Here is a 56,780-nt window from a genome sequence, read left to right as displayed (position 1 = left end):
GTTCGGCGCGGTCGAGCTCATCTGGTTCGTCGTCGCGCTCCATCGCTGGTGGAAGACGCCCCGCGGGGAACCCGCTTGACCCGGCGGTCGGAACCGATTGCTTGACCCTTGGCGGGGGAACCCGCCGCTTGACAGTGCGTTCGCGCGTCCTTACTTGAGTGCCTCCCGATAACCCGGTTTCCGGCGACGCTCGTTTGCGTTCGCCGCTATCGTGCGTTTCGGATCATCGCTAGGAGATGGGCGCCGTGCAGCCATGCCGGGGCCCGTGGAGCAGGAGAACCAAGTTCATGGCACGTATCGCGGGTGTTAACATCCCGACCAACAAGCGCGTCGTTATCGCGCTGACCTATATCCACGGCATCGGTTCGACCAAGGCCAAGGAACTGACCGCCAAGCTCGGCATCGCCGAGACGACCCGCGTCCAGGACCTGACCGACCAGGAAGTGCTGCACATCCGTGAGGCGATCGACGCCGACTACACGGTCGAGGGTGACCTCCGCCGCCAGGTGTCGATGAACATCAAGCGCCTGATGGATCTCGCCTGCTATCGTGGTCTCCGTCACCGCAAGGGCCTGCCGGTCCGCGGCCAGCGCACGCACACCAACGCGCGCACCCGCAAGGGCAAGGCCAAGCCGATCGCCGGCAAGAAGAAGTAAGCAGCGCTTGCTTCTCCGCCGCGCGTCGACGCGCGGCGTTACCCAAAGATATAGGTCAGGAACGAACTCATGGCACGCGAACCTCAGCGCATTAAGCGGCGCGAGCGCAAGAACATCACCTCTGGCGTCGCGCACGTGAACGCCAGCTTCAACAACACCATGATCACGATCACCGATGCCCAGGGCAACGCGATCTCGTGGTCGTCGGCCGGCGCAATGGGCTTCAAGGGCTCGCGCAAGTCGACCCCGTATGCGGCCCAGGTTGCAGCCGAGGACGCTGGCAAGAAGGCCGCCGAGCACGGCGTCCGCACCATCGAAGTCGAGGTCAAGGGCCCCGGCTCGGGTCGCGAATCGGCACTGCGCGCGCTTCAGGCCGTCGGTTTCCAGATCACGTCGATCCGCGACGTGACCTCGATCCCGCACAACGGCGTGCGCCCTTCGAAGCGTCGTCGCGTCTGATTTCGGTGCTCTCCGTGCGCGGTTGCCCCTGATCAGGGTGAACGCGCCGCACGGGAACTGTTCTACGGCCGTCGGGCGTCCTGTCCGTCGGCCCCCAAATTAGGGGAAGCAAGTGTCTGTCAACGCAAAGAACTGGCAGGAACTCAAGAAGCCCAGCGGCCTGGAAAAGAAGGCCGGCTCCGACAGCAAGCGCAAGGCGACCTTCGTTGCCGAGCCTTTGGAGCGTGGCTTCGGCCTGACGCTCGGCAACGCGCTGCGCCGCGTGCTGCTCTCGTCGCTGCAGGGCGCGGCCGTCACCTCGATCAAAATCGAGAACGTGCTGCATGAGTTCTCGTCTCTGGCCGGCGTCCGCGAGGACGTGACCGACATCGTCCTCAACGTGAAGCAGATCGCAATCCGCATGCAGGGCGAGGGGCCCAAGCGCCTCCAACTCTCGGCAACGGGCCCGGGTGAAGTCAAGGCCGGCGACATCGCCGTCTCGGGCGACATCGAGATCATGAACAAGGATCTCGTGATCTGTCATCTCGATGACGGTGCGACGCTCAACATGGAGCTGACCGCCGACATCGGTAAGGGTTACGTGCCCGCGACCGCAAACCGCCCGGCCGACGCGCCGATCGGTCTGATCCCGGTCGATGCGCTGTACTCGCCGGTACGTCAGGTTTCGTACAAGGTCGACCCGACCCGCGTCGGACAGGACCTGGATTACGACAAGCTGACGCTGACGATCGAGACCGACGGCACGATCACCCCGGAAGACGCCGTCGGCTATGCCGGTCGCATCCTCCAAGACCAGCTCGCGCTGTTCGTTCACTTCGACGATTCGAGCGTCACCCGCTCGTCCGCGCCGATCGGCCAGGCTGCACCCGCAGCCGGTGGTGCCGAGCCCGCAGGCGACACGCAGCAGATCAACCGGTACCTTCTCAAGAAGGTCGACGAGCTCGAGCTGTCGGTGCGGTCCGCGAACTGCCTCAAGAACGACAACATCATCTATATCGGCGATCTGGTCGGCAAGACCGAAGCCGAGATGCTGCGCACGCCGAATTTCGGCCGCAAGTCGCTCAACGAGATCAAGGAAGTCCTCTCGTCGATGGGTCTCCGCCTCGGGATGGAAATCCCGGGCTGGCCGCCCGAGAACATCGAAGAGATGGCCAAGAAGCTCGAACAAGAGATTATGGGCTGAGGCTAAGTCGCACCGGGTCAGCGCAAGCTGGCCCGGAGACGACGCAGCCCGGCCGGCGGGCCTTGGCCCGACCGACGACGCGGCTTTGCCGCGGCGGCCAGAGAGAAAGGCGATGGGCGGTGGCCTTCAACACCGCCTGCTACGGGGTACCTCATACGGCCCCATAACGAACGTAAGGAATGACACATGCGCCATCGCGTAGGCGGCCGTAAGCTTCAGCGGACCTCGGCCCACCGTCTTGCTCTGTTCCGCAACATGAGCGCTGCGCTCATCAAGCACGAGCAGATCACCACCACCGTCGCCAAGGCGAAGGAACTGCGTCCTTACATCGAGAAGCTGATCACGCTCGCGAAGAAGGGTGGCCTGTCCAACCGTCGTCTCGCGCACGCCAAGCTCCTCGACGACGCGCAGCTGGTCAAGCTGTTCGACACGCTGGCCCCGCGCTACGCGGATCGCAACGGCGGCTACACCCGCGTGATCAAGGCCGGCATCCGCCTGTCCGACGCCTCGCCGATGGCGATCATCGAGTTCGTCGATCGCGACGTCTCGGCGAAGGGCCAGGACTCGGGCCCGGTGATGACGGAAGACTATGAGGACGCGTAATCCGCGCCTTCAGGTAAAATGAAGAGGCCGCGCTTCCCGGTTGGGAGGCGCGGCCTCTTTCGTTGTGAGGCCCGCCGGGCTATGCGCCCCGGATGGAGCATCCCGACAGCATTCTCATCATCGACTTCGGCAGCCAGGTCACCCAGCTCATCGCGCGTCGTGTCCGCGAAGCCGGGGTCTACAGCGAAGTCGCCCCCTTCCAGTCCGCTCAGGACGCATTCGACCGGATGCAGCCGAAGGGGATCATCCTGTCGGGCGGTCCGGCGTCGGTCACCGCGGACAACTCTCCCCGCATCCCGCAAGGCCTGTTCGAGGCCGGCGTCCCCATCCTCGGCATCTGCTACGGGCAGCAGCTCATGTCCGCGCAGCTCGGCGGCAACGTCGTCGTGTCGGGCGACGGCGGCGAGTTCGGCAGTGCCTTCATCGATATCCACAGCTCCTGCGCGCTGTTCGACGGCCTCTGGTCCGAAGGCGAGCGCCACCAGGTCTGGATGAGCCACGGCGACAAGGTCGACACGATTCCCCCGGGCTTCACGCCCGTCGCGACCTCGGTCGGTGCCCCCTATGCGATCGTCGCCGACGAAGCGCGCCGCTTCTACGGCGTCCAGTTCCACCCGGAGGTCGTCCACACCCCCGACGGCGCCAAGCTGATCGCCAATTTCGCCCGCCACGTCTGCGGCCTCACCGGCGACTGGACGATGGCCGAATTCCGCAACACCAAGATCGCGGAAATCCGCGCGCAGGTCGGCACGGGGCGCGTGATCTGCGGCCTGTCGGGCGGCGTCGACTCGGCGGTCGCGGCCGTGCTGATCCACGAGGCGATCGGCGAACAGCTCACCTGCGTCTATGTCGACCACGGCCTGATGCGCGCGGGCGAGAGCGAGCAGGTCGTCAGCCTGTTCCGCGGCGCCTACAACATCCCGCTGATCCACGTGAACGTCGAGGAGCTGTTCCTGACCGGCCTGGCCGGGGTCACCGATCCCGAAGCCAAGCGCAAGTTCATCGGCAAGACCTTCATCGACGTGTTCGAGACCGAGGCCAGGAAGCTCGGCGGTGCCGAGTTCCTTGCGCAGGGTACGCTCTATCCCGACGTCATCGAAAGCGTCAGCTTCACCGGCGGTCCCTCGGTGACGATCAAGAGCCACCACAATGTCGGTGGCCTGCCCGAGCGCATGGACATGAAGCTCGTCGAACCGCTGCGCGAACTGTTCAAGGACGAGGTCCGCGCGCTCGGCCGCGAACTGGGCCTGCCCGAGATCTTCGTCGGCCGCCACCCGTTCCCCGGACCCGGCCTCGCGATCCGCATCCCTGGCGAAGTCACCAAGGAACGCTGCGACATCCTCCGCAAGGCGGACGCGGTCTATCTCGAGGAGATCCGCCGCGCGGGGCTGTACGACACGATCTGGCAGGCGTTCGCGGTACTGCTTCCGGTCCGCAGCGTCGGCGTGATGGGCGACGGCCGCACCTACGACAACGTCCTGGCACTGCGCGCGGTGACCTCGACCGACGGCATGACCGCCGAGGCGTTCCAGTTCCCGGGCGACTTCCTGCCGCGCGTCGCGACGCGCATCATCAACGAGGTCAAGGGCATCAACCGGGTGACCTACGACTATACCTCGAAACCGCCCGGCACGATCGAGTGGGAGTAAACGGGGCGGGGGGCGTCTAGGACGCCCCCCGCCCGATCACGCGGCGAACTGGTTCATCGTGTTGTGTGCGCCGCCCGCCTTCAGGGCGGCTTCGCCGGCGAAATATTCCTTGTGGTCGTCGCCGATGTCGGAGCCCGACATGTTCTGGTGCTTCACACAGGCGATCCCCTCGCGGATTTCCTTCCGCTGCACGCCCTTCACATAGCCGAGCATCCCCGCATCGCCGAAATACTCCCTGGCGAGGTTGTCGGTGGAGAGTGCCGCGGTGTGATAGGTCGGCAGCGTGATCAGGTGGTGGAAGATTCCGGCGCGCTTCGCCGAATCCGCCTGGAACGTGCGGATGCGCTCGTCCGCCTCGTCGCCGAGCGGCGTGCCGTCATAGTCCACGCTCATCAGGCGCGCGCGGTCATAGGCCGACACGTCGCGTCCGTCCGCCGCCCAGGCGTCGAACACCTGCTGGCGGAAATTGAGAGTCCAGTTGAAGCTGGGACTGTTGTTGTAGACAAGCTTCGCGTTGGGAACGACCGCGCGGATGCGGTCGACCATGCCGGCGATCTGTTCGATGTGCGGCTTCTCGGTCTCGATCCAGAGCAGGTCGGCGCCGTTCTGCAGTGACGCGATACAGTCCATCACGCAGCGATCCTCACCGGTGCCGGCGCGGAACTGGAACAGGTTCGATGGCAGGCGCTTGGGCCGCAGCAGCTTGCCGTCGCGATTGAGGATGACGTCGCCATTCTGCGCGGTGGCCGGGTCGATCTCCTCGCAATCGAGATACGAGTTATACTGGTCGCCCAGGTCGCCCGCCGCCTTGCTGACCGCGATCTGCTTGGTGAGGCCTGCGCCGAGCGAATCGGTGCGCGTGACGATGATGCCGTCCTCGACGCCCAGTTCCAGGAACGCGTAGCGGCAGGCGCGGACCTTCGCGAGGAAGTCCTCGTGTGGCACGGTGACCTTGCCATCCTGATGCCCGCATTGCTTCTCGTCGCTGACCTGGTTCTCGATCTGCAGCGCGCAGGCGCCCGCCTCGATCATCTTCCGCGCCAGCAGATAGGTCGCCTCGGCGTTGCCGAATCCGGCATCGATGTCGGCGATGACCGGCACGACGTGCGTCTGATAATTCTCGACCGCATTGAGCAGGCGCTGCTCCTCGATCGCGTTGCCGGCGGCACGGGCGGCATCCAGGTCGCGGAACATCATGCCCAATTCGCGCGCATCCGCCTGGCGGAGGAAGGTGTAGAGCTCCTCGATCAGTGCCGGGACGCTGGTCTTCTCGTGCATTGACTGGTCGGGCAGGGGGCCGAATTCGCTGCGCAGGGCCGCGACCATCCATCCCGACAGGTACAGGTAGCGCCGATCGGTCGTGCCGAAATGCTTCTTCACGCTGATCATCTTCTGCTGCGCGATGAAGCCGTGCCAGCATCCGAGCGACTGGGTGTAGTTCGCCGGGTCGGCGTCGTAGGCGGCCATGTCGCGTCGCATGATCGCGGCGGTATGGCGCGCGATGTCCAGCCCGGTCCGGAACCGGTTCTGCACGCGCATCCGCGCGACAGCCTCCGCATCAATACCGTCCCACGCGCCGCTCCGGCTCGTGATCGTCTGGGTCATCGAACTGATGCTGGTCTGGTAGGTCATGGGCAATCCTCACTGCGTCGATACTCGCCTAGTAAGGCGCCTGACGCGGATGGGGCGGGGATCCGACCTTCCTTACGGGTCCGGTTGTCACTCCGGCACGGCAGCCCCGGTCATTCTGTCAATCGCGCGACAACCGTGCTGATCGAAATCAACACGTTGTGATCATGGATCAATCTCCGGAACATTCGCCCAGATGGCGGTGTTTAGGGGACTTCGTGACAGGAGAGCGTGATGGTCGACAATCACCCGAGAGACGACGCGCCGATCAGCGCGTCGAAGCGTAGCGACGCCACAGAGATTGCGCACGGACAGCTGGCCGATGCAAAGGGCAACAGCATCGTCGGGCGTGCGGTGACCATCAACAAGCCGGTCAGCGAAGTATTCGCCTTCTTTCGTGACTTCTCGAATTTGCCGTCCTTCATGGAAAACGTCGACCGGATCGATGTCGTCGACGAAAAGCGATCGCACTGGGTCGTCCGGGGACCTGCGAAGCTGACCTATGAATGGGACGCGCTCGTCACCGATGAGGTGAAGGATCGTTACATCGCATGGTCGTCGCAGCCGGGCGCCGATGTCGACAACAGCGGCCGTGTGGATTTCCGCGACGCCGGTGCGCGCGGCACCGTCGTGAGCGCGACGATCATGTACGACCCGCCCGGCGGTGTGGTCGGCAAGTTGATCGCCAAGATGTTCCAGCGCGAACCCGCGATCCAGGCGCGTCGCGACCTGCGTCGGCTAAAGCAGCTGATGGAAACTGGTGAGATCGCGACCGCCGCGATGAATCTCAAACAACGGGAAGAGGAGCTCGCCTGATGCGCGCACTGGCATGGCACGGCAAGCACGACGTCCGCGTCGACACCGTGGACGACCCCGAGATCGTCAACTCCCGCGACTGCATCATCAAGGTCACGGCAACCGCCATTTGTGGATCCGATCTGCATCTGTACGACGGATACATCCCCACGATGCAGGCGGGCGATATTCTCGGCCACGAGTTCATGGGCGAAGTCGTCGAGGTTGGCGCGAAATCGACGTTGAAGAAGGGCCAGAAGGTCGTGGTGCCGTTCACGATCGCGTGCGGCAGCTGCTATCATTGTGGCAAGCATCAATATTCGGCGTGCGACAACGGCCTTCCGTCGGACAACCAGGATATCGCGCAGGAACTGTACGGGCAGCCGATGTCGGGGCTGTTCGGCTACAGCCACATGACCGGCGGCTATGCGGGCGGTCAGGCGGAATATGTCCGTGTGCCGTTCAGTGATGTCGGGCCGATCGTCATTCCGGAAGGGGTGGACGACGAGAAGGTGTTGTTCCTCTCGGACATCCTGCCGACCGGATGGCAGGCAGCGGAATATGCGCAGATCGAGCCCGGCGACACGGTGGCCGTCTGGGGTTGCGGGCCGGTCGGCCTGTTCGCGGTGCAGTCGGCGTTCCTGATGGGCGCCGAGCGGGTGATCGCGATCGATCACTTTCCCCACCGGCTGGACCTCGCCAGGAAGTTCGGCGCGGAGACGATCAACTTCGAGCAGTCGGCGGTCTACGAGGCGTTGATGGAGATGACCGGCGGGATCGGTCCCGATGCGGTGATCGACAGCGTGGGCCTCGAGGCGCACGGCTTCTTCGTCGACAACGTAATCGACCAGATCAAGGCGTCGACCTTCCTCGGCACCGATCGCGCTCATTCGATCCGCCAGGCGATCATCGCGTGCCGCAAGGGCGGGCGCGTGTCGATGCCCGCGGTCTATGGTGGCTTCATCGACAAGTTCCCGCTGGGCGCCTTCATGGAGAAGGGGCTGACGCTCAAGACCGGGCAGACGCACGTCCAGCATTACATGCCCGCGCTACTCAACGCGATCATGGAGGGGAAGATCGATACGACCTTCCTGATCTCGCACCGCATGGACCTGGAGGACGCCCCGAAGGGCTATGACATGTTCAAGAACAACCAGAACGAAGTCACGAAAGTCGTGCTGAAGCCCGGCTTCAACTGAGGAACCCCGATATGGCCAACAAATTCGCGATCATTACCGGTGCCTCGACGGGCATCGGCTTCGAGCTTGCCACGCTGGCTGCGAAGGACGGGTACGACATTCTGGTCGCTGCCGACGAAGCGCTGATCGAGTCGGCGGCGCAGGACTTCCGGCAGTTCGGTACCAGCGTCGATTCGCTTGAGGCCGACCTGTCGACGTTCGAGGGTGTCGACGGGCTTCTCGCCGCGGCAAAGGGGCGGCAAATTGACTTGCTCTGCGCGAATGCCGGGCGCGGGCTGGGCGAGGCGTTTCTCGACCAGGACATCGCCGAGTGGCGCAAGGTGATCGATACCAACGTCGTCGGCACGTCGTACCTGCTGCAGAAGGTGCTGCGCGACATGGTGGCGCGGAACGACGGCAAGGTCCTCGTGACCGGATCGATCGCCGGCTACATCCCCGGCGCGTTCCAGGCGGTCTACAACGGCACCAAGAGCTATGTGGATAGCTTCGTCGCCGCGATCCAGAACGAGATCAAGGAATCGGACGGCGTCACGCTGACCAACCTGATGCCGGGTCCGGTCGAGACCGAATTCTTCGATCGCGCGCACATGCTCGATACGTCGGTCGGTGCCGATCCCAAGAAGAGCGATCCGGCGGACGTGGCAAAGGACGGCTGGGACGCGCTGATGGCGGGCAAGGCGGCGATCGTGTCGGGCTGGAAGAACAAGATCCAGTCCGCGGTCGCGAACATCACGCCGAACGCCGTGCTCGCCGAACAGCATCGCAAGATGGCCGAACCCGGCACCGCCGAATAATTCACTAGGAGAGACGATCATGACCCGATATCTGACCCTGGCAGCGCTGATCGCGCTGCCGATGACCGCCGTATCCGCGCAGGCACCGATGGGTGCACCCGCCTATGTCATGAAGGCCGGCGCCGGCGACCTGTACGAGCGGCAGTCGAGCGGGCTCGTGCTGGCGACGACGGCGAACCCGAAGATCAAGGGATTCGCCCAGATGATGATCACCGATCACACCAAGAGCACCGCCGACGTGAAGCGGGCGGCGATCGCGGCGAACGTCAAGGTCGCACCGCCCAAGCTGGACGCGGACGGCATGAAGAACGTCGCGGCACTGCGTGCGGCCAAGGGGACGGCGCGAGACACGCTGTACGTCCAGCAGCAGAAGATGGCGCATCAAAAGGCGCTGGCGCTGCATCAGGGCTATGCGGCTGGTGGGACCGTGGCGGGCCTGAAGACCGTCGCCGCTAGCATCGCACCGGTCGTCCAGACCCACATCACCGAACTCCAGGCGATGTAGTCACAAGTCCGCGGAGGCCGCCCGCGGACTATTTCGCCCAGGTCGTGACCGCCAGCATCAGGGCCATTCCCGCCAGACTGGCGAGGGTGGTCCTGAGCCGCGGATCACGCAGGTGGCTGCGGGGGACGAGTTCGCAGGCGCCGATATAGAGGAACGCCCCGGCGAACGCTGCCAGCAACGGCGCCAACGCCCAGCCGGGAATGGTGACGAGCAGGCCGAGGATCACGCCGATCAGCGGCGCACAGCCGTTCACGATCAGCCAGCGGATTGCGGTCGTGCGGCGGCTGGTCATCATCGACAGGCTGACCGTGTTGACGCCGTCGGCGATGTCGTGGGTGAGCACGGCGATCGCGATCACCCAGCCGATCTGCGGCGAGATCTGGAAGGCGAGGCCGATCCCCATGCCGTCGAGCAGGCTGTGCAGCGTCAGGCTGGCGGGTGCGAGATGCGCGCGCCATTCGCCTTCATACCCGCCCTTGGCACCCAGCACGCGGTCGAGCAGCATATAGCCGCCGAAGCCGACGGCCGTGCAGCCGATCACGGCGCGGGCGTCGTACAGCCCGGCCGCCAGCCCGAGCGATTCGGGGATGAGATCGAAGAACGACACGCCGAGGACGATCCCGGCAGTGAACGCCGCGATCAGCGTGATCCGCGAGGCCAGCCGAAGCGCGAGGAACCCCCCGAACAGCGTCGCGAGGCTGGCCGCGGCGCCGAATGCGAGCGGGATGAGGAGCGGGCCGTTCATGGCTGCGCCTGCCCCGCATGACGATACACTCTCAATTCCCTGTCACTTCCGTCATCTGCGCCGATCGCGCCCTAAGACAGGATGATACAGTGTATCGCAATCATAATCGACCGTGGCGAGTGATGGGCGCGCGACGGATCGGCCATGCGCACGCGGCGGGTGTTCGCGGCCATCCACTGGGACCAGACAGCGAACGTCCGGGATTGGTGGGAAGCTGACGTTCCGGAACGGACGAAGTTTCGGCATCAGGTCTACATGAAGCTGAACGTAAGACATGTTGCACTCGTATCGCTGCTCGTGTCCACCAGCGCGCATTCGTCCCAACGAACTCTTCCCCCGTTTCGCGTGATGGTTCGGGGGCCGGCTTCATCATGCAGCATCGAAGTTGATGGGCGTAAGGTCACGACAGATGAACTGCTTGCGATTGCGCGCCCGGAAGCGAAATCGGGCCGTCGGGCGCATCTCGACACGGACATGGGGCAAACACCCTATCGATGCATTGGCAGGGCGATCTACACTCTGCAAAGAGCCGGCTTCACCAAAGTTGCCTTTATTTCGAAACCTCCCACCAGCAGCGAAGATTAATGTCTGCAATTGGGCGCTTGCCGACCGGCCGCTGCTTAGCCCTCGCTTCGCCGATCGCGTATGTCGCGTCGTGATGGAAAGCGAAAGGTCCTCTTCTGGGCGCAAATAATGGTTAATTGACGCCCGACTCATTATTTTGAAAGTATTCTATTGCCTCCGCGATCGTCGCCTTCCAAGCATGAGTGTTGGAAGGAAGATCGTTTAAGAACGATTCCAAGACACTGTTAGCGGATATTTGTTGATCTGCCGTAAGATTGTGTGGTTCACCTTCCTGATCGTTGATACTTACATAGTTGCCATTCGCTATCCACACTTGGGCGGTTTCCAGATTGCGAAATCCTAGGTAACGGACAGCTACGGAATCTAGCTCAGTTCGTGTCCAGATAGCATTTTCCTCGAACATGTCAGAACCTTTCAAATTTCGCGCCCTCCGATGCGCCGATCCTCCGGAAATTACCGAACGTCCGCAAGTGGGCGTCAGCTGACGATCACAACTGATGGGCTTGAATCCGCAACTGGGCGATCCGCGAAGGTCGCGAAAGGTCACAAAAGTCACACTGAAAAGGGTGTTTTCGGTGCGGTGTGGCAGCGATGAGCAAGAGCCGCGTCGTTGAGAGCCACACCGTCCCATAGAGCGCGCGTGTAGGACAGCGGCGTTTGCAGACTGAGTATGCGTCTTCGCTATTGCGAATGACTTGCAAACTCCGCTAGAGCGATCCCGTGCTCGACAGTCCCCATTCAAAAGGCGCGCGCCTGCGATTCTATCGGCCGCGCGTTCGGCGTGTGGCGGTGGCGATGGCTGTGCGGATCGCGACCGCGTTGGTTGGCGGGTATGCGGCGGCGGCTGCGCTGGCGACGCTGGCGGCGCGGCTGTTGCCGATCGGTCGCGCCGAGGCGACGAGCTGGGCGATGATCCTGTCGTTTGCGGTTTATGGCAGTGTCGCGCTGTGGGCGCTGCACGAGCGGCGGTTGGCGCGTGTCATGCTGGTGGTATGGGGATCGGCGCTGGTCGCGGGCAGCCTTGCCTATTTGCTGGGCGTGCGGCCGTGAAGGTGACGCTGCGGCAGAGCATGGTATGGATCCATGGCTGGCTCGGTTTGCTCGCCGGATGGATCCTGTTCGCGATGTTCCTGACAGGCACCGCGAGCTATTTCCGGCCCGAGATCACGCAGTGGATGCAGCCCGAGTTCCGCAGCGTGCCGGTGAGCGCCGCGCGCGCCGCGCAGACCGCTACGGCCTATATGCAGAAGGTCGGCGCGGACGACGTGCAGTGGTTCGTCTATCTGCCCGATTCGCGGACGAGCGCGACGCGGATCTTCGAACAGCGCAATCCGGCATCGAAAGTGCCGCCGGTGGCATCGGAGATCGTGCTCGATCCCGCGACCGGAACGCCGTTGCACGCGCGGGAGACGCGCGGCGGCGAGCATTTCTATCGGTTCCATTTCCAGCTGCAGCTGCCCTATCCTTGGGGACGCTGGCTCGCCGGACTGTGCGCGATGTTCATGCTGGGCGCGATCGTATCGGGCGTGATCACGCACAAGCGGATCTTCGCGGACTTCTTCACGCTGCGCTGGAACAAGGGGCAGCGCAGCTGGCTCGATGCGCACAACGTGTCGGCGGTGCTGGCGCTGCCCTACCATGCGATGATCACCTATACCGGGCTTATCACGCTGGTAGCGATGTACATGCCGTGGCCGGTCGTCGCGAACTACGCCAAGCCGCTCGATTTCGGCGCGGTGGCGTTCGGTATCCCCGCCGACCGCGACGCGAGCGGCAGACCTGCGTCGCTGGTCGATATCGGTGCGCTGGTGGCGAATGCCGAAGTACGGTTCGGCGCGCCGGCGACGCGGATGGTGGTGCGCAACCCGAACGATTCGGCGGCGACGGTGACGGTCTATCGGCATCCCTCAGCCTCGCTCAACGCGCGCGGGCCGTCGGTGACCTATTCGGGAAGCACCGGGCGCCTGCTTGGGGCGTCGACGGGAAGCGGGCCTGCGCTCGCGACCGCGGGAGTGATGCTCGGGCTGCATGTCGCGCAGTTCGCGGGGACGGCGCTGCGCTGGACCTATTTCGCCCTGGGCCTGACCGGAGCGGCGATGGTGGGGACGGGGCTGCTGCTGTGGACCGTCAAGCGGCGCAAGCCCGGCGCGGTGCCGTTCTTCGGTCTGGCTCTCGTCGAGCGGCTGAACATCGCGGTGGTCGCGGGGCTGCCGACAGCGATGGCGGCGTATCTGCTGGCCAATCGCCTGATCCCGGTCGGGATCGAAGGGCGCGCGGACATGGAGGTCGCGGCGATGTTCTGGACCTGGGGCGCGCTGGCGGTGCTGCAGCTAGCACGGCCTGCCCGGCGCGCCTGGGTCGAGGGCTTTGCGATCGGTGCCGTCGCGTTCGTGGCCATCCCGGTGGCGAATGCGGTCACGACGGCGCGGGGGCTGCCAGGGTCGTTGTCGAACGGGGACACGCTGTTCGCGGCGTTCGACTTTGCGATGCTCGGGGCGGCGGCGGTGCTGGCGTTCGGCGCGGCGCGAGCGGGACGGAAGGTCGAGATGCCGGTCAGACGGCGGGTTCGGGAGATGGCGCATGGTTGAGATCGTCGCGACGAGCTTCGTCGCATGGCTGCTGTTCGCGGCGGCGTCATATAAATATCGCCGTGACCTCGGGATCGACTCGCCCGCCGCGATCGTCGGACTGCGGGCTGTCGCGGCGCTGTTGCTGACGCTGGCGCTGTTCCGGTGCGGGGCGCCGGTGACGGGCGAGCGCTGGGTGCGGTTCCTGGGGGGCAGCGCGCTGGCGGCGGTGATGCTGGTCATGCTGTTGTCGGTCGCACCGTTGCGAGCGCCGAGGCGCAACCCCAAATAGGTCGGGATCAGGAGAACCCCATGCCGACCTACCAGAAGACCGAAGAAGCCCTTGCCAAGCTGTCGCCCGAGGAATTCTATGTCACGCAGAACAGCGGGACCGAACGCCCCGGCACCGGCGCGCTGCTGAAGAACAAGGCGGCGGGCATTTATGTCGACATCGTGTCGGGCGAGCCGCTGTTCGCGTCGTCGGACAAGTATGAATCGGGCTGCGGCTGGCCGAGCTTCACCAAGCCGCTGGAGCCCGCGAACGTCGCCGAACTGCGCGATGCCAGCCTGGGAATGATGCGGACCGAGGTGCGCTCGACGCATGGCGACAGCCATCTGGGCCATGTGTTCGACGACGGCCCGCGCGATAGCGGCGGCCTGCGCTACTGCATCAACTCCGCCTCGCTGCGATTCGTCGCGCGCGAGGACATGGAGGCCAAGGGCTATGGCGACTATCTCGACCAGGTCGAAGACGTCGCCTGAGTGATCGGTGAACGAATCGAGGAGACCGGCACGCTGGTGCGGGACGGGGGTGCATTCGTGCTCAGGCGCGACCTGGGCGGGCGCTACTCGCTCGAACTGCAGCGCGTGCCGGTCGACCACGTCGAGAAGCGCGTGCGCGTCACTGGCGTGATCATCGGCGACGATCTGGTGAGCGTCGAAGGCGTTACCGCCGCCTGACGGCAATACAAGACAGTCAAACTGTCGATTTCTCGGGGTTTGCGGGTGTTCATCCGGGAACTCACGGTGTAGTCGCGCGTCGACAGGGCGAGTAGTTTCAAGGAATTCACGTGAACGACACCATCAATACCGTAGAACTCGCAGCCGAACTGACTGCCGCGTGGCTCGCCAATCCCAATACGCGTACCTCGGCCGATGACGTTCCTGCGTTCCTGCTGTCGATGCACGCCGCAGTGAGCAAGCTGTCCGCCGGTGGCGAAGGCGAAGTCGAGCAGGCGCCTGCTCAGACCTACGAACCTGCGGTTTCGGCGCGCAAGTCGCTGGCATCGCCCGACCACATCATTTCGATGCTGGACGGCAAGCCCTACAAGACGCTGCGTCGTCATCTGTCGACCAATGGCCTGACCCCGGAACAGTATCGCGAGCGCTTCAACCTGAAGGCGGACTATCCGATGGTCGCCGCGACCTATTCGGAAGCGCGCCGCGCCATGGCGAAGTCGATCGGTCTGGGCCGCAAGGCCGGCACCAAGGTCGAGAAGGCCGCCGAATCCGCGGTCAAGGGCGTGCGCAAGGGCGGCAAGGCCGCGCTCGACGCCGCCAAGCAGACTCTCGGCGGCGAAGGCTGATCCGCCACGGGGAGGGCTTCGGCCTTCCCCGGGTCCGGCGCGCTTGCCTCTAAAACGGGCTTGCGCTAAGGCCGACCCAATCGCGGGGCGGACGAGAGTTCGTACCCGCCATTTTCCATTGATCGGAGCTTTGTCAGACTATGCAGATTATCGTTCGCGACAACAACGTTGACCAGGCGTTGCGCGCGCTGAAGAAGAAGCTGCAGCGCGAGGGCGTCTATCGCGAAATGAAGCTGCGCCGGCATTACGAGAAGCCGTCGGAGAAGCGCGCACGCGAGCGTGCCGCAGCGGTTCGCCGCTCGCGCAAGCTCGACCGCAAGCGCGCCGAGCGCGACGGCGCACGGTAAGTAGCGGGCGGGCCCGAGGGCTCGCCTGAGCTTTTCGCCGGTGCGCCTATGCGCGCCGGCCGGATTGCCGCGGTTCGCGGCGCCACGATATCGAGGCCTTTCATGTCGACCGTGACCGCCGTTCCGTTGCTGCCCGTCAAGCGCAGCTACCTCGTCTATCTGTGGATCGGCATCGCGCTGCTGGTCGTGTCGGCGTTCGCGCTGGCGCGGCAGGGCGACGATCCGCTGGCGCGCAACGCGCGGGCGAAGGGCGTCGTGACGACCCCGTCGGGGCTGCAGTACAAGGTGCTCGAAAAGGGCACCGGGACTGCCAAGCCGACCGATACCGACGTCGCTCTGGTCGAGTATGAGGGCAAGCTGCTCAACGGCACGACCTTCGACAAGTCGCAGCAGCCGACGCCGATGCCGGTAGCCGGCGTCGTGCCGGGGTTCAGCGAAGCGCTGAAGCTGATGCCGAAGGGCTCCAAGTACCGCGTCTGGATCAAGCCGTCGCTCGGCTATGGCGACAAGGCGACGGGGCCGATCCCGGCGAACTCCGCGCTGATGTTCGACATCAAGCTGCTCGACTTCCTGCCGGAGAGCGTCGTTCGGCAGATGCAGGCGCAGCAGGCTGGTGGAATGCCGGGCAGCGCGATGCCGGGCGGGGCACCGGGTGCCGCGATGCCGGGCATGCCGCCGCAGGGCGCGCCGCGGTAAGGTTTTCCGTTATTGGTTAGAGATTAGGGGCGGGGACTTAGGTCTCCGCCCGTTTCTTTGTGCGCCCCGCGGGTCACCTCTCATTCCGTCACCCCAGCGTAGGCTGGGGTCTCGCGCGGCGGCGTGGCGCCCTTGCGTCGAAAGATCCCAGCCTTCGCTGGGATGACGGTTTGGGGGCTGGGATGACAGTCTGGGGAGGGATGACGGTTGGGGGGTGGGATGTGGTGTCCTCATCGTCATCCCGGGCTTGTCCCGGGATCCAGGGTTACGAACGTCAGCGCCTGTGACCCTGGATCTCGGGACAAGCCCGGGATGACGAAGGCGTTTAGAGCCCGAACCGCAGCGTCGCGCGGAAGTCGCGGCCCGCCAGCGGAGCGAAGTCTTTCAGGAAGCTCGCATGGCGGCGGGCGACGACGTCGAAGATGTTGTTCGCGCTGAGCAGGATGCTGGTCTTGCTGTCCTTGCCGAACGGGCTGAAGCCGATCGTCGCGTTGACCATCGTATAGGCGTTGGTCTTGGTCTCGAACGTCGTGATGCGGTTCTGGTCGAAGACATGCTCGACTTCCAGTCGCGCGTTGGCAGTGTCGCCCTGTGCCTCGAGACCGCCGAGGACGCGCATCGGCGGGATGCGCGGCACCGGGCCCTGGTCGACGATATTGGCACGGACATAGTCGCCGAGCGCGTCGGCGTTGATGACGTAGCTGCCGATCCGCGCGAGTCGGACCGAGGCGTTCGCCTCGAACCCGTAATAGCGCGCATCGGCCTGCTGGTACTGGAAGCAGGGCAGGTCGACGTCGCGACCCGACGGTGTGGCGGCGGCGACGCACACCGACGAGGCGACCTGGTTCTCCGAGATGTAGTTGGAGAACCAGTTGTAATAGGCCGACGCGTCGAAGCTGAAGCCGTCGCCATGCGCGTGCAGCGTGCCTTCCAGCCCCCAGCTCTTTTCGAGGCGGAAGTCGGGGTTGCCGAGTTCATAGGCCTGCGTGCCGGCATGCGCACCGTTGGCGAACAGTTCCTCGCCCGACGGCGCGCGTTCGGTGCGCGAGACGTTGATGCCGAGACGCACTCGGTCGGTCACGCCGTAGGAGCCGCCGATCGAGCCGGACACCGCGTCGAACTGGCGACCGCCGCGGAAGAAGCGGAGATCGTCGTCGGGGGTGCGCGACGCGACGTCGGTATGTTCGTAGCGCAGCCCGCCTTCGAGTCGCACCGGACCGCTGGCATATTGCTGCAGCGTGAAGACGCCGGTCTGGTTGGTCTCGTTCTTGGGCAGGAAGGCCTCGTCGCCGACGACGTTGAAGATGCGGTTGAAATACTGGACGCCCGACGCGCCCTGCCAGCCGCCGCGATTCGCCTGGACGAGTTCGAGGCGCCCTTCGAGACCCTTGTTGTAGAAGGCGGTGCCGACGGAGTTATCCTCTTCCAGCTCGAAGTGGCGATAGCTCGCTTGACCGGCGCGGAAGCGGATGCGGTCGAGGAAGCCGCCGCCGGTCTGCACTTCGCCGCGGACGTCGAAGCGGTTCTGGACGACGTCGAGGCGGGGCGCCTCCTGTTCCTGGCCGACCGCGGTCGCGTAGCGGACGGGGACTCCGTAGAGGCTGTCGTAGTGGCTGTACGACACGCCGAGATTGCCGGTGTCGGTGATGATCGCGGCGCCGACGCCCGCGGTCCAGGTCTCGCTGGCGGAGTTGGGCAACTTGTTGCGCAGGCCGGCATTGGCGGCGAAGTCGATCGGCTCGTCGGTGTCCTGCGGCAGGCCGACTTGGCTGAGCGCGGCGGCGCGTGCGGGGGCGGAGAGCAGATAGCCTTTGCCGGTGCGCAGGTCGTCGGACTTCAGATAGGAGCCGTCGGCGTGGAGGGCGAGATGCTCGCCGACCGCGATATCGCCCGCCATGCCGCCTGAGCGTTCGTTCGCGGCCGATCCGTAATTGGCGATGCCGTTGACGCGGTAGCCATTGGCAGGGACGGTGCGCGGGATGCGCGTGTCGATGACGTTGACGACGCCGCCGACCGCCGACGACCCGAACAGCAGCGCAGCCGGGCCTCGCAGCACCTCGATCCGCTCGGCGAGCAGCGGGTCGATGATCACCGCATGGTCGACGCTGGTGTTGGACACGTCGATCGAGCCGATGCCGTCGGTGAGCACGCGGATGCGGTCGCCCTGGAAGCCGCGCAGGATCGGGCGCGACGCGTTGGGGCCGAACGAGGTCGCCGACACGCCCGGCTGGCGCGCGAGCGTTTCGCCGATCGTCGGGCGCAGCTGGCGGGTCAGCTCGGCGCCGGTCAGGACCGAGGTGCCCTGCAGGACATCCGCTTCGCTGCGCGAGACTGGGGCGGTGACGATGATGTCGCGCTGTGCCGGCGCAGGAGTCGCACTCGGCGCAGGCGCGGTTTGGGCCAGCGCCGGGGTGGCGGCGAGAAGGGCAAGCATGCTGGCACCGGGAATTGTCTTCATACTGGAACTCCTGAACGTCGCGGCAACTGCTAGCGTTTAATGATGTAACGTATCAAGGGTCTTTGCTGCGGTGCGTCGGGTTTCCGGTTCGTGTTGCGATTGTGCACCGGCCGACGCAGTGGCAGGCGCGGGGGATGAGCATGACGGACATGGCGCGCGGGTTGATCGTGGCGGCCCCGCGATCGGGCAGCGGCAAGACGGTGGTGACGATCGGACTGCAGCGTGCGCTGTCGCGGCGCGGGCTTCGCATCGGGGGTGCCAAGACCGGGCCGGACTATATCGATCCGGCGTTCCATGCGGTGGCGACGGGACGGCCGTCGTGCAATCTCGACGGGTTCGCGATGACGCCGGCGATGATCGCCGCACTCGCCGCGGGGATCGCCGCGGAGGCAGACCTGATCGTCGCCGAGGGAGCGATGGGACTGTACGACGGGCTGGCGAGCGGAGCGGCGACCGGGGCGACGGCGGATATCGCGGCGATGCTGGGGTGGCCGGTGCTGCTGGTGCTCGATGCGTCGGGGGCGGCGCAGTCGCTGGCGGCGGTTGCGCACGGGCTGGCGAGCTTTCCGGGGGCGCCGCCGGTGATGGGGGCGATCGTCAACCGCTGTGCGAGCCCCCGGCACCGGCGGATGATCGAAGCGGGATTCGCGCGGACCTCGGTGCCGCTGCTGGGGTTCGTGCCGACCGACACGCGGCTGGAGATGCCGTCGCGGCACCTGGGGCTGGTGCAGGCGGGAGAGACGGCGGACCTGGACGCGCGGATCGAGGCGATGGCGGATTGCGTGGCGGCGCATGTCGATCTGGATGCGGTCGTGGCGGGGGCTGGGTCGTTGGCTGGACCCGACCAACGTTCGTCATCCCCGCGGAGGCGGGGATCCATAAACTCCAACGTTGCGCTGCCTGCCTTAAGGGTGGCCAGTCTGGATCCCCGCCTCCGCGGGGATGACGAGAGAGTGGATGGGGCGCCGCCCTTCCTCCGCCCGCCGGGCGAGCGGATCGCGATAGCGCGGGATGCGGCGTTTGCGTTTCTGTATCCGCATCTGCTCGACGGCTGGCGGCGGGCTGGGGCGGAGATGCTGTGGTTCTCGCCATTGGCAGACGAGGCACCGCCGGAAGACGCCGATGCATGCTGGCTGCCGGGCGGGTATCCCGAACTGCATGCCGGGCGGCTGGCGGGAAACGCGCGGTTCCTCGGCGGACTGCGGCGGTTCGCCCAGACGCGCCCGGTGCATGGCGAGTGCGGGGGCTATATGGTTTTAGGGCAGTCGCTGACAGATGCCGATGGCATACGCCACGCGATGGCGGAGCTGTTGCCGGTCGAGACGAGTTTCACGCAGCGCAAGCTCAACCTCGGCTATCGCCATGTGACGTGGCGCGAGGCAACGTCCTTTGCCGAAGCCGGTCAGACGCATCGCGGGCACGAATTCCACTATGCGACCGTCACCGGGGGTGCGCCGGGGAACCTCGCCGAGATGGCGGATGGCGAGGGCAATCCCTTGCCGCCGGCGGGCCACCGCGCCGGCCACGTCAGCGGATCCTTCTTCCACCTGATCGCCTGATTGACGCGGATCGGGGGCGGCCCTAGCACGCGGGGGCGTAAGGTTCCCCGGCGACGGGGATGAAAAGGGAACGGGAAAACCCCGGCTGCCCCTGCAACTGTAAGCGGCGAGTCGCCGTGCCACATGCCATTGGGACTTTCGGGTCCTGAGAAGGCGGTACGAATCGACACTGACCCGCTAGCCAGGAGACCTGCCTGACGCGGTCGTCTTTCGTCCGGCCAGGGTGCGCCGAACGGACGGGGAAAACCCGCGTGACGACATCGCCGACCTGCGCTTCGCAGGAGGAGGTGTTGTGCTTCCTCCTTCGTGGCTCGGGTCCCGAAGTCATGAAGGGGTACCCGTGAAGACATTTATACTCGCCAGCCTGTTCCTATCCACCTCCGCGTTCGCGCAAGAGGCGCCGAAGCCCGACGCTGCCGCCGACAGCGGCGCCGACGCGATCGTCGTGACCGCAACGCGCGCGCCGACCAGTATCGACCGTGTTGCCGCATCGGTGACGGTGCTCGACAAGGCTGCGATCGACCGCAACCAGGATCTGACCGTCGCCGACCTGCTGTTGCGCACCCCGGGCGTCAGCCTGTCGCGCAACGGCGGCTACGGCACCAACACGAGCCTGCGGATCCGCGGCGCGGAGACCGACCAGACCGTGGTGGTGATCGACGGCGTGAAGCTCAACGACCCGTCGTCGGCGGGTGGTGGCTACAACTTCGCCAACCTGCTGGTCGGCGATGCTAGCCGGATCGAGGTGCTGCGCGGGCCCCAGTCGATCCTGTGGGGCAGCCAGGCGATCGGCGGCGTCGTCAACATCGTCACGCCGCTGCCGACGCGCGACCTGGAGGGCAGTTTCGATGTCGAATCGGGGTCGCGGCAGACGGTCAGCGCGCGTGCCGGGATCGGCGGGCGGACCGGGCCGCTGGCGTGGCGGATCGGCGGGCAGAGCTTCACGACCGACGGCATCTCGGTGATCGCGCCGGCGTTCGGCGGACGCGAGAAGGACGGCTATACCAACCGCAGCGTGACGGGGCGCGCGGTGCTCGACATCGCGCAGGGCATCAGCGCCGATGTCCGCGGCTATTATTCGAGCGGGCGCGCCGATCTCGATTCGACCATCGCGGACACCGCCGACTACACGCTCAACCGCGAGTTCGTCGGCTATGCGGGATTGAACATCGACCTGTTCGACGCACGACTGCGCAACCGCGTCGCCTATGGCTATACCGACACCGACCGCGACAATTACGGGCCGGCGCGCGCACGGCAGAAGTCGTTCGACGCCGCGGGGCGCAACCAGCGGCTCGAATATCAGGGCAGTTTCGCGATCGCCAGGGGCTGGGACGCGACGTTCGGGGTCGAGAACGAGCGGTCGCGCTTCCGCAGCGTGTCGCCGTCCGCCTCGCTCGCGGTGCCGATCCCGGCGCCGGCGCGGGGGAAGGCCGAGATCACCGGCGTCTACGGGCAGGTGAGCGGCGAGATCGTCCAGGGGCTGACGCTGACCGGTGGCGTCCGCAACGACGATCACAGCCGCTACGGGTCGAAGACGCTGGTCTCCGGCGGTGGCGTCTGGGTGCTGCCGACCGGCACCGTGCTGCGCGGCAACTACAGCGAGGGGTTCAAGGCGCCGACCCTGTACCAGCTCTATTCCGAATATGGGAACCAGGCGCTGGCGCCCGAACAGGCGCATGGCTGGGAAGCGGGCGCCGAGCAGCGGTTCCTGGGCGGCAAGGTCGCGCTGGGCGGGACATATTTCGAGCGACGCACGACCGATCAGATCATCTTTTCGAGCTGCCCGGCGCGGCCGACGGTGGCGGCGAACCCGCTCTGTTTCCAGCCGGGGACAACGACGGCACGCTCGGGTTTCTACCAGAATATCGCGCGCGCGTTCGCACGCGGGATCGAAGCAGTCGGTCGCGCGGAGATCGGGCGGGTGAGCCTCGAGTCCAACTATAGCTGGACGGTGTCGGAGGATCGCTCGACGGGCGCGACCTTCGGCAACTGGCTGCCGCGCAGGCCTCGGCATGCGGCCAATGCGTCGGCGACCTATACGCTGCCGGGCGGGGCATCGCTGGGCGCGGCGGTGCGCTGGTCGGGGATGACGTACGACAATGCGGCGAACACGACGCGGCTCGACGACTATACGCTGGTCGACCTTCGCGCCGAGCTGCCGCTGTCGCCCGAGGTCCGGCTGTTCGCGCGGACCGAGAACCTCTTCGACGAGCATTACCAGACCGCGTACCGCTACGGCACGCTGGGCCGCAGTATCTATGCCGGCCTGCGGGGGCGGTTCTGATGGGGGGCAGCATGACACGCGCAACAACCAGCTGGATCCTGTTGCTGACGATCGCGAGCACCGCGACGACGTTGGTGTTCGCATGTGCGACGCCGTTCCCCGCGCTTGCGGCGCTGGCAGCGGTGCATATGCGGCGCAGCGACGGCGTGCTGCTGATGATCGCGGCGTGGGTCGCGAGCCAGGCGGTCGGGTTCTGCGTGCTCGGCTATCCGATGGATGCGTCGACGTTCGCGTGGGGGGCGTCGATCGGGGTTGCCGCAATCGCCGGCGTGATCGCGGCAAGCGCGGCCGCCACGGGGAGTCCGGCGGTGCGGCTCGTCCTCGCCTATGTCGCGGCGTTCGTGGCGTTCAAGCTGGCGATCTTGCTCGCGTCGCTCGCGCTCGGCGGGGTCGGCACCGCATTGTCGGTCGAGATCATGACGCGGCAGTTCGTGCGCAACGGGGCGATCCTGATCGGGTTACTGGCGCTGTATCACGTCCTGACCGCGGTCGGCGTGCCCGCGCCGCGACGGCGGGTGTTCGCATGACGCTGCTCCCGGTCACCGATGGCCCGGCGGTCGTCGCATGCAACACGTGCCGCTTCTCCGCCGAGGCGCGCGACGATGCGCAGGGCGTGCGCGGCGGGGCGCGGATGGTCGAGGCGTTGCGTGCGGTGCAGGCGAGCGACGATGCCTATGCCCGCGTCGCGGTGCAGGAGATGCCGTGCCTGTTCGCGTGCCAGGACTTCTGCACCGTGCACCTGCGCGGTGCGGGCAAGGTCGGCTATGTCCTCGGCCGGTTCTCGCCGGGCGAGGACGCCGCGCGCGCGATCCTGGAGTATGCGCGGCTCTATGCGGAGAGCGAGATGGGGCAGGTGCCGTTCAAGCAATGGCCGGCGGGGGTGAAGGGGCATTTCATCACCCGCACGCCACCGCAGGGCTTCGTCGTCGAATGACGATCTTCGCGACGGTGGCGGCGTTCGAGACCGCGCTGGCCAGCCTGCCGAGTGCGGACGCGCATGCGAGGGCCGCAGCGGTCGCGCGACAGAACCAGCTGACCAAGCCGCAGGGATCGCTGGGTCGGCTGGAGGAGATCGCGGGGTTCCTCGCCGGGTGGCAGGGGCGCGCGGTGCCGCGGGTCGACCGGGCGCGCGCGGCGGTGTTCGCTGGCAATCACGGCGTCGTCGCGCGCGGCGTCAGCGCGTTCCCGGCATCGGTGACCGCGCAGATGGTGGGCAATTTCGAGGCGGGCGGCGCGGCGATCAACGCGGTGGCGCGGGCGGCGGGGCTCGAGCTCGTCGTTATTCCGATCGATCTGGACCGCGCGACTGCGGACTTCACCGAAGGGCCGGCGATGTCGGAGGCGGACTGCCTTGCGGCGTTAAAGGCGGGGGCGGCGGTGGTCGATTCCGGGCTCGACCTGCTCGTGCTCGGCGAAATGGGGATCGGTAATTCGACCGCTGCGGCGGCGCTGTGCGCGCGCAGTTTCGGGGGCGACGGGCGCGACTGGGTCGGGCGCGGGACGGGGGTCGACGATGACGGGTTGATGCGGAAAGTGGCGGCGGTTGATGCGGCACTGGCGACGCATGACGGGGCACCGGTGACGGCGTTCGAGACGCTGCGGCGCGTCGGCGGGCGCGAGATCGTGGCGATCGCGGGGGCGGTGCTGGCGGCGCGGATGGCGGGCGTGGTGGTGGTGCTCGACGGGTTCATCTGCTGTTCGGCGGTCGCGCCGCTGGCGGCTTCGGCGCCCGATATCGTCGCGCATTGCATCGCCGGGCATCGGTCGGTCGAGCCGGGGCATAAGCGGCTGCTCGATCGGATCGCGCTGGAGCCGCTGCTGGCGCTCGACATGCGGCTCGGCGAGGGGAGCGGCGCGGCGCTGGCGGTCGGCGTGATCCGCGCGGCGGTCGCGGTGCATGCCGAGATGGCGACCTTTGCCGAAGCCGGGGTGTCGGCGGCGTGAGCGATCCGGTCGCGCTGTATCTGATGCGGCACGGCGCGCCGGTGCTGACCGGGCGGCTGCTCGGGCGGACCGACAGCCCGGCGACCGAAGCGGGCATTGCGGCGTGCGTGGCGCAGGCCGAAGGGCTGGAGGTGTCGGCGGTGGTGTCGTCGGATCTGGTGCGCGCGTCGGCCTGTGCGGCGGCGTTAGGCGGGGCAGCGACGATCGATCCGCGGTGGCGTGAGCTCGATTTCGGCGAGTGGGACGGGCTCGCGGCGGCGGAAATTGATGCCGCGCCGCTCGGGCGGTTCTGGGACGATCCCGATGCGAACCCGCCGCCCGGGGGCGAACGCTGGTCTTCGCTGACCGCGCGGGTGGCGGCGGCGGTGGCGGCGGTGACGGTGCCGACGCTGGTCGTCACGCATGGCGGTGCGATGCGCGCGGCGCTGGCGGGGCTGTGCGGGTTTGGGCAGCGGGAATTATGGGCGTTCGACCTGCCCTATGCATCGGTTCTGGCGCTGAAGGTCTGGCCGGGCCCGACGCCGACCGCGCAGATTGCGGGACTGTGGTGAAGCGGCTGGTCGTCGCGTTCGGGTTCCTGACCCGGTTGCCGATCCCGCGCGTTGCCGCCGACATGACAGACTTCGCGGCGGCGATCCGGTGGTATCCGATGGTCGGGCTGACGATCGGGGGACTTGTCGCGCTCGCGGGTTGGGCGGGGACGCTGGCCGATCCCTGGGTCGGGGCGCTGGCGGCGCTGGCCGCCTGGGTGGCGGTGACGGGGGCGTTGCATCTCGACGGATTGTCCGACCTCGCCGATGGCTGCGGCGCGGCGCATGGCGACCGGACCCGGTTGCTGGCGGTGATGGCGGATCCGCATGTCGGGAGCTTCGGGGTCGTCGCGATCGTGGTGCAGCTGCTGGCAAAACTGGTGCTGTTGCACGGCGTGGCGAATTGGTGGCCGGTGATCCTGGTGCCATTCGCAGCCCGGATCGGGCCGCTGGTCTGGGCGCGGTGGGTGCCGCCGCTGCGCGAGGGGCTAGGGTCTGCGGTGGCGGGCGCGGTTCGCCTGCGCGACGTTGTCGGTTGGGCGCTGGTGCTGGCAGTCGCCGCCGCGGTCGTTCCGCCGCTGGCCGTCGCGCTGGTGCTGGTCGCCGGATGGTGGTGGTGGTTAAAGGCGCGGATCGGCGGGGTGTCGGGGGACTGCCACGGCGCGGGGATCGAACTCGTCGAGACCGGGTTGCTGCTCGCGCTAGTCGTCGGCGGTTTCTGACAGCGCGAGCAGCGCGTCGATGTCGACATGGCGTTCGAGCGTCTCTGCGATCGCGTCGAGCGCGGCGTCGATCGAGGCGCGGTGGTCGGGGCCTGTGCCCGCTACGCCGATCCGGGCGAGCCAGGCGCGGCGCTGGCCGGCGTCGGCGAGCAGGCCGTGGACGTAGCTCCCGGCAATCAGCCCGTCGGCACTCGTCGCGCCATCTTCGCGGCCGTCGTCGAAGCGGCCGACCGGGCGCGTCGTGGCGAGGCCGGTGGTCCGGCCCATGTGCATCTCGTAGCCGTCGAACCGCGCGCCGAGCGCGGTACCGGTGACGTGGACGAGCGCCTTGTCCGCGGTCAGGACGGTATCGACGTCGAGCAAGCCGAGGCCATCGATCGTGCCGGCGGGTCCTTCGATGCCTTCCGGGTCCGCGATGGTGCGGCCGAGCATCTGATAGCCGCCGCACAGGCCGAGCACCGGGCGTCCGCGGCGGTGGTGCGCGTGGATATCGATGTCCCAGCCTTGCGCGCGGAGGAAGGCCATGTCGGGAATCGTCGCCTTCGAGCCGGCGAGGATGATCAGCGCGGCGTCGGGGATCGGGGTGCCGGGGGGGACCATGACGAGGTCGATACCGGGTTCGAGCTTCAGCGGATCGAGATCGTCGAAATTGGAGATGCGCGGGGTGATCGGGCAGGCGATCGTCACGCGGCCCTCGGTCGCGGCGGCGCGGCGTTCGAGGATCACCGCATCCTCGCTCGGCAGTCGCGCGGCGTCGGCGAGCCAGGGGACGACGCCGTAGCCGCGCCAGCCCGAGCGGTCCTCGATCGCGCGATAGCCGTCGTCGAACAGCGCGGGGTCGCCGCGGAACTTGTTGACGAGGAAGCCGTGGATCATCGCGGCGTCGGCGGGGTCGATCACCGCGCGCGTGCCGACCAGCGAGGCGATCACGCCGCCGCGGTCGATGTCGCCGACCAGGATGACGGGGACGCCGGCGGCGCGCGCGAAGCCCATGTTGGCGATGTCGCCCTGGCGCAGGTTGATCTCGGCGGGGCTGCCGGCGCCTTCGACGACGACGATGTCGGATTCGGCGCGCAGCCGACGATAGCTGGCGAGGATGTCGACCAGCAGCCCTTCGCGGCCTTCGCGCCAGCGTGACGACGGCAGGATGCCGCGGACCTGTCCGCGCACGATCAGTTGCGAGCTGCGGTCGCCCTGTGGCTTCAGGAGGACGGGGTTCATGTCGACGCTGGGCTCGACGCGCGCGGCGAAGGCCTGCGTCGCCTGCGCGCGGCCGATCTCGCCGCCATCGGCGGTGACGGCGGCGTTGTTCGACATGTTCTGCGACTTGAAGGGCCGAACGCGCAGGCCGCGATTGGCGAAGACTCGGCAGAGCCCGGCGACCAGCACCGACTTGCCGACGTCCGAGCCGGTGCCCTGCAACATCACAGCACCCATGCGATTCCTCCGGCGATGATCCACAGGATCAGGCAGGCCCTGCGAAACACCGCGAGCGCGCGCATCACGTCATGGCCGTTGGCGCCGGCGCGGCCGTCGCCCAGCCACGGCTTTATGTGCGCCATGCCGTCATAGGCGATAGGGCCGGCGAGCTTCAGATCGAGCGCGCCGGCCATCGCGGCTTCGGTCCAGCCGGCGTTTGGCGAGGCGTGTTTCCGGGCGTCGCGCCACATGATGCGGAAGCCGCCGGCGCCGGCGAGGCAGACGATCGCGCCGGCGAGGCGGGCGGGGATCCAGTTGGCGACGTCGTCGGTGCGCGCGGACGCCCAGCCGAACGCGCGCCAGCGTGGCTCTCGGTGGCCGATCAGGCTGTCGGCGGTGTTGATCGCCTTGTACGCCCAGAGACCGGGGAGGCCGAGGACGAGCAGCCAGAACAGGGGCGCGGCAATGCCGTCGCAGAAGCTCTCGGCGAGGCTTTCGATCCCGGCGCGGGCGATGCCGGCTTCGTTGAGCGTGGCGGTGTCGCGGCCGACGATCATGCCGACCGCGCGGCGCGCGCCGGCGATGTCGCCGACGAGCAGCGCGTCTGCGACGGGGCGGACATGCGCGTCGAGGCTGCGCTGCGCGAGGCCGGGGGCGGCGAGGATGCCGATGCCGATCCAGGCCCAGGACCCGAGCCAGGTGGCCAGAGCGGCTTGGGCTAGCCAGGCGATGCCGAAGGCGAAGCCGGCGACGGTCAGCAGCGTCAGCGTGCCGAGGATGCGGCGGCGGACGTCGGACCCGCTATTGCCACGCTCGCACCAGCCGATGATCCGCGCAAAGGCGCCGACGGGATGGCCGATGCGCGCGTAGAGTTTGGGCGGCCAGCCGATCGTCGCGTCGATCGCGAGCGCGAGCAGCGCGACGGGGTCAGCCATGACGCAGCGCCTCGGCCAGGCGTGTCCAGGCGGGCTCGTCACCGGGGAGACCGATGCGGAGCCAGCGCGGATCATGGTCGAACGGCCGCGTCAGGATGCCCGCGGCGGCGAGGCGGTCGAACAGCGCGGGCGCTGTGTCGTGATCGACGAGGCGGAACAGCGGGCAATCGCCTTGGGGGGCGAGGCCGTTGGTGCGGAGCAGCGCGTCGAGCCGGTTCGCCGATGCCGCGAGAGTCCTGCGCGTCGCGGCGATCCAGTCCGTGTCGCCGTACGCGGCCGTCCCGATCGCGATCGCGGCGGCCGAGACGGGCCAGCTGCCTAGCCGGTCGCGAACCCGCGCGACCATCGCGTCGGGGCCGCAGACGAACCCGAGCCGGAGCCCAGCGAGGCCGAAGAACTTGCCGAAGGAGCGGAAGGCCAGCACGCGGTCGTCCTCGCGCAGATGTGGCAGGACCGAGATCGCCGGGTCGATATCGGCGAAGGCTTCGTCGACGATCAGCCAGCCGTCGCGCCGGTCGCGGGCGATCGCGAGCAGTTGGTCGGGCGGCAGGATTCGCCCATCGGGGTTGTTCGGGTTGGCGATCAGCAGCGTGCCGGCGGTGCCGATGGCCTCGACCGCGATCGGCTGGCTGTCTGGGAGTGCGGCGGCGTGCGTCGAATAGGTCGGCACGACGTGGTGCGCCGGCTGGGGGAGGCCGAGGTCGCGGAGCAGGCGGAGGCCGATCTCGGTGCCCGGCAGCGCCGCGACCGCGCCGTGCGACATCCCGAACGCGGTGCGTGCGGCGGCCTCCAGTGCGGCGAGTGCGGTGACGGCGGGCAGGGGGCTCCAGTCGATCGCGACGCCGCTCGCGTCCCAGCCGTTCGGATTGATCCCGGTCGACAGATCGATCCAGGGCTGCGGCGCGTGCCGGTAGGACGCCGCGGCCAGGTCGATCCGCCCGCCATGGGTGGTCAGCATCCGGGGGACCTCGACTTGTCGATCATTCGCCGCCATCGCCAATCGACGGCGGCGGGACAAGGGTAAAGACACAATGGACGAGGTCGGTTCTCGCACCTGGCTGGTGCTGGGCGGCGCGCGATCGGGGAAGAGCCGGCATGCGCAGCGGCTTGCCGAGGCCTTCGTAGGCATGCACGTCTTCATCGCGACCGCGCAGGCGTTCGATGGCGAGATGCGCGACCGGATCGCGCGGCACCGGGACGACCGCGATTCGCGCTGGCAGACGGTCGAGGCGCCGCTGGCGCTCGCGGAGGCGATCCGGACGGCGGATGGTGCGGACCGGGTGATGCTGGTCGACTGCCTGACCTTGTGGGTGTCGAACCTGCTGCTCGGCGATCACGACATCGACGCGGCGACCGATGCGCTGGTGGCGGCGATCGACGCGGCGTCCGCGCGGATCGTCTTCGTGTCGAATGAGGTCGGCTACGGGATCGTCCCCGACAATGCACTGGCGCGGCGGTTTCGCGATGTCGCGGGGATCCTTAACCAGCGAGTGGCGGCGGTCGTCGACCGGGTCGACCTGGTCGCGGCCGGGTTGCCGCTGAGGTTGAAGTGAGCGGCGTGCCGGACCGTAGCGGCACTGCGAGCGTGGTCGGGCCGTTTGCGGCGTTGGTGCTGTCGATGATCTCGCTGTGCGTGGGTACGTCGTTCGCCAAGACGCTGTTCGGGGTCGCGGGACCGGCGGGGATGACCGCGCTGCGGATCGGGTTGTCGGCGCTGCTGCTGATCGCGGTGCAGCGGCCCTGGCGGTGGCGGCTCGACGCGGGGCAGGCACGCGTCGTGATCGGGTACGGCGTCGTGCTCGCCTGCATGAACCTCAGCTTCTACGCCGCGCTGGCGCGGCTGCCGTTGGGTGTCGCGATCGCGATCGAGTTTCTCGGGCCGCTGGGCGTCGCGGTCGCCTATTCGCGATCGCGGTTCGACCTGGTCTGGGTGGCGCTCGCCGCCGCGGGGATCGTCGCGCTGGTGCTGCCGGGGGCGTCGGGGCATCCGGTCGATCCGGTGGGGGTCGGCTTCGCGCTGACCGCGGCGCTGTTCTGGGCGCTGTACATCATAGTCGGCAAGCGTGCGACGGCGCGCGTGCCCGAGAGGCAGATCGTCTGCCTGGGACTGTGTACGGCGTCGCTGATCGCGGTGCCGGCGGGGATCGCGCAGGCGGGGGCTGCCCTGCTCGACGCGCACGTGCTGCTGGCGGGGTTCGTCGTGGCGATCTTCTGCAGCGCATTGCCCTATTCGCTCGAGATGTTCGCGATGAAGCGGATGCCGAACCAGGTGTTCGGGATCGTCGTCAGCCTGGAGCCGGCGATCGGCGCGGCGGCGGCGTTCGCGATCCTCGGCGAGCGGCTGGGCGGGCTGCAATGGATCGGGATGGGCTGCGTCGTTGCGGCGACGATCGGGTCGGTCCTGTCCCGGCCGCGGACCGACCCGCCGGAGGCGATGCCCGCCTGATACGGGCGCCGCGGTCAGCGCGGGCGCCTGAGCCAGCCGTGCATGTCCATCCAGCGCGCGAACGCCTCGAACCAGCCGGTGCTGGTCGTCGCCTTGGGGTACATGCCGAAGCCGTGGCCGCCCTGTTCGAACAGGTGGAACTCGACCGGGCGCTTCGCGGCGCGCCAGCTGTCGATCAGGCCGTAGCCGGCATTGCCGAACAGCGGATCGTCGGCGGCCAGCGCGACGAACATCGGCGGCGCGTCGGCGGGAACGGTCATCGCCGACAGCGGGCCGTAGATGTTGCCGATGAAGGCGGGCCTGGCGTCCTGCCCGTTCACGGTCGTCGCCATCGTCAGCATCGCACCGGCGGAGAAGCCGACCATGCCGATGCGGGCAGGGTCGACATGCCATTCGCCGGCACGCGTGCGGATCAGCGCGAACGCCGCGCGCGCGTCGGCGATCTGGGGCGCGAGGTTCGCCATCATCGCTTCGGGTGTCGGGCGCGGCATCGGCGGGCCGGCGCGCGGGCGGGCGAACGTCGCGAGGTCCGCAGGCGTTTGGTTGAGGCGGTATTTCAGCACGAACGCGGCGACGCCCCTGGCGGCGAGCGCGCGCGCGACGTCCCAGCCTTCATTCTCCATCGACAGCGTCTGGAACCCGCCGCCCGGCGCCACGACCACCGCGGTGCCGTTCGCCCTGGCCGGATCGGGGAGGAAGGGCGTGAGCGTCGCGACCACGACGTTGCGGGCAAAGACGCTGCCATATTGGCTGTGCCAGCTCTCGGGGGCAGCGGCGTTCGGCAGCGGACCGGTACCAAGCACGATCGCGGCGGACTGAGCCGGGATCGCTATCGCGGTCATCTTGTCGGTCTGTGCGGTCGCCGGCGTCACGGTCCCGAGGGTCAGCGCGCATCCCACAAGCCGCAGCAGAGCGCGGCCGAAACGCCGGCGGACCTGCGTCATCCCCATCGTGCGAATCATTATCGCTCTCCCCTGTTTTATCGTTGTTTGAGGAGAACTATAGTTAGCGCTACCACCGCGCAATGGGTTGCCGTCGAGCGGCGATGGTGGGCTTAGCGCGCCATCGCAAGCTGCGTGTCGTCGAACGCCAGATCGACCAGTGCGCGCATCGCGGTGTTCGCGGCGAGCGGATCGCCGGCCGCGATGGCGTCGTAGACGCGGACATGGTCGGGGATGGGGTTGCGCGGGAGGACCTTGGCGCGCTGCTTGAACTGCGTCGTCCAGTTCACCGCGGCGCCGATGCTCGCGCTGAGCACCACCAGCGCATCGTTGCGCGTCGCGCTCAGGACGGCGTCGTGGAACTCGCGGTCGGCAGCGCGTCCCGCTTCGGTCGCGAGCGTATGGCGGCGCATCGCCGCGAGCGCCTCCTTCATGGTCGTCAGGTCGGCGCGGTCGCGGCGTTCTGCGGCGAGCGCGGCTGCGGCGGGTTCGACGATCGCGCGCAGTTCGAACAGCCCGCGGACGAGCGCGATGTCGGGTTCGCCGCCGAACGCCCAGGCGAGCACGTCGGGGTCGAGCAGGTTCCAGCGATTGCGCGGCAGCACGCGGGTGCCGGTCTTGGGACGGCTTTCGACCAGGCCCTTGGCGGTCAGGACCTGTACCGCCTCGCGGTAGGCGCTGCGCGAGACGTCGAGCGCTTCGGAGAAGGCGACTTCGCCGGACAGGATGTCGCCGGGCTTGTATTCGCCCGACAGGATCGCTGTGCCCAGCTTGTTGGCGATCGCGCCGTGGAGCCGCCGACCGGTCCCGCGCGGTACCCGAGGTGCCGGCGCCCCGTCGCTTGGGGCATCGCTCAGGGCGTCAGTCGGGTCGGCGGTCGGCTTTGTCATGATGGGCTCCCGACATCAGGCGTAACAGTCGCGCGATGTTCGTGGAACGACAAAGATCGGCAGGCGTCGCGACCCGGTTGGGGGTCGCGACACCCGCGGTCGGTCAGAGGAAGCGGTTGATGAGATTCTCGATCCGCTCCTGCTGGCCCGAGACCGGCTGCGGATCGATGCCGCGCTCGACCGCCAGGTCGGCGATGCCGGCCAAGTCGAGCCCGCCGATCGTACCGCCGAAATCGCCGTCCCAGCCGGCATAGCGCTTGGCCTTGATCGCATCGACGCGGCCGTCCTCGATGATCGCGGCGGCGGCGAGCAGCCCCTTGGCGACGACGTCGATGCCGCCGACATGGCCGTAGAACAGGTCGGCTGCGTCGACGCTCTGGCGCCGCACCTTGGCGTCGAAGTTGAACCCGCCGGTGGTGAAGCCGCCCCCGCGCAGGATCTCGATCATCGCGAGCGTCAGTTCCTCGACCGAGTTGGGGAACTGGTCGGTGTCCCACCCATTTTGCGGGTCGCCGCGGTTGGCGTCGATCGAACCGAAGATGCCCAGTGCATTCGCAGTGGCGATCTCGTGTTCGAAGGTGTGGCCCGACAACGTCGCGTGGTTCGCCTCGATGTTGACGCGCACGTCGTTCTCGAGGCCGTAGCGCTTGAGGAAACCGTACACGGTCGCGGTGTCGAAGTCGTACTGGTGCTTGGTCGGCTCGTGCGGCTTGGGTTCGATCAGGATCGTGCCGGTAAAGCCGATCTTGTGCTTGTGCTCGACGACCAGGCTGAGGAAGCGGCCGAAATTGTCGAGCTCGCGCTTCATGTCGGTGTTGAGCAGAGTCTCATAGCCTTCGCGACCGCCCCACAGCACGTAGTTCTGGCCGCCCAGGCGATGCGTCGCCTCGAGCGCGTCGCGGACCTGCATCGCGGCGAAGGCGAACACTTCGGGATCGGGATTGGTCGACGCGCCGGCGGCGTAGCGCGGGTGGCTGAACGCGTTGGCGGTGCCCCAGAGGAGCTTCCGGCCGGTTGCGGCCTGGAGCTGCTCGAGATGGTCGACGGCCTCGGCGAAGAAGCGGCGATGCTCGGCCACGTTGGCGGCGTCGGCCATCACGTCGACGTCGTGAAAGCAGTAATAGGGGATGTCGAGCTTCTGGAAGAACTCGAACGCGACCTCGCGCTTCTGCGCCGCGGCAGCGCTGTCGTTGGCGCCGGCATGCCAGGGGCGGTTGAACGTCCCACCGCCGAACACGTCCGAGCCGGGCCAGCAGAAGGTGTGCCAGAAGCACGCGGCAAAGCGCAGATGCTCCTCCATCGTCTTGCCGAGCACGACCTTGGTCTTGTCGTAATAGCGATAGGCCAGCTCGTTGCTGCTGTCGGGGCCTTCGTATTTGATCTGGGGGATATCGGCGAAGAAGTCGGACATTGGGGGCTTCCTAGGCTTTGGGGGTGATGCGGGGATAGGCTTGGCGAAACGCGGCCTTCTTCTCGGCGAGCGCCGAGACGAGCGCGGGATCGGGGGCGATGCGGTGCGAGACGGGCGGCGCGACGCACACGGTGGCGGGGTCGCCGCCGTCGACCGCAAGCTGCGCGAGGCGGGCAGCGCCGAGCGCGGGGCCGACCTCGCCACCCTGGAGGTAGACGAGTTCCACTTCCATCGCCGCGGCGAGCGTCTCGCCCCAGTAACGCGACCGCGCGCCGCCGCCGATCACCGCGAGCCGATCGATCGTGGTACCGGCTTCGCGCAGCACGTCGACGCCGTCGGCGAGCGCGAACGCGACGCCTTCGAGCACTGCCTGCGACAGGCGGCCGGCGTCGGTGTCGTTGTCGAGGCGGAGGAACGCGCCGCGGACCTCGGCATCGTTGTGCGGGGTGCGCTCGCCCGAGAGGTAGGGGAGGAAGAGTTCGGGGCCGCTCGCGGGGCCGGCGGCTTCGGCGCGCGCGAACAGTTCGGCGGGGCCGCTCGCGCCGGTGATCCGCGCGACCCAGTCGATGCACGACGCGGCCGAGAGGTGGACCGACATCTGGTGCCACATGCCGGGCAGCGCGTGGCAGAAGGCGTGGACCGCGCTGTCGGCGTTGGGGCGGAACTCCCTGGTCGCGACGAAGATCACGCCCGAGGTGCCGAGCGACAGCAGCGCGTCGCCGTCCGCGACGACGCCGACGCCGACCGCACCCGCGGCATTGTCGCCGCCGCCCGCCGCGACGGGGACTTGCGGCATGCCCCATAGCTCGGCGACCTCGGCGCTCAGCGTGCCGGTGATCTGCGAGCCTTCGTAGAGCACCGGCATCTGCGCCTGCGTCAGCCCGCAGGCCGCCAGCAGCTCGTCGCTCCAGCTGCGGGCGGCGACGTCGAGCCACAGCGTGCCGGCGCTGTCGGACAGGTCTGATGCCTTGTCGCCGGTCATCAGCAGCCGGACATAGTCCTTGGGCAGCAGCACGGTGGCGATCCTGGCGAAGACCTCCGGCTCATGGTCGCGCACCCAGATCAGTTTCGGCGCGGTGAAGCCGGGCATCGCGATGTTACCCGCGATCGTGCGCAGGGTCGGCACCGCGCGCTCCATTGCTTCGCATTCGGCGAAGCTGCGGCCGTCGTTCCACAGGATCGCGGGGCGCAGCGGGCGGTCGTCGGCGTCGAGCAGGGTCGCGCCGTGCATCTGCCCGGCCAGCCCGACGCCGCGGACCGAGCGGCGGACCGCGGGGTCGATCGCCTGCACCGCGGCGGTGGTCGCGCGCCACCACGCATCGGGATCCTGTTCGGACCAGAGCGGGTGGGGGCGCTGGACGGTCAGCGCGGCGGTGCCCTGGCCGACGACGCTGCCGGCCTGGTCGAGCACCACGGCCTTGACGCCCGACGTGCCGATATCGATTCCGAGGAACATCAGTTGACGAACGGATCGATGGTCGGGATCGAGCCGTCGGCCGCGAACTTCAGCTCGGTGACCTTGACGTTGCGCAGGTGGTTCTTGTTGCTCAGCTGCGTGTCCGCGTAGAACAGCCACCATTTCTTGTTCCATTCGATGATCGAATGGTGGCTGGTCCAGCCCTGTACGGGCTTGAGGATATGGCCCTTGTAGGTGAACGGCCCGTAGGGGTTGTCGCCGGTCGCGTAGTTGAGGAAGTGCGTGTCGCCGGTCGAGTAGGTGTAGTAATATTTGCCGCCGCGCGTGAAGACCCACGACGCCTCGAAGAAGCGCTTCTCATGGTCGCCGCCGAGCACGGGCTTGCCGGCCTCGTCGAGGATCTGGACGTCGCGTGGGGCCTCGGCGAAGCTCTTCATGTCGGGGTTCAGTCGCGCGATCTTCCCCGACAGCGCGGGCTGGTCGTCCTTGCCGAGATCGGTGTCGGAGCCGTTGGGGTCGAACGTGCCCGTTGCCCAGCGCTGCAGCTGGCCGCCCCAGATGCCGCCGAAATACATGTAGCTCTTGCCGTCTGCGTCGGTGAACACCGCCGGGTCCATCGAATAGCTGCCGGCGATCGGTTTCGGATCGGCCTTGAACGGGCCGGTCGGGCTCTTCGAGGTGGCGACGCCGATGCGGAACGTGCCGAGGCCGTTCTTGTCGAGCTGTTTGTCGCGGACCGGGAAGTAGAGGAAGTAGGTGCCGTTCTTGTAGGCCGCGTCGGGGGCCCACATCTGCTGCGACGCCCAGGGCACGTCCTTCACGTCGAGCGCGACGGGGTTGACCGTCACCGGCCCGCCGATGCGGTCCATGCTCAGCACGCGGTAGTCGCGCATCGCATATTGGTTGCCGAGATCGTCGTCGGCGATCTTCACGTCGATGTCGTGGCTCGGGTAGACGTAGATCTTGCCGTTGAAGACGTGCGCGGAGGGGTCGGCCGTGTAGATGCTGGTGACCAAAGGTTGCGACAGATAGCGCTTGCCTTCGGGGCTGCGCGGTTCCTTCGACGCGGGTGCCGAATGCTGCGCGATCGCGATCGTGCCCGAGGCGGTGATCGCCGCGCCGGCCAGCGTGAGGGCAAGGGTAAAGCGCATCTGCGGGTCCTTCCTAATGTCGCCTTCTGACGAGGCTGTGACGCAGCAATGCGCCGGATAGCGCTACCATAGAAAGCCTGCGATCATCTAGCAAGCGGCCCGCGCGTTACCGATTCAACGCCAGCCGGCATCCATCCAGTAATTGTGCGCGGTGCACATCCGCGCGTCGTCCGACGCCAGGAACAGCGCGAGCGCGGCGATGTCGGCGGGGAGGATACGGCCGTCCAGGCATTGCGCGGCAACGATCTCGGCCTCGCCCTCGGGGGTGTACCATTTCTCCTGGCGCGGCGTCTTCACGTTGCCGGGGATGATCGCGTTGACGCGGATATTGTCGCGTCCGAGATCGCGCGCGAGGCTGCGCGTCAGGCCTTCGATCGCGGCCTTGGCGGTTTGGTACAGGATCAGTTCGGGGAGGCCGAGATGCCAGCTGATCGACCCGAAATTGAGGATCGATCCGCCGCCCGCCGCCTTCATTGCGGGGATCACCGCCTGTGCCGCGAAGAACTGGTGGCGCAGATTGACGTTCATCCGCTCGTCCCAATAGGTAGGCGTGACCTCGTCGACGGTGTGGCGGTCGTCGTTGGCGGCGTTGTTGATCAGCACGTCGCAGCCGCCGAGTTCGGCTTGCAGCTCGGCGAACACCCGGGACAGCGCGTCGAGATCGGTCAGGTCGAGCGGGCGGAAAACGGGCGTGTGTGCGACGCCAACGAGCGTTTCGATCAGCGCATGGCTCGCGTCTGCGGCGACGTCGACGAACGCGACCCTGGCGCCCTGGCGCGCGAACGCCTCGACCAGGCCCGCGCCGATTCCCGACCCGCCGCCGCTGACGATCACGCGCTTGTCGCGCAGGGACGGGTAGCGCGCGCGGGTGTCGGTCACTTGGGTCTCCGGTATCAAGGTCATGCGGACAACAGGCCGCGCGCGGCGAGGTTGCGGATCAGCGCGCTCAGGCCGAACGTCCAGGGGGCTGCGGCCTTCGACGTGGTCACGGCGTTGACGAGGCGTCCGAGCCGGGGCGTGGCGATCGCGACCGTGTCGCCGACCTTGTGCGTGAAGCCCTGGCCGGGGACGTCGCGGTCCTGCGTCGGGGCGAACAGCGTGCCGAGGAACAGGACGAAGCCGTCGGGATAGTGATGCTCGCTGAGCGACTGGCGGACCAGTTCCTCGGGATCGCGGCTGATCTGGTTCATCGAGCTGGCGCCGTCGAGCGTGTAGCCGTCGGTGCCCTCGATCCGCAGCGAGATCTCCGCCCCGCGGACGTCGTCCATCGTGAAGTCGTCGTCGAACAGCCGGACGAACGCGCCGAGCGAACAGGACGCATTGTTGTCCTTCGCCTTGCCGAGCAGCAGCGCCGAGCGCCCCTCGAAATCGCGCAGATTGACGTCGTTGCCGAGAGTCGCACCGACCGCGCGGCCTGCAGGATCAACCAGCAGCACGACCTCGGGCTCGGGGTTGTTCCAGCTCGAGTCCGACCGGATGCCGACCTCGGCGCCCCAACCGACGGTCGAGAGTACGGGCGACTTGGTGAAGATCTCCGCGTCGGGTCCGATCGCGACCTCGAGATATTGCGACCAGAGCCCCTCGTCGATCAGCGCCTGTTTCAGCGCGGCGGCCTCGGGCGATCCGGGGACGACGGCGCGCATGCTGCCGCCGATGCGGCCTTCCAGCCGGGCGCGGACGTCGGCGGCGGCGCTGGCGTCGCCGCGCGCCTGTTCCTCGATCACGCGCTCCATCGCCGACACCGCGAAGGTGACGCCCGATGCCTTGACGCATTGCAGGTCGATCGGGCTGAGCAGCCGGACGTCGCCGTCGACCGACAGGCCGATCGCATCGAGCGCGCCGATCGCTTCGCCCTGCGCGGGATCGAACGCGCCTTGCGCGACGAGCTCGGCGACGGTGGGGGCGACGCGGACCATGTCGTGGACGATGCCGTCGACCACGAGCACGGGCGAGGGGCCGTCACCGCGATCGATGCGGCCGAGCCAACGGCCGGCGCGCCACTCGCTGCCGAGTGCGTCGGCGGGGTCGAAGGTCAGGGACACAAGGCGTACTCCATGTTCCGAAAGAGCGTGGACGGTACCGCTAACGACTGGTCGGCGGCGGGGGAAGATAGATGGCCGCGAGTCATGGCGTCTCGGTCCATGCATAGGGGCCGACCAGCGTGCCGACGAACCCGCCCGCAGTCTTCGTGCTGAGGACGCGCGCGTCGACATCCTTGGCGAGCGTGCGCGTGCCGGTCGCGCCGGCATAGTCGAACGCCATCGAGGCACCGACGACGCGGATCGTCAGCGTGACCGGGCCGGCGGGCATCGGCGCGGAGGCGACCAGCCGCTCCTGGCCCTTGTCGGACAGGTAGAGCGCGACGACGGGCGTGCCGCCGATCCGGGTAATGCCGAAGAACGCATAGTTCGCATCGCTCTGCACCGCGGCGAGGCCGGCGCGGTCGCCGTCGCGGTCGGGCGTGAAGCGGACGGTGGTCGACATCGTCGCGACCGCATGCTGCTGGCGGCGACCTACAAAGGCCGGCGCGCCCGACAGGTCGCCAAGCCGCGTGCCGCGCCCCATCACGAGGTCGCCGCGATCGAGCCGGTAGAAGGGCGCCTTGGGGGTGCGGATGCCGACCCATTGCAGGCCGAGCTTGGCGCCGTCGAAGCCGTCGACATAGCCGAACTCGCCGCTGGTCGGGATCGGACCGGGCGTGCCCACGGGCAGCCGCGGCTTGGCGGCGACGAACGGGATCGCCTGGCCATTGGGCAGGATGATCGGCCAGCCGTCCTTCCATGTCACCGGCAGCAGGAAGGTCTCGCGGCCGATATTGTAAGAGTCGCCCTCATAGGGCCGCACCGCGAGGAAGGTCGCGTACCAGTCGCCGGTCTGCGTCTGCACCAGCTTGGCATGGCCCGACGAGGTGATCGGGTTCGGCCGCGCGGGGTCGAGGTCGCGCTGCGTCATGATCGGGTTGCCGGCATAGGGGACATAGGGCCCGCGCAGGTCCCTCGATCGCAGCACGACCTGCGAATGGTTGACGCTGGTCCCGCCTTCGGCCGCGGTGAGGTAGTAATAGCCGTCCTTGCGGACAATGTGCGGGCCTTCGATCCAGACCGGCTTCTTTGACAGGTCGACGCCGCCGTTGATCAACTGCGTGCTCTCGCCGACCATCTTGCCTGCGCGCCAGTCATATTCCTGGATCCAGATCGCGCGGTGGCCGTCGTAGCGCGGTGGTTCGGCGGGGGCGCGGTTGTTGACGATATAGGCCTTGTCGCCCTCCCAGTAGATCGACGGGTCGATCCCCTCGAACGGCAGCCAGATCGGGTTCGACCAGGGCCCCGCCGGGTCCTTCGCGGTGATCACGAAATTGCCGCGGCATTCGACGCAGGTGTTGACGATGTAGAAGACGCCGTCGTGGAACGAGATGTCGGGCGCGAACACCGCTTGCGACGTGCGCATGCCGGTGAAGTCGAGCTGTTCCGGCCGATCGATCGCGTTGCCGATCTGCGTCCAGTTCACCAGGTCCTTCGACCGGAAGACCGGCAGCCCGGGGAAATGCGCGAACGACGACAGGACGAGGTAATAGTCGTCGCCGACGCGCGTCACCGACGGGTCGGGATAATAGCCCGACAGGATAGGGTTGCGGTACTGGCCGGGGCCGGTCTTCACCCGTTCCTGCGCATGGCCGTCATAGCGGAACTCACTGAAGCGCGGCGGTTCGCTCGCCGATGCTGTGGACCCTATGCCGACGACGGCCAGCGCCAGCGCGGCGATCCGCATCGCACTTGTCCGAGCGACGGTGCGTTGCGGCGCGCTCTCGCGGACTGCGGATCTGGCCGCCATCGTCATCCTTTCCGGTATCGTCCCGCGGCCTTGCTCGACCGGTTGCGACCATTGTTATAGCGCTAACATTCGCATGCGCCAGCACCTCCGTAGTCGCGCTCCCATTTTGCCGGTACCGTTGCCCGATTGTCGGGCGCTATAGCGGTATCAACGCTCCATCTGCCTGCCGTCCGCCATTCCGCCAGTTGACGGATGCTGCGTTTTAACTACTCCTACAAGAACGTGAGAAACGGGTGCGCCGGCAGGCGGCCGACAGGGAGAGCATGACCGTGAGCGACCGCACCAGACAGCCGAAATCCGCCAGGGGCCTGCGCGCCCTGTTCGTACCGCTGATGCTGGCGAGCGTCGTCACCATGCCGGCACGCGCGCAGGAGGCCGCGCCCACGGTCGCGGCGACGCTCCATGCGGATACCCCCGGACCGGTGATCCACCGCGACGTGTTCGGCCAGTTCGCCGAGCATCTCGGCCACGGAATCTATGGCGGGATCTGGGTCGGCAAGGGATCGCGCATCCCGAACGATGGCGGCTATCGCAGCGACGTGATTGCCGCGCTCAAGGCCGTGAACGTGCCGATGGTGCGCTGGCCCGGCGGCTGTTTCGCCGACGAATATCACTGGCGCGACGGCATTGGCGCGACCAAGTCGCGGCCGACCAAGGTCAACACCAACTGGGGCGGCGTCAACGAGGACAACAGCTTCGGCACGCACGAATATATGGGGCTGATGGAGCGGCTGGGTGCGGCCACCTACGTCTCGGCGAACGTCGGCAGCGCCGAGCCCGCCGAGACGGCACAATGGGTCGAGTACATGACCGCGGCGCAGGGCACGACGGTGCTCGCCAAGGAGCGCGAACGCAACGGCCATGCCGCGCCGTGGAAGCTGCAGTATCTCGGCATCGGCAACGAGCTGTGGGGCTGCGGCGGCAACATGCGCGCCGAATTCGCGGCGGACATGACCAACCGCTACGCGCAGTTCGCCAAGGCGGCCAACGGCAAGATGCTCAAGATCGCGAGCGGCCCGAGCGATTCGAACTATGACTGGACCGACGCGATGATGCGCATCGCGGGCAAGAACATCGACGGGCTGGCGCTGCATTACTACACTCGCCCGCGCGACAAGAAGTGGAGCGACAAGGGCGCCGCCTTGGGCTTCCCCGAGCGCGAATGGGCGACGACGATGTCGCACACGCTGCAGATGGAAACCTTCCTCACCAGGCATTCGGCGATCATGGACAAATATGATCCGGCCAAGCGCGTGATGCTGGCGGTCGACGAATGGGGCACGTGGTACGATCCGACCCCGGGGACCAACCCCGGCTTTCTCGAGCAGCAGAACTCGCTGCGCGACGCGGTGGTCGCCGGGCTCAACATCAACATCTTCGCGCATCACGCCGACCGCGTGAAGATGGCGGCGATCGCGCAGATGGTGAACGTGCTGCAGGCGATGCTCCTGACCGACGGCGCGAAGATGGTGAAGACCCCGACCTATTGGGTGTACGACCTGTACAAGCCCTGGCAGGGCGCGACCTCGCTGCCGATCGAGCTCACTTCGCCCTGGTATCACAAGGACGAGGTGGCGGTGCCCGCGGTCAGCGCATCGGCGGTGCGCGATACCGCGGGGCAGGTGCATGTCGCTCTCGTCAACCTCGACCCCAACCGCGCGATGCCGGTGACGGTGTCGCTCGCGGGGCTCCAGGCGACGCAGGCGAGCGGCCGGATCATCACCGGGACGGCGATGGACGCGCACAACAGCTTCGACGCGCCCGACGTGGTAGCGCCGCAGCCCTTCACGGCCGCGCAGGTGGCGGGCGGTACGCTGACGGTCACGCTGCCGGCGAAGTCGGTGCTGGTGCTCGACGTGCGCTGAGCGAGTGGCGGGCGGTCCGACGCCTATCAGCTTGCCACAGGGCGGGCGATCGGCATCGGCGCCGCCCCGGTCGCCTTGGCGCGGTTGGTCGCCGGACCCGCGCGTTTTGGGCCAGGCGGCGATCGAGCGACAGATGGTCGGTTGGGGGCTTGGGCACCGCGCCGCCATCTGACGGCGGATCGACCCCGGCGATATGGTCGGGGCTCGCGATTATGGGGCGACGGGTGGCTCGAACGTGCCGACTAGTCTCCCGGCGGCGTATTCATCGAAGGTCGGGCCGCATGCGACTGCCGATCGGGATCGATCGTACCCGGTGGCGCGGTCGATTGGCGCTGGACGATCGCATGGTCGAGGACCTGGTCTATTCGCTCGCCAGCCTTTCGCGGCGGCGCCCCGATCTCCGCGACGAGCAGGCCAAGCGCCTCCGCGGCGAGCCGGCGAACCGGTTGGTGGACGGTGGTCAGCGGCGGCCACAGCGTGACTGCGGCGGTGGTATCGTCGAACCCGACCACGGTCAGTTCGGCGGGTACGTCGAGGTGACGGCGATGCGCCACCGAGACGATCGCGGCCGCCATGTCGTCGTTGCTCGCGAAGATCGCGGTCGGGCGCGGATCGGCCTGGAGCAGCGCGTCGCCCGCGGCCAGCCCCGAGGCGAAGCTGAAATCACCCTGCGCGATCGTCGTCGTCACGCCGGCGTGCTCGCGTACCGCCGCCTGGAAGCCATCGAGCCGCTGCAGGCTGGCGACCTGGCCCGGGTTGCCGACGACGAAGCCCAGCCGGCGATGGCCCAGGGCGATCAGTTCGCGCGTCATCTCGTACGCCGCGAGCCGGTCGTCGATCCGGACGCAGATCGCGCCCTCGACGCCGTGGGCCCCGACCGCGGCGACCGGCACGCGCGCCATGTGGAGCACCTTGAGCACGGCGGGGGATTCGCTGAGCGGCGGTGCGCAGATCAGCCCGGATATGCCGGAGCGCACCAGATCCTCCAGCGCGGACTGCGAGGGTGGGTGACCGTCCTCGCCCTTCAGCAGCACCAGCCGCGCGCCCCGGACCGACGCTTCCTCGAACACGCCTGTCAGGAAGTCGCTCATGAACGCGGCGCTGGGATTGGAATAGACGACGCCGATCTTCAGCTCGGCCGAGGTGACGAGGCTTCGCGCGGCGAGGTTGGGCGTGTAGCCGAGTTCGACGATCGCCTGCTGTACGCCGGCGCGCGTGGCGGGATCGACTCCGGGGCGATCGTTGATGACCCGCGACACCGTCATCGGCGACACGCCGGCCCTGGCTGCGACGTCGATGATCGTCGGACTGCGTAGGCGCCGCGCGCGTTCCTTCACACCGATCCTCCCACCGACGAAACCGAGCCGGTACCCCCTTAGCGACGTAGAGCTTTGTCGCACCGATGCAACGCCGGATCGCGCGCGGACGAACCGGCGAACGGCCGGTCGCGCGGGCAGGGGCGGTAAGACAGTTGCCCCGACGCCCCAATTCGGCGTACCAATTGATGATAACGTTACCGGGAACCCTAGTGCAGCGCTTTCGGCATATCCGCTGGACCATCATCGGCCTGTTCGTCGTGGCGATGGTGATCAACTATCTGGCGCGCAGCGTGCTGGGGGTGGCGGCGCCCGCGATAATGGCCGAACAGCACATCTCGGCGCAGCAATATTCGTGGATCACCGGCGCGTTCCAGATCGGGATCATGTTCCAGCCGGTCGCGGGGTATCTGCTCGACAGCATCGGGTTGAAGATCGGGTTCACGCTGTTCGTGACCCTGTGGTCGCTGATCACGATGGGGCACGGCCTTGCCAGCGGATGGCTTGGGTTTGCGGGCTTGCGCGGTGCGCTGGGGCTAGTCGAGGGATCGGCGCAGCCTGCGGGCATGAAGCTGGTCGCTGAGTGGTTCCCGGCGCGCGAGCGCGGCGTTGCGGGCGGGATCTACCAGATCGGCGCGTCGTTCGGTGCGGTGTTCGCGCCGCCTCTGGTCGCGTGGGCGGTGTTCAATCACAGCTGGCGCGCGGCGTTCTTCGTCGCGGGCGGGCTGGGGCTCGTCTGGGTGATCGCGTGGCTCGCCTGGTACGCGCCGCCCGCACGGCACCGGCGGCTGTCGGCGGCCGAGCATGCGCATATCGTCGGCGGGCAGGAAGCGGCGCTCGCGACCAGGCGGGTACGGCCGCCGCTGCGCGACCTGCTGCGGCGGCGCAACCTGTGGGCGATCGCCGCGGCGCGGTTCCTGGCCGATCCGGTCTGGGGGATGCTGTCGCTGTGGATGCCGCTGTACCTGGTGCAGGTCCGGCATTTCGACCTCAAGCAGATCGCGCTGTTCGCGTGGCTGCCGTTCCTCGCCGCCGATCTGGGGTGCCTGTTCGGCCCTGCGGTGGTGGCGTGGCTACAGCGGCGCGGCGTCGGGTTGATCGACGCGCGACGCTGGGCGTTCACGGTCGGCGCCGTCCTGATGATGGCCATGATGTTCGTCGGCACCGTGACCAATCCGGTCGCGGCGATCGCCCTGCTCTGCGTCGGCGGCTTCGCGCACCAGACGCTGTCGGTCACCGTCATCACGATGGCGTCCGACATGTTCCCGCAGGATCAGGTCGCGACCGCCACCGGCGTGTCGGGGACCGCCGCCAATCTGGGCGTGCTGATCTTCACGCTCGTGCTCGGATCGCTCGTCGCGACGGTCGGCTACCAACCCTTCTTCGTCCTGCTCGGGCTGCTCGACCTGGTCGGCGCCGCGATCCTCTGGACCCTGATACGAAAGCCTGCATGACGTTCCGCAATCCCATCCTGCGCGGGTTCAACCCCGACCCGTCGATCGTCCGCGTCGGCGAGGACTATTACGTCGCGACCTCGACCTTCGAATGGTATCCCGGCGTGCAGATCCACCGCTCGCGCGACCTGGTGGACTGGACGTTCGTCGGGCGCCCGCTCAACCGCGCGAGCCAGCTCGACATGCGCGGCAATCCCGATTCCTGCGGCGTGTGGGCGCCCGATCTGAGTTACGCCGACGGCCGCTTCCACCTGATCTATTCCGACGTGAAGCGGTACGGCCAGACCACGGTCGACGGGGCCAGCGGCGCGTCGCTGCGCGATTTCCACAATTACTGGGTGTGGTGCGACCGGATCGAAGGGGACTGGTCCGACCCGGTGCACCTCAACAGCAGCGGTTTCGACCCTGCGCTGTTCCATGACGAGGACGGCCGCAGCTGGCTGCTCAACATGCTGTGGGATCACCGGCCCGGCAGGGGGCGGTTTGCGGGCATTGTGGTGCAGGAGATCGACCTGTCGAGCGGCGCGCTGCTCGGCGAACGGCGGCAGATCTTCGAGGGGACGGCTTTAGGGTTCACCGAGGGGCCGCATCTCTACAAGCGCGACGGCTGGTATCATCTGTTGGTCGCGGAGGGCGGCACCGAGCGCAACCATGCCGTCGTAATGGCGCGGTCGCGGTCGTTGTTCGGGCCGTACGAGGCGCATCCCGACGGGCCGGTGCTGACCGCGATGGGGAAGCCGGACGCACCGTTGCAGCGCACCGGGCATGGCGACCTCGTCGACACCCCGGCGGGCGAGACCTGGATGGCGTATCTGTGCGGGCGTCCGCTGCCGGTGTGCGATCGCTGCGTGCTGGGGCGCGAGACGGCGATCCAGCCGATGCGCTGGGGCGAGGATGGCTGGTTGCGGACGCTCGACGGTGCCGCGAACCCGGATGGGGGCGGCGGTGCCGCGGCGCTTATCGACGAGCGCAGCGAGTTCGACGGCGGCGCGTTGCCGGCGGCGTTCCAGTGGTTGCGCACGCCGTATCCCGAGCAGCTGTTCAGCCTGACCGAGCGTGTCGGCCATTTGCGGCTCCATGGTCGCGAGACGATCGGGAGCCATTTCACGCAGGCGCTGATCGCGCGGCGGCAACAGGCGTTCCGCTATACCGCCGAGACGCTGCTCGACTTCGAACCGCGGCATTTCCAGCAGGCGGCGGGGCTGGTCTGCTACTATAACTCGACGAAATTCCACTATCTGTACGTCACGACCGACGACGACGGGCGGCGCCAGGTCCAGGTCCTGTCCGCGATCCCGAGCGCGCACGGCAGCAGCGTGGTGTCGGATCCGATCCCGATCGCGGCGGGGCCGATCATGCTGACCGTCGCGGTGGATCACGAGGCGATGCGGTTCGGCTACCGCCTGGCCGACGCCGCGGACTGGTGCTGGCTGCCCGAGACGTTCGATGCGAGCATCCTGTCCGACGAGGCGACGCTGCCCGGGCTGCCCAACTTCACCGGTGCGTTCGTCGGGATGGCGTGCCAGGACCTCTCGGGCGCGGGACACCCGGCGGACTTTGCCTATTTCCACTATGCCGAGCAGGGCTGAACCGGTGGATCCTCCCCCTGGCGGGGGAGGATGTGATTTCGATGCCGGAGGCGCAGCATCATTACGATAGCAGGGAGTGTTTCATGACCGATCGCTGCTGCGCCGGGCATTCTCGCCGCGATATCGATCCCGTATCACCGCATCGCGCACGAGCGCTACGCGACCTATGGACGACCGACGCAGCCTTTGGTCGGGCGACCATGCCGGCCTGAGCGCGGCGGGGCGGGAGAGGGCCTACGCTTCGTCGTTGGAGATCGGCGTCCGTGCCGCGCGTTGGACCGGCTTGCCGATGACTGGCCGCCCCGCTGGCCAGCGTCGCGCGATGCACCGCGCCTTCGCAACCCGGGCGATGGTGACCGCATCCCCCTGATTGCCGCCGAGGACATGATAGGCGGTCGGGTCCTCGCCGATATAGAAGCCGACATGGCCGCCCCCGGGGCGCGCGAACACGAGGACGGCGCCGGGCGCGAGCCGTTCGGGGCGGAGCGCCTGTCCCCATGCCGACCACGACGTCGCGCGCACCGCGATCGCGGCGGGCACGATGCCGTCCTGTTGCAGGCAGTCGGCGACGAACACCCCGCACCAGGGAACGCTGTCGGCGTTGTAGATCATTCCGAGCACCCTCGTGCCGAGCCGCTTGGCCCAGCCGAGAATGGTCGGACTGTTCGCCGATCCGGCGGCTTCCCTGGTGCCGAGCCGGCGCCTTGCGTCCACCAGCCATCCGGGTTCCTTCGGCACGCCGATCTCCTATCCGCCCGACCCGGGCGAACGGCGCCCCGCCGGGATTACTGCGACGCTGCGCCCGCGCGGTCGATGACGATCGCGGTCGGCGTGGTAGGCGCCTTCAGGACGATCGTCGACGTCCTGGCCGCGCTGTCGGTCGTGTTCGCGACGCGCTTGCCCTTGACGGTCGCGGTGCCGGTGCCGGTCCAGTCGTGCACCGTGACGGCGACACTCCGCCACCACGGCGTGTGGTTGCCCTGGGGCTTGGCGAAGCTGATCGTCATCCGGTTCCCGACGACCTCGCAGCGGATCGCCTGCCGGAAATAGCGGCCGCGCGCATAGGCGAGGCTGACGCCGTCGTCCTCGTACAGCGTGCCGCTGCAGTCCGCGCCGGGATAGACGTCGAGCGTCAGCGGGCCGGTCGGCGTCTCGCTCGTGCTCTGGACCAAAGGCTGGCGCGGCAGGATCGTGCCCGCGCGGACGAACACCGGCAGGTGGTCGAGCCGCGGCGTCTCGATCACGCGGTCGCCGAACGACCGCGCGGTCGGTACGGCTTGCGTCGCCGACTGGATCGGTCCGGCCGCGGCAGGCTCGGGGGTGCCGACGCGCTGGCCGGTCCAATAGTCATACCAGCCGCCGGCCGGCAGGCAGACGTCGTAGACCTGCGGCGATTCGGGCTTGGGCGGGGGCGCGATCAGCAGCGACTTGCCGAGCGTGAACGCCATCGACTGGTCGCACGACGCGGTCATCGCGGACGGATAGTCGTAGAAGACCGGTCGCATGATCGGGTCGCCGAGCCGGCTGTTCTGATCCGCCAGCGCGTAGAAATACGGCATCAGCCGATACCGCTCCTCGATGAAGCGGCGACGGATCGCGAGATGGTCGGGGCCGTCGACCCAGGGCTCGACGCGCGGCGTGCCGGTCGCCGAATGGTTGCGGAACACCGGCGTGAACGCGCCGATCTCGGTCCAGCGGGTGAGCAGGTCGGGACTCGGGCCCCCTGCGAACCCGCTGACGTCGGCGGCGCTGTAGCCGAAGCCCGACAGGCCGAGGTTGATGATCTGCTGCACCGACAGCTTCAGATGATCCCAGGTCGCACTGTTGTCGCCCGTCCAGGTGACGGCGTAACGCTGCCCGCCGGCATAGCTGGCGCGCGTCATCACGAAGGGACGCTCGTCGGGGCGCAGCTTCAGCAGGCCGTCATAGGTCGCGCGGGTGTTGAGCATGCCATAGACGTTGTGCGCCTCGCGGTGATCGGTCACGCGGGACGCGAAATCGTCGCTGTCGATGCGGTGGCGCGTGTCGAGCGGCATCGTCTTGGTCGGCGTCTCGAAGATCGCCGGCTCGTTCATATCGTTCCAGAATCCGGCGATCCCCGCGTCAAGGAACCCCTTGTACTGCGTGCCCCACCAGGTCCGCGCCGCGGTCTTGGTGAAGTCGGGGAACACAGACGGGCCGGGCCAGACCGGCGCGACATAGGGGGTGCCGTCGGCGTTCTTGATGAACGCGTCGGCCTTCATGCCGTCCTGATAGGGGGCGTAGCCGCTGTCGACCTTGGCGATGTGCAGATCGGTGATCGCGACCAGCTTGATCCCGTCAGCCTTCATCTCGGTCGCCAGCTTGGGCAGGTCGGGGAAGGTCTTGGCGTCGGTCGTGAACGGCCGGTTGCGGTCCTGATAGCCGATGTCGAGCCAGATCACGTCGGTCGGCACGCGGTCGGCGCGCAGCCGCGCGGCGATCTGGCGAACCTCGTCGGCCGAGCCATAGCTGTAGCGAGACTGCTGATAGCCGAGCGCCCATTTCGGCGCGAGCGGCGCATGCCCGGTCAGGTCGGCATAGCGCCGTGTAACTTCGGCGATCGACGGCCCTGCGATGAAATAATAGTCGATCGGACCGTCGGGGCCGCCGAACGAGAGCGTCTCGGCATCGCGATGGCCGAAGTCGAACCAGGTGCGATAGCTGTTGTCGAGCAGGATGCCGTAGCTGCCGCCCCCGCTCGCGCCGCCCGCGCCCGTGCCGATGAAGAACGGGATCGACTTGTAGATGGGGTCGTCCGCGCTGCTGAACCCGAATGCGTCGGTGTTCCAGTCGACGAAGCCGTGGCCGCGGCGGTCGAGCCCCTGCGTCTTGTCGCCCATGCCATAGACATGCTCGGCGATCGGCAGTGTCTTGGCGATCGTGAACGCCGTGCCGTCTACCCGCGGCGCGGCGGCATCCGCGGAGATGACCCGGCCGTCGAGCGTCTCGAACGTCACCGCGCCCCCCGCGCCGATCCGCACGCGGACGCTGGCGGTGGTGAAGCCGTCGGGCGTCGCGGTGACCGCGGCCTTGCGGCGGCGCAGTTCGGCGGACACCGCCCAGCTGGCATCCTCGGCATAGACGCCGTCCTTGGCCACGCGCACGCGGATCAGTCCGTCGGTCATCGCGGTGACGCGCATCATCGTCGCACCGGCGCGCACCTCGACGCCGTCGCTGCGCGGCGTCAGCGTGGGCGCGGCGGCGGGAGCGGTCTGCGCCTGGGTTTGCTGCATGGGCGGGGTGGCGCCGATGGCGGTCGCGGCGAGCAGGAGAGCGGTCAGGGTCATGCGGCATCCTCGGGGGAGTAGGGGGCGTGCGGCCGGAAATTCAGCGCGCAGCGGTTCAGGAAATCGTCGATGCGGGGCATGTCGACGGGGTCGATATCGGGGCCGGGCGGCACCAGCCGGGCATCGTCGGGGAAGGTGCCATAGCCTGCCATCAGGCAGTGCCAGCTGATCGCCGAATAATAGCGCGACAGCCCGGCACGGTCGATGACCGCGGTCAGGTCGGCGCCGGTGAACCAAGCGGACATCAGCGCCTTCACATCGTCCGACAGCGCGTCGATCGCGCGCGCCTGCGCCCAATAGCCGGTCGGGTCGTCGTGGCGCTGGTTCAGCCGGTAATGCGCGACGATATAGTCGCGTACGCCGTCATAGCGCGCGGCGATCCGCGTGTTGAACGCGGTGCGGGTCTCGGGCGTCGCGCCGCTCGCGTCGACCATGTCGAGGAACGCCTCGACCGTCGCGATGACGAGATGCAGCGCGGTCGCCTCGAGCGGTTCGAGGAATCCCTGTGCCAGCCCGACCGCGAGCGCATTGTGCGACCAGCTGTCGCGGACCCGGCCGATCCGGAATTTCAGGTGGCGTGCGTCGCCGGCTTCGGCACCCAGATGCGCGCGCAGCTCCGCCTCCGCCTCGCCTTCCGAGAGGTGCCGGCTGGAATAGACATAGCCGTTGCCGTCGCGCGTCGTCAGCGGGATGTGCCAGGCCCAGCCGGCGGACAGCGCAGTGGCGCGCGTCTGGCTGGGCACGGCCTCGCCGGCGGCGCGCGGCGTCGGCATGACGACCGCGCGATCGTTGAACAGCGCATCGGCATAGCTGACGAACGGCACCTCGAGCGCGCTATGGATCATGCTGCGAAACCCGCTGCTGTCGACGAAGAGGTCGCCCGTGATCCGCTCGCCATCCGCATCCACTAACCCCGCGACGTCACCGTCGGCGGACCGCTCGATCTCAGCGATGCGGCGTTGCAGATGGACGACGCCGAGTGTTTCGGTCGCATGGCGCGCGAGGAACGCGCCGATCTTGTGCGCGTCGAAATGATAGCCGTAGCTGACCTCGAACGGAAAGGACGGATCCGGGTGCGGCCCGCGCGCCGCTGCCGCGAGGCGGGCAGGGAGCAGGAAGCGATCGGGATGCGCGTCGACGTCGCGCCCGGTGCGCCGTGCCCGCGCGTGGTAGAAGAACTGCCCCGCGGTGTGGACGTCGAGCGCGCTGGGGAAGGGATGGAAATAGCGCTCGTACCCGGCGCGGTCCGACCAGCCCTCGAACCCGATACCAAGCTTGTAGGTCGCGTCGCACGCCGGCATCCATTCGGCTTCGGCGATCCCCAGCGTGTCGAACAGGTGCTTCAGCTGCGGCGTCGATCCTTCGCCGACGCCGACGATGCCGATCTCGGGGCTTTCGATCATTGTCACGCGCGCGTCGCGCCAGCGCTGCGCGATCAGGCACGCCGCGATCCAGCCGGCGGTGCCGCCGCCGAGGATCACGACATGACTGGCGCGGGGCTCGGTCACCGGCGCAGCACCAGCCCGGACAGCGGCGGCATCACGCGCACGTCCGCGCCGCCTGCCTCGAACAGCACGGTCCCGTCCGTGGCAAGCGCCTCGGGCCAGGCCCGCGCGTCGTCGCCGAGGTTGAACACGCACAGCAACGTCTCATCCCCCCCGGTCCGTTCGAACGTGATCAGCGCATCGTCGCTGTGGACGATGGCCAGGCTGCCGAGCCGCAGCGCCGGATGGCGCTTCCGCGCGGCGATCAGCGTCCGCGTCCAGTGCAGCAGCGAGCCCGCATCGGCCTCCGCGACGTCGACCGCGAGCGCACGGTGCGTCTCGCCGAACGGCAGCCAGGGCTTGTCATGGCCGAAGCCCAGATCGGGCGCCGCGCCGACCCACGGCATCGGCGTGCGCACGCCGTCGCGCGACAGCGTCAGCGGCCAGTTCGCGATCGCCTCGGGGTCGAGCAGGTCCTCGAACGCGATATCGACCTGCGGCAGGCCGAGCTCCTCGCCCTGATACAGGAAGATGTTGCCGCGCAGGCAGGCGAGCAGCAGCATCTTCATCCGCGCGAAGCCGGGCGCGTGCTCGGGGCTAGTCCAGCGCGACACCGCGCGCGGCGCGTCGTGGTTCTCGAACGCCCAGCTCGGCCAGCCGATGCCGGGCGTGTCGGGCCAGTTGCCGACCGCGTCCGCGACCAGATCGGGGGTCAGGCGGTCGGCATAGAGGAAGTTGAAGCCGTACGCGCTGTTGAGACGGGTGTTGCCCGCAGTGAACAGCTTCATCTCGCGGTCGCTGTCGTCGCCGCCGATCTCGGCGACGGTGAAGCGCGCGCCATAGTCGTCCAGCAACGCGCGGATGCGTTCGATGAACCCGACGATATCGGCGTGGCTCTGGTTGAACTGCTTCAGCTGGAAGTCGAACGACCGCGTGCGCGGGCGGTTGGTCGCAGGCGCGGGCGGGTTATCGCGCAGCGCGGGATCGTGCATCGCGAAATTGATCGCGTCGAGGCGGAAGCCGTCGACGCCGCGATCGAGCCAGAATTTCGCGGTCGCGATCAGCTCGTCCTGCACCGCCGGATTGTGGCCGTTGAGCTGCGGCTGTTCCTTCAGGAAATTGTGGAGGTAATATTGCTGGCGGCGCGCGTCCCAGGTCCAGGCGGGGCCGCCGAACACCGACTGCCAGTTGCTCGGCGGGCTGCCGTCGGGCTTGGCATCGGCCCAGACATACCAGTCCGCCTTGTCGCCCGATCGGCTGGCGCGGCTGGCGGCGAACCAGGGATGCTCGTCCGAGGTGTGCGAATAGACCTGGTCGATGACGATCTTCAGCCCCAGCGCGTGCGCGCGCGCGATCAGCGCGTCGAAATCGGCGAGCGTGCCGAAGATCGGGTCGACGTCGCGGTAATCCGACACGTCATAGCCGAAATCCTTCATCGGCGAAGTGAAGAAGGGCGACAGCCACACCGCATCCACCCCCAGCGACGCGACGTGATCGAGATGCGCGGTGATGCCGTTCAGGTCGCCGATGCCGTCGCCGTTCGAATCCGCGAAGCTGCGCGGATAGATCTGATAAATCGTCGCGCCCTGCCACCAGGGCGTCGTGTCGGTGTCGGTCATGGGTCTCATTCGCTGGGGAGGGCGCCGCAGATCGCGTAACCGAGGGGGGGAAGGCTGATCCGTACGGTGCCCGGCGCGGAACCGCGCGCGGGACAGGTGCCGGCGAGCGCGACGAACTTGGCGGACCGGTCGCCCACCGCGACGTTCTGCTCGACCGGGGCATTGCTCGTGTTGATCGCGACGAGGATCTCGCGGCCATCATCGTCGCCACGCGTGAAGGCGAGCAGGCCGGGCTTGTCCGACGCGAAACGCAGCATCGTGCGGCCGTGTCGCAGCTGGGCGTGATCGCGCCGCAGCTTCGACAGCATCGCGATCGTCGAGAAGATCGGATTGTCCCGCCCGAAATGCGCGGTCGCGGTCGTCGTCGTGGTCCCGACCAGGCGGTTGTCGTTGTAGCTCGCGACCTTGCTCGCGAACAGATCCTCGCGGGAATCCTGGTCGTTGCCGTCGCCGGTGAAGCCCTGCTCGTCGCCCGAATAGATCGTCGGCACGCCGCGCGCCGACAGCAGCAGGACGTGCGCCAGCGTCAGGCGCTGCAGCCGCTCGGCCTCGCTCGCCTGCGGCCAGGCCGCGTCGAGCATGTGGCCGATCCGCCCCATGTCGTGGTTGCCGAGGAACGTCGGCAGGCGCAGCGCGGCCGCTTCGCCGCCCTCGTACAGCACGTCGCCATTGATCCAGCGTTCGAAGACATCGGTGCCTGCCTTGCCCGACAGCAGCGCGCGCGCCGCGGCCTGGAACGAGAAGTCAAGCACCGCTGGCAGCTTGTCACGACGCGTATATTGCGCGGTGTAGCCGGGGTCGACCGCCTCCGAATAGACCTCGCCAAAGACGTGGAAATTGGGGATGCCGCGCGCGGCGGCACGCGCCTGCATCGCGGGGACGAACGCCCGCCAGAATTCGGGGTTCACATGGCGTGCGGTGTCGATGCGATAGCCATCGATCCCGAACCGGTCGATCCACCCGCCATAGATCGCGATGAACCCGTCGACGACGCGCGGGTCCTCGGTCATCAGGTCGTCGAGCCCGGAAAAATCGCCGAACCGTGCGGACTCGCCCAAAAAGGTCGAATCGCCGCGATTGTGATAGAACCGGGGGTCGTTGAGCCAGGCCGGCACCTTCACCTGCCGCTCCGCCGCGGGCACGAACGGTGTATAGGCAGAGGACGGGTCGGTCAGCTTGGCGAAATTCTCGGGCGTCTGGACGGCGTCGCCCCGGAACCCCGGATTGATCGCCGCGCCGCCGACCCCGCCGCGCCGCGCGTACGGATAGTCGGCCTTGCTGCGATAGCCGCACGGTTTGCCAACGCATTCGCGGTACTGGATCACGTCCGCGGTGTGGTTGGCGATGATGTCCATATAGACCTTCATGCCCCGCGCGTGGGCTGCATCGACCAGTGTCCTGAACTCGGCATCGGTGCCGAAATGCGGGTCGACGCGCGTGAAGTCGGTGATCCAATAGCCGTGATAGCCGGCGCTCTCGTGACCGGGCGCGCCCTGGACCGGCTTGTTCTCGAAGATCGGCGCGACCCAGATCGCGGTCGCGCCCAGCGCCTGGATATAATCGAGACGGTCGGTCAGGCCCTTCAGGTCGCCACCGTGATAGAAGCCCTTGGACGTCGGGTCGTATCCGGTCTTGAGCCGATCCCCCGATCGACCGCCCTGGTCGTTGGCGGGATTTCCGTTCTCGAACCGGTCGGGCAGCACGAAATAGATGATCTCGTCCTCGGGCAGCCGGCTGCGCACGTCCGCGATGGGGACGGCGGGCGTAGACAGCGCGAGCAGGATGGCGGCGATGCTCATGCGGCGGGGGCCGCGCAATGCTGCGCCACGAATGCCGCGTGGCTCGGCATCTGCGCCACTTCGCGCGCGTTCAGCTTGTCGATCATGTCCATGAATTCACCCAGGTCGGAAGGGGATATCGCGTCGGCGAGCGGATGGTGGCCGCGCGGCACGAGGCCCTGGCCGGCCAGCACCTGCAGCCAGCCGACCTCGGCGAACAGCTCCTCGCGCTCACGCACGATATGGCCGTTGGCCTGCCACAGCGCGATCTTGGCGGCGAGCGTGTCGGGCACCGCCATGTCACGGCACTGGCGCCAGAACGCGGTGTCGTCGCGCTCGGTCGCCTTGTAATGCAGGATGATGAAGTCGCGGATGCGGCTCCATTCGAAGTCGCTCTGCCGATTGAACTCGGCGCGATCGACCTCGGAAATCGTCTGCCCGGGCAATAGCGTCAGCAGCCGCGAGACCGCGGACTGGATCAGGTGGATGCTGGTCGATTCCAGCGGTTCCATGAACCCCGCGGCGAGGCCCAATGCGACGACGTTGCGGTTCCACATCCGGCGGCGCTTGCCGGTGCGGAAGGTGATGGTGCGCGGCTCGGCCATCGCCTCGCCGTCTAGCCCGGCAAGCAACGTCGCGGTCGCCTCGTCCTCGCTCATGTGCGCGGACGAGAAGACCACGCCGTTGCCGGTGCGATGCTGGAGCGGGATCCGCCACTGCCAGCCGGCGGCGTGCGCGGTCGACCGCGTATAGGGCGTGAACGCCGCACTGCGCGCCGAAGGCACCGCGACCGCGCGGTCGCACGGCAGCCACTGCGTCCAGTCCTCGTACCCGGTCTCCAGCGCCTCCTCGATCAACAGACCGCGAAACCCGGTGCAGTCGATATAGAGGTCGGCGCTGACGGTCGTGCCGTCTTCCAGCACCAGCCCCGACACGTCGCCGCTCTCGCCGTCGCGCGTGACGCGCGTGATCTTGCCTTCGATCCGGTTGACCCCGCGCGTCTCGGCATAGCGGCGCAGGTGGCGGGCATAGAGCGCTGCGTCGAAATGATAGGCATAGGGCATGCCCGGCAGCACCTGCGCGGTGCGCGCGGGGCCGCGCTGCATCCGCTCGGCAAGCGCTGCCTGCGTGTTGAGCGAATAGGCGGACAGGTCGCCCGCCAGCCCGAGCGCGCGCGCACGGAGCCAGTATTGATGGAAGGGGAGAAGCCCGACGTCGCGCCCGACATCGCCGAACGCGTGCATGTAACGCGAGCCCTTGCGGTGCCAGTCGACGAATTCGATGCCGAGCTTGAACGTGCCGCCGGTCGCGCGAAGGAACGCGTCCTCGTCGAGCCCCAGCGCGTCGTTGAACAGGCGGATCTGCGGGATCGTTGCCTCGCCGACGCCGACCGTGCCGATCGCGTCGGATTCGATCAGGTCGATGTCGAACCCGGTTTCGAGGAACCGGGCGAAGGTCGCGGCCGCCATCCATCCGGCGGTACCGCCGCCCGCGATGACGATCCGTAGAGGTCTTGCCATGATCTGCGCTCCCGGTTCGCCGATTTCAGGCCATGATTCCCGCTCTCGTCATAAGGGGCGGCCCGAAGACCGCCCCAAGACGAGATCAGAACTTGTAGGTCAGGCCGATATAATAGTCGCGGCCATAGCGCTGATAGTCGATGACCTGGCGCGGATCGTTGTTCTGGTAGGTGACGAACGGACGATCGGTCAGGTTCTTGGCCTGAGCCAGGATCGAGAAGCCGCGCAGGACGCCTTCCTGGAACTCGTAGCCGATCTGAGCATCGAGAATGCCCTCCGCCTTGGCGGTGCGATAGGTCGGCGTTGCCGACAGGCCTGCGACCTCCGCCAGGAACGACGAGCGGTAGCGATAGTTGGCGCGCGCCTGGAAGCCCCATTTCTCGAAATACACCGTGCCGCTGCCGGTCCACTTGGACAGGCCGGGCAGCGTGATCGGCTCGGGCGAGTTGGCGAACTTGATCGTCGAGTCGGTGTAGTTGCCGCTGGCGAACATCCCGAACCCGTCGAGTGCGCTGGTGAGCTTCTTGAACGGCAGCGACAGCGTGGCCTCGACGCCCAGCACTTCGCCGCGACCGGTGTTGGCAGGGGCGCTGACGTTGCCGATGTTCTGGCCCGCGGCGAGCACCGTCGCGCGCTGCGCCGGGGTAAGCGCGCCCAGCAGCGACGTGAAGTCGAACGCATAGGTGTTGTTCGGGTCGACGAAGTCGGTCAGTCGCTTGAAATAGCCTGACAGTGCGACATAGCCGCCGCCGTCGAAATACTTCTCGGTCGAGATATCCATGTTGATCGACTTGTACGGCCGCAGCGCGACGTTGCCGCCGGTCGAGGAGAAGACCGGGAACAGACCGGCGGGGGTACGACCGATGTTGGGCAGGTTGATGCTGACGTCCTGCGTCACGCGCTCCTGG

Annotated in this window: 53 protein-coding genes and 1 riboswitch (2 of these 54 only partly in view); of the genes, 31 read left to right on the top strand and 22 right to left on the bottom strand. The window is 67.7% G+C overall.

Going from position 1 to position 56,780, the window contains the following annotated elements:
* The 6 genes from FSB78_RS11025 to guaA form a co-directional block, all read left to right on the top strand.
* Window positions 1–79, top strand: the final stretch of a protein-coding gene (locus FSB78_RS11025) for a hypothetical protein (RefSeq protein WP_147082669.1). The gene continues 149 nt to the left of window position 1, outside the view; 79 of the gene's 228 nt are visible here — the last part of the coding sequence; its start codon lies beyond the left edge, outside the window; it ends in the stop codon at window positions 77–79.
* 208 nt (window positions 80–287) lie between these two features.
* The gene (gene rpsM / locus FSB78_RS11020; protein WP_147082667.1) at window positions 288–656 is read left to right on the top strand and encodes a 30S ribosomal protein S13; all 369 of its coding nucleotides are present in this window, start codon (window positions 288–290) and stop codon (window positions 654–656) included.
* 69 nt (window positions 657–725) lie between these two features.
* On the top strand, window positions 726–1,115 hold the full coding sequence (rpsK, locus tag FSB78_RS11015) for a 30S ribosomal protein S11 (protein ID WP_031395237.1): 390 nt from the start codon (window positions 726–728) through the stop codon (window positions 1,113–1,115).
* A gap of 112 nt (window positions 1,116–1,227) precedes the next feature.
* The gene (locus tag FSB78_RS11010) at window positions 1,228–2,298 is read left to right on the top strand and encodes a DNA-directed RNA polymerase subunit alpha (protein ID WP_147082664.1); all 1,071 of its coding nucleotides are present in this window, start codon (window positions 1,228–1,230) and stop codon (window positions 2,296–2,298) included.
* 186 nt (window positions 2,299–2,484) lie between these two features.
* Window positions 2,485–2,901, top strand: a complete 417-nt coding sequence (rplQ, locus tag FSB78_RS11005) for a 50S ribosomal protein L17 (protein ID WP_147082662.1) — start codon at window positions 2,485–2,487, stop codon at window positions 2,899–2,901.
* 92 nt (window positions 2,902–2,993) lie between these two features.
* Window positions 2,994–4,550 carry a glutamine-hydrolyzing GMP synthase gene (gene guaA, locus FSB78_RS11000; protein WP_147082659.1) on the top strand — a complete coding sequence of 519 codons (1,557 nt, stop codon included), beginning with the start codon at window positions 2,994–2,996 and terminating at the stop codon, window positions 4,548–4,550.
* Between the two features lie 36 nt (window positions 4,551–4,586).
* Here guaA and FSB78_RS10995 read toward each other — a convergent pair whose 3' ends face one another.
* The gene (locus tag FSB78_RS10995; protein WP_147082657.1) at window positions 4,587–6,182 is read right to left on the bottom strand and encodes an isocitrate lyase; all 1,596 of its coding nucleotides are present in this window, start codon (window positions 6,180–6,182) and stop codon (window positions 4,587–4,589) included.
* A gap of 231 nt (window positions 6,183–6,413) precedes the next feature.
* On the opposite strand from FSB78_RS10995, the gene FSB78_RS10990 reads away from it, so the two are divergent.
* From FSB78_RS10990 to FSB78_RS10975, 4 genes are read left to right on the top strand one after another with little or no spacing between them, the layout of a single operon-like run.
* Window positions 6,414–6,995 carry an SRPBCC family protein gene (locus FSB78_RS10990; protein WP_147082655.1) on the top strand — a complete coding sequence of 194 codons (582 nt, stop codon included), beginning with the start codon at window positions 6,414–6,416 and terminating at the stop codon, window positions 6,993–6,995.
* On the top strand, window positions 6,995–8,173 hold the full coding sequence (locus tag FSB78_RS10985) for a zinc-dependent alcohol dehydrogenase (RefSeq protein ID WP_147082653.1): 1,179 nt from the start codon (window positions 6,995–6,997) through the stop codon (window positions 8,171–8,173). The genes FSB78_RS10990 and FSB78_RS10985 overlap by 1 nt, the downstream gene beginning before the upstream one ends.
* A gap of 11 nt (window positions 8,174–8,184) precedes the next feature.
* Window positions 8,185–8,967: an SDR family NAD(P)-dependent oxidoreductase gene (locus tag FSB78_RS10980; protein WP_147082651.1), complete on the top strand. Its 783-nt coding sequence runs from the start codon at window positions 8,185–8,187 to the stop codon at window positions 8,965–8,967.
* Window positions 8,968–8,986: 19 nt separating this feature from the next.
* Window positions 8,987–9,472, top strand: a complete 486-nt coding sequence (locus FSB78_RS10975) for a DUF4142 domain-containing protein (protein WP_242008207.1) — start codon at window positions 8,987–8,989, stop codon at window positions 9,470–9,472.
* 28 nt (window positions 9,473–9,500) lie between these two features.
* On the opposite strand, the gene FSB78_RS10970 is transcribed toward FSB78_RS10975, so the two are convergent.
* Window positions 9,501–10,217, bottom strand: coding sequence for a ZIP family metal transporter (locus FSB78_RS10970; protein WP_147082649.1), 717 nt, complete (start codon window positions 10,215–10,217; stop codon window positions 9,501–9,503).
* 144 nt (window positions 10,218–10,361) lie between these two features.
* On the opposite strand from FSB78_RS10970, the gene FSB78_RS19515 reads away from it, so the two are divergent.
* From FSB78_RS19515 to FSB78_RS10925, 9 genes are all read left to right on the top strand, one after another.
* On the top strand, window positions 10,362–10,802 hold the full coding sequence (locus tag FSB78_RS19515) for a biopolymer transporter ExbD (protein WP_242008204.1): 441 nt from the start codon (window positions 10,362–10,364) through the stop codon (window positions 10,800–10,802).
* Between the two features lie 795 nt (window positions 10,803–11,597).
* Window positions 11,598–11,852 (top strand): iron transporter, encoded by a 255-nt coding sequence (locus FSB78_RS10960; RefSeq protein ID WP_147082647.1) that lies wholly within the window; start codon window positions 11,598–11,600, stop codon window positions 11,850–11,852.
* A complete protein-coding gene (locus tag FSB78_RS10955; protein WP_158638006.1) occupies window positions 11,849–13,390 on the top strand; it encodes a PepSY-associated TM helix domain-containing protein in 1,542 nt (513 codons plus the stop codon). The genes FSB78_RS10960 and FSB78_RS10955 overlap by 4 nt, the downstream gene beginning before the upstream one ends.
* Entirely contained in the window at window positions 13,383–13,661 is a 279-nt protein-coding gene (locus FSB78_RS10950) for a hypothetical protein (protein WP_147082643.1), read from the top strand. Before FSB78_RS10955 ends, FSB78_RS10950 begins: the two co-directional genes overlap by 8 nt.
* Before the next feature lie 20 nt (window positions 13,662–13,681).
* Window positions 13,682–14,131 (top strand): peptide-methionine (R)-S-oxide reductase MsrB, encoded by a 450-nt coding sequence (gene msrB, locus FSB78_RS10945; protein WP_147082641.1) that lies wholly within the window; start codon window positions 13,682–13,684, stop codon window positions 14,129–14,131.
* On the top strand, window positions 14,132–14,329 hold the full coding sequence (locus tag FSB78_RS10940) for a DUF5818 domain-containing protein (protein WP_147082639.1): 198 nt from the start codon (window positions 14,132–14,134) through the stop codon (window positions 14,327–14,329).
* 110 nt (window positions 14,330–14,439) lie between these two features.
* Window positions 14,440–14,955, top strand: coding sequence for a Ros/MucR family transcriptional regulator (locus FSB78_RS10935; protein WP_242008202.1), 516 nt, complete (start codon window positions 14,440–14,442; stop codon window positions 14,953–14,955).
* 140 nt (window positions 14,956–15,095) lie between these two features.
* Complete coding sequence (rpsU, locus tag FSB78_RS10930; protein WP_147082635.1) at window positions 15,096–15,302, top strand: 30S ribosomal protein S21; 207 nt, start codon at window positions 15,096–15,098, stop codon at window positions 15,300–15,302.
* Between the two features lie 102 nt (window positions 15,303–15,404).
* Window positions 15,405–15,998 (top strand): FKBP-type peptidyl-prolyl cis-trans isomerase, encoded by a 594-nt coding sequence (locus tag FSB78_RS10925; RefSeq protein WP_147082633.1) that lies wholly within the window; start codon window positions 15,405–15,407, stop codon window positions 15,996–15,998.
* 325 nt (window positions 15,999–16,323) lie between these two features.
* Here FSB78_RS10925 and FSB78_RS10920 read toward each other — a convergent pair whose 3' ends face one another.
* Window positions 16,324–18,456 (bottom strand): TonB-dependent receptor, encoded by a 2,133-nt coding sequence (locus tag FSB78_RS10920; RefSeq protein WP_147082631.1) that lies wholly within the window; start codon window positions 18,454–18,456, stop codon window positions 16,324–16,326.
* A 134-nt stretch (window positions 18,457–18,590) separates the two neighbouring features.
* On the opposite strand from FSB78_RS10920, the gene FSB78_RS10915 reads away from it, so the two are divergent.
* The 7 genes from FSB78_RS10915 to cobS all read left to right on the top strand — a co-directional run bounded on the left by FSB78_RS10915 (window position 18,591) and on the right by cobS (window position 25,498).
* Entirely contained in the window at window positions 18,591–20,015 is a 1,425-nt protein-coding gene (locus tag FSB78_RS10915) for a cobyrinic acid a,c-diamide synthase CobB (protein ID WP_242008201.1), read from the top strand.
* Window positions 20,016–20,038: 23 nt separating this feature from the next.
* Window positions 20,039–20,227, top strand: a riboswitch (cobalamin riboswitch).
* 128 nt (window positions 20,228–20,355) lie between these two features.
* Window positions 20,356–22,302: a TonB-dependent receptor plug domain-containing protein gene (locus FSB78_RS10910; RefSeq protein ID WP_147082628.1), complete on the top strand. Its 1,947-nt coding sequence runs from the start codon at window positions 20,356–20,358 to the stop codon at window positions 22,300–22,302.
* A gap of 11 nt (window positions 22,303–22,313) precedes the next feature.
* Window positions 22,314–22,829 carry a hypothetical protein gene (locus FSB78_RS10905; RefSeq protein ID WP_147082627.1) on the top strand — a complete coding sequence of 172 codons (516 nt, stop codon included), beginning with the start codon at window positions 22,314–22,316 and terminating at the stop codon, window positions 22,827–22,829.
* Entirely contained in the window at window positions 22,826–23,236 is a 411-nt protein-coding gene (locus FSB78_RS10900; protein ID WP_147082625.1) for a DUF1636 domain-containing protein, read from the top strand. The genes FSB78_RS10905 and FSB78_RS10900 overlap by 4 nt, the downstream gene beginning before the upstream one ends.
* A complete protein-coding gene (gene cobT / locus FSB78_RS10895) occupies window positions 23,233–24,246 on the top strand; it encodes a nicotinate-nucleotide--dimethylbenzimidazole phosphoribosyltransferase (protein WP_147082623.1) in 1,014 nt (337 codons plus the stop codon). The genes FSB78_RS10900 and cobT overlap by 4 nt, the downstream gene beginning before the upstream one ends.
* A gap of 23 nt (window positions 24,247–24,269) precedes the next feature.
* Window positions 24,270–24,797 carry a histidine phosphatase family protein gene (locus FSB78_RS10890; protein ID WP_147084148.1) on the top strand — a complete coding sequence of 176 codons (528 nt, stop codon included), beginning with the start codon at window positions 24,270–24,272 and terminating at the stop codon, window positions 24,795–24,797.
* Window positions 24,794–25,498, top strand: coding sequence for an adenosylcobinamide-GDP ribazoletransferase (gene cobS / locus FSB78_RS10885; protein WP_147082621.1), 705 nt, complete (start codon window positions 24,794–24,796; stop codon window positions 25,496–25,498). Before FSB78_RS10890 ends, cobS begins: the two co-directional genes overlap by 4 nt.
* On the opposite strand, the gene FSB78_RS10880 is transcribed toward cobS, so the two are convergent.
* Genes FSB78_RS10880 through FSB78_RS10870 form a run of 3 tightly spaced genes read right to left on the bottom strand, consistent with a single transcriptional unit; the run spans window position 25,478 to window position 28,810 of the window.
* Window positions 25,478–26,935, bottom strand: a complete 1,458-nt coding sequence (locus FSB78_RS10880) for a cobyric acid synthase (protein ID WP_147082619.1) — start codon at window positions 26,933–26,935, stop codon at window positions 25,478–25,480. The two genes, cobS and FSB78_RS10880, sit on opposite strands and share 21 nt — an antisense overlap.
* Window positions 26,923–27,852 (bottom strand): adenosylcobinamide-phosphate synthase CbiB, encoded by a 930-nt coding sequence (gene cbiB / locus FSB78_RS10875; RefSeq protein WP_147082617.1) that lies wholly within the window; start codon window positions 27,850–27,852, stop codon window positions 26,923–26,925. Before cbiB ends, FSB78_RS10880 begins: the two co-directional genes overlap by 13 nt.
* Window positions 27,845–28,810, bottom strand: coding sequence for an aminotransferase class I/II-fold pyridoxal phosphate-dependent enzyme (locus FSB78_RS10870; RefSeq protein ID WP_147082615.1), 966 nt, complete (start codon window positions 28,808–28,810; stop codon window positions 27,845–27,847). The genes cbiB and FSB78_RS10870 overlap by 8 nt, the downstream gene beginning before the upstream one ends.
* A 73-nt stretch (window positions 28,811–28,883) precedes the next feature.
* On the opposite strand from FSB78_RS10870, the gene cobU reads away from it, so the two are divergent.
* Together cobU and FSB78_RS10860 are read left to right on the top strand one after the other, a co-directional pair.
* Window positions 28,884–29,405, top strand: coding sequence for a bifunctional adenosylcobinamide kinase/adenosylcobinamide-phosphate guanylyltransferase (gene cobU, locus FSB78_RS10865; protein WP_147082613.1), 522 nt, complete (start codon window positions 28,884–28,886; stop codon window positions 29,403–29,405).
* A 5-nt stretch (window positions 29,406–29,410) separates the two neighbouring features.
* Window positions 29,411–30,298, top strand: a complete 888-nt coding sequence (locus FSB78_RS10860; protein WP_242008200.1) for an EamA family transporter — start codon at window positions 29,411–29,413, stop codon at window positions 30,296–30,298.
* A gap of 14 nt (window positions 30,299–30,312) precedes the next feature.
* Here the strand turns inward: FSB78_RS10860 and FSB78_RS10855 are convergent, their stop codons facing one another.
* The 8 genes from FSB78_RS10855 to FSB78_RS10820 form a co-directional block, all read right to left on the bottom strand.
* Window positions 30,313–31,260 carry an alpha/beta hydrolase gene (locus tag FSB78_RS10855; protein ID WP_147082611.1) on the bottom strand — a complete coding sequence of 316 codons (948 nt, stop codon included), beginning with the start codon at window positions 31,258–31,260 and terminating at the stop codon, window positions 30,313–30,315.
* A 92-nt stretch (window positions 31,261–31,352) separates the two neighbouring features.
* Window positions 31,353–32,129 carry a FadR/GntR family transcriptional regulator gene (locus FSB78_RS10850; RefSeq protein ID WP_147082608.1) on the bottom strand — a complete coding sequence of 259 codons (777 nt, stop codon included), beginning with the start codon at window positions 32,127–32,129 and terminating at the stop codon, window positions 31,353–31,355.
* A gap of 103 nt (window positions 32,130–32,232) precedes the next feature.
* Window positions 32,233–33,540: a xylose isomerase gene (gene xylA, locus FSB78_RS10845; protein WP_147082606.1), complete on the bottom strand. Its 1,308-nt coding sequence runs from the start codon at window positions 33,538–33,540 to the stop codon at window positions 32,233–32,235.
* 10 nt (window positions 33,541–33,550) lie between these two features.
* Window positions 33,551–34,996, bottom strand: a complete 1,446-nt coding sequence (xylB, locus tag FSB78_RS10840; protein WP_147082604.1) for a xylulokinase — start codon at window positions 34,994–34,996, stop codon at window positions 33,551–33,553.
* On the bottom strand, window positions 34,996–36,108 hold the full coding sequence (locus tag FSB78_RS10835; RefSeq protein ID WP_147082602.1) for a glycoside hydrolase family 43 protein: 1,113 nt from the start codon (window positions 36,106–36,108) through the stop codon (window positions 34,996–34,998). Before FSB78_RS10835 ends, xylB (FSB78_RS10840) begins: the two co-directional genes overlap by 1 nt.
* Window positions 36,109–36,222: 114 nt before the next feature.
* On the bottom strand, window positions 36,223–37,011 hold the full coding sequence (xylB, locus tag FSB78_RS10830; protein ID WP_147082600.1) for a D-xylose 1-dehydrogenase: 789 nt from the start codon (window positions 37,009–37,011) through the stop codon (window positions 36,223–36,225).
* Entirely contained in the window at window positions 37,008–38,150 is a 1,143-nt protein-coding gene (locus FSB78_RS10825; RefSeq protein WP_147082598.1) for a fumarylacetoacetate hydrolase family protein, read from the bottom strand. Before FSB78_RS10825 ends, xylB (FSB78_RS10830) begins: the two co-directional genes overlap by 4 nt.
* An 82-nt stretch (window positions 38,151–38,232) precedes the next feature.
* The gene (locus FSB78_RS10820) at window positions 38,233–39,876 is read right to left on the bottom strand and encodes a glycoside hydrolase family 43 protein (RefSeq protein ID WP_147084146.1); all 1,644 of its coding nucleotides are present in this window, start codon (window positions 39,874–39,876) and stop codon (window positions 38,233–38,235) included.
* Window positions 39,877–40,271: 395 nt separating this feature from the next.
* On the opposite strand from FSB78_RS10820, the gene FSB78_RS10815 reads away from it, so the two are divergent.
* Complete coding sequence (locus FSB78_RS10815; protein ID WP_147084145.1) at window positions 40,272–41,804, top strand: alpha-N-arabinofuranosidase; 1,533 nt, start codon at window positions 40,272–40,274, stop codon at window positions 41,802–41,804.
* A 242-nt stretch (window positions 41,805–42,046) separates the two neighbouring features.
* On the opposite strand, the gene FSB78_RS10810 is transcribed toward FSB78_RS10815, so the two are convergent.
* Window positions 42,047–43,141 (bottom strand): LacI family DNA-binding transcriptional regulator, encoded by a 1,095-nt coding sequence (locus FSB78_RS10810; protein WP_199743169.1) that lies wholly within the window; start codon window positions 43,139–43,141, stop codon window positions 42,047–42,049.
* 191 nt (window positions 43,142–43,332) lie between these two features.
* On the opposite strand from FSB78_RS10810, the gene FSB78_RS10805 reads away from it, so the two are divergent.
* Both FSB78_RS10805 and FSB78_RS10800 read left to right on the top strand, forming a co-directional pair.
* Window positions 43,333–44,574: an MFS transporter gene (locus tag FSB78_RS10805; RefSeq protein WP_242008199.1), complete on the top strand. Its 1,242-nt coding sequence runs from the start codon at window positions 43,333–43,335 to the stop codon at window positions 44,572–44,574.
* On the top strand, window positions 44,571–46,163 hold the full coding sequence (locus FSB78_RS10800) for a glycoside hydrolase family 43 protein (RefSeq protein WP_147082594.1): 1,593 nt from the start codon (window positions 44,571–44,573) through the stop codon (window positions 46,161–46,163). Before FSB78_RS10805 ends, FSB78_RS10800 begins: the two co-directional genes overlap by 4 nt.
* A gap of 234 nt (window positions 46,164–46,397) precedes the next feature.
* Here FSB78_RS10800 and FSB78_RS10795 read toward each other — a convergent pair whose 3' ends face one another.
* From FSB78_RS10795 to FSB78_RS10765, 7 genes are all read right to left on the bottom strand, one after another.
* Complete coding sequence (locus tag FSB78_RS10795; RefSeq protein ID WP_158638005.1) at window positions 46,398–46,901, bottom strand: TIGR02594 family protein; 504 nt, start codon at window positions 46,899–46,901, stop codon at window positions 46,398–46,400.
* 47 nt (window positions 46,902–46,948) lie between these two features.
* A complete protein-coding gene (locus tag FSB78_RS10790) occupies window positions 46,949–49,471 on the bottom strand; it encodes a glycoside hydrolase family 31 protein (RefSeq protein ID WP_147082590.1) in 2,523 nt (840 codons plus the stop codon).
* Window positions 49,468–50,979 carry a tryptophan halogenase family protein gene (locus FSB78_RS10785; protein WP_147082588.1) on the bottom strand — a complete coding sequence of 504 codons (1,512 nt, stop codon included), beginning with the start codon at window positions 50,977–50,979 and terminating at the stop codon, window positions 49,468–49,470. Before FSB78_RS10785 ends, FSB78_RS10790 begins: the two co-directional genes overlap by 4 nt.
* On the bottom strand, window positions 50,976–52,574 hold the full coding sequence (locus tag FSB78_RS10780) for an alpha-amylase family glycosyl hydrolase (protein WP_147082586.1): 1,599 nt from the start codon (window positions 52,572–52,574) through the stop codon (window positions 50,976–50,978). Before FSB78_RS10780 ends, FSB78_RS10785 begins: the two co-directional genes overlap by 4 nt.
* Window positions 52,575–52,579: 5 nt before the next feature.
* A complete protein-coding gene (locus tag FSB78_RS10775) occupies window positions 52,580–54,373 on the bottom strand; it encodes an alpha-amylase family glycosyl hydrolase (protein WP_147082584.1) in 1,794 nt (597 codons plus the stop codon).
* Window positions 54,370–55,872 carry a tryptophan halogenase family protein gene (locus FSB78_RS10770; protein ID WP_147082582.1) on the bottom strand — a complete coding sequence of 501 codons (1,503 nt, stop codon included), beginning with the start codon at window positions 55,870–55,872 and terminating at the stop codon, window positions 54,370–54,372. Before FSB78_RS10770 ends, FSB78_RS10775 begins: the two co-directional genes overlap by 4 nt.
* Window positions 55,873–55,957: 85 nt before the next feature.
* Window positions 55,958–56,780, bottom strand: partial view of a TonB-dependent receptor gene (locus FSB78_RS10765; protein WP_422396729.1) — the final stretch only. The gene runs 1,916 nt beyond the window's last position; only the last 823 of its 2,739 coding nucleotides appear in the window; its start codon lies beyond the right edge, outside the window — the gene reads right to left on this strand; its stop codon occupies window positions 55,958–55,960.

The sequence above is a fragment of the Sphingomonas ginsenosidivorax genome (assembly GCF_007995065.1).
Lineage (GTDB): Bacteria > Pseudomonadota > Alphaproteobacteria > Sphingomonadales > Sphingomonadaceae > Sphingomonas > Sphingomonas ginsenosidivorax.
The sequence above is the reverse complement of the archived record's forward strand: the minus strand, read 5'-3'. Positions and strand labels throughout refer to the sequence as shown.

Bases quoted from the DNA above. Each gene is read 5' to 3' on its own strand.
- FSB78_RS10990 (WP_147082655.1), top strand. From the start codon at position 6,414: ATGGTCGACAATCACCCGAGAGACGACGCGCCGATCAGCGCGTCGAAG.
- cbiB (WP_147082617.1), bottom strand. From the start codon at position 27,852: ATGGCTGACCCCGTCGCGCTGCTCGCGCTCGCGATCGACGCGACGATC.
- FSB78_RS19515 (WP_242008204.1), top strand. From the start codon at position 10,362: ATGCGCACGCGGCGGGTGTTCGCGGCCATCCACTGGGACCAGACAGCG.
- FSB78_RS10790 (WP_147082590.1), bottom strand. From the start codon at position 49,471: ATGACCCTGACCGCTCTCCTGCTCGCCGCGACCGCCATCGGCGCCACC.
- FSB78_RS10850 (WP_147082608.1), bottom strand. From the start codon at position 32,129: ATGACAAAGCCGACCGCCGACCCGACTGACGCCCTGAGCGATGCCCCA.
- FSB78_RS10835 (WP_147082602.1), bottom strand. From the start codon at position 36,108: ATGCGCTTTACCCTTGCCCTCACGCTGGCCGGCGCGGCGATCACCGCC.
- xylA (WP_147082606.1), bottom strand. From the start codon at position 33,540: ATGTCCGACTTCTTCGCCGATATCCCCCAGATCAAATACGAAGGCCCC.
- FSB78_RS10925 (WP_147082633.1), top strand. From the start codon at position 15,405: ATGTCGACCGTGACCGCCGTTCCGTTGCTGCCCGTCAAGCGCAGCTAC.
- xylB (WP_147082604.1), bottom strand. From the start codon at position 34,996: ATGTTCCTCGGAATCGATATCGGCACGTCGGGCGTCAAGGCCGTGGTG.
- FSB78_RS10800 (WP_147082594.1), top strand. From the start codon at position 44,571: ATGACGTTCCGCAATCCCATCCTGCGCGGGTTCAACCCCGACCCGTCG.
- rpsK (WP_031395237.1), top strand. From the start codon at position 726: ATGGCACGCGAACCTCAGCGCATTAAGCGGCGCGAGCGCAAGAACATC.
- rplQ (WP_147082662.1), top strand. From the start codon at position 2,485: ATGCGCCATCGCGTAGGCGGCCGTAAGCTTCAGCGGACCTCGGCCCAC.
- FSB78_RS10905 (WP_147082627.1), top strand. From the start codon at position 22,314: ATGACACGCGCAACAACCAGCTGGATCCTGTTGCTGACGATCGCGAGC.
- xylB (WP_147082600.1), bottom strand. From the start codon at position 37,011: ATGACCTTGATACCGGAGACCCAAGTGACCGACACCCGCGCGCGCTAC.
- FSB78_RS10960 (WP_147082647.1), top strand. From the start codon at position 11,598: ATGGCTGTGCGGATCGCGACCGCGTTGGTTGGCGGGTATGCGGCGGCG.
- cobT (WP_147082623.1), top strand. From the start codon at position 23,233: ATGACGATCTTCGCGACGGTGGCGGCGTTCGAGACCGCGCTGGCCAGC.
- FSB78_RS10970 (WP_147082649.1), bottom strand. From the start codon at position 10,217: ATGAACGGCCCGCTCCTCATCCCGCTCGCATTCGGCGCCGCGGCCAGC.
- FSB78_RS10915 (WP_242008201.1), top strand. From the start codon at position 18,591: ATGAGCATGACGGACATGGCGCGCGGGTTGATCGTGGCGGCCCCGCGA.
- FSB78_RS10985 (WP_147082653.1), top strand. From the start codon at position 6,995: ATGCGCGCACTGGCATGGCACGGCAAGCACGACGTCCGCGTCGACACC.
- cobU (WP_147082613.1), top strand. From the start codon at position 28,884: ATGGACGAGGTCGGTTCTCGCACCTGGCTGGTGCTGGGCGGCGCGCGA.
- msrB (WP_147082641.1), top strand. From the start codon at position 13,682: ATGCCGACCTACCAGAAGACCGAAGAAGCCCTTGCCAAGCTGTCGCCC.
- FSB78_RS10880 (WP_147082619.1), bottom strand. From the start codon at position 26,935: ATGGGTGCTGTGATGTTGCAGGGCACCGGCTCGGACGTCGGCAAGTCG.
- FSB78_RS10890 (WP_147084148.1), top strand. From the start codon at position 24,270: ATGCGGCACGGCGCGCCGGTGCTGACCGGGCGGCTGCTCGGGCGGACC.
- FSB78_RS10975 (WP_242008207.1), top strand. From the start codon at position 8,987: ATGACCCGATATCTGACCCTGGCAGCGCTGATCGCGCTGCCGATGACC.
- rpsM (WP_147082667.1), top strand. From the start codon at position 288: ATGGCACGTATCGCGGGTGTTAACATCCCGACCAACAAGCGCGTCGTT.
- FSB78_RS10950 (WP_147082643.1), top strand. From the start codon at position 13,383: ATGGTTGAGATCGTCGCGACGAGCTTCGTCGCATGGCTGCTGTTCGCG.
- FSB78_RS10980 (WP_147082651.1), top strand. From the start codon at position 8,185: ATGGCCAACAAATTCGCGATCATTACCGGTGCCTCGACGGGCATCGGC.
- FSB78_RS10855 (WP_147082611.1), bottom strand. From the start codon at position 31,260: ATGATTCGCACGATGGGGATGACGCAGGTCCGCCGGCGTTTCGGCCGC.
- FSB78_RS10780 (WP_147082586.1), bottom strand. From the start codon at position 52,574: ATGACCGACACCGACACGACGCCCTGGTGGCAGGGCGCGACGATTTAT.
- rpsU (WP_147082635.1), top strand. From the start codon at position 15,096: ATGCAGATTATCGTTCGCGACAACAACGTTGACCAGGCGTTGCGCGCG.
- FSB78_RS10995 (WP_147082657.1), bottom strand. From the start codon at position 6,182: ATGACCTACCAGACCAGCATCAGTTCGATGACCCAGACGATCACGAGC.
- FSB78_RS10815 (WP_147084145.1), top strand. From the start codon at position 40,272: ATGCTGGCGAGCGTCGTCACCATGCCGGCACGCGCGCAGGAGGCCGCG.
- FSB78_RS10870 (WP_147082615.1), bottom strand. From the start codon at position 28,810: ATGCTGACCACCCATGGCGGGCGGATCGACCTGGCCGCGGCGTCCTAC.
- guaA (WP_147082659.1), top strand. From the start codon at position 2,994: ATGGAGCATCCCGACAGCATTCTCATCATCGACTTCGGCAGCCAGGTC.
- FSB78_RS10770 (WP_147082582.1), bottom strand. From the start codon at position 55,872: ATGGCAAGACCTCTACGGATCGTCATCGCGGGCGGCGGTACCGCCGGA.
- FSB78_RS10820 (WP_147084146.1), bottom strand. From the start codon at position 39,876: ATGCGGATCGCCGCGCTGGCGCTGGCCGTCGTCGGCATAGGGTCCACA.
- FSB78_RS10775 (WP_147082584.1), bottom strand. From the start codon at position 54,373: ATGAGCATCGCCGCCATCCTGCTCGCGCTGTCTACGCCCGCCGTCCCC.
- FSB78_RS10900 (WP_147082625.1), top strand. From the start codon at position 22,826: ATGACGCTGCTCCCGGTCACCGATGGCCCGGCGGTCGTCGCATGCAAC.
- FSB78_RS10920 (WP_147082631.1), bottom strand. From the start codon at position 18,456: ATGAAGACAATTCCCGGTGCCAGCATGCTTGCCCTTCTCGCCGCCACC.